Source organism: Stomatohabitans albus, from assembly GCF_036336025.1.
GTDB lineage: Bacteria > Actinomycetota > Nitriliruptoria > Euzebyales > Euzebyaceae > Stomatohabitans > Stomatohabitans albus.
In genome coordinates, this window is record NZ_JAYKKE010000001.1 from 958566 (window position 1) to 1016236 (window position 57671).

General features: G+C 51.4%; 49 protein-coding genes, 1 tRNA gene and 1 pseudogene (2 of these 51 cut by a window edge). 36 read left to right on the top strand and 15 right to left on the bottom strand.

The genetic code is table 11. From position 1 onward, the window contains the following. The 7 genes from VCU37_RS04385 to VCU37_RS04415 form a co-directional block, all read left to right on the top strand. Nucleotides 1–500: the 3' portion of a LytR C-terminal domain-containing protein gene (locus tag VCU37_RS04385; RefSeq protein ID WP_336249396.1), read on the top strand. 28 nt of this gene lie to the left of the window's left edge; the window shows 500 of its 528 coding nt (coding positions 29–528); its start codon lies off the left edge, out of view; the stop codon is at nucleotides 498–500. Nucleotides 501–825: 325 nt separating this feature from the next. Continuing rightward, entirely contained in the window at nucleotides 826–1656 is an 831-nt protein-coding gene (locus VCU37_RS04390; protein WP_336249397.1) for a PspA/IM30 family protein, read from the top strand. A gap of 444 nt (nucleotides 1657–2100) precedes the next feature. Further along, on the top strand, nucleotides 2101–4626 hold the full coding sequence (locus tag VCU37_RS04395) for a cell wall-binding repeat-containing protein (protein WP_336249398.1): 2526 nt from the start codon (nucleotides 2101–2103) through the stop codon (nucleotides 4624–4626). A gap of 256 nt (nucleotides 4627–4882) precedes the next feature. Then, the gene (locus tag VCU37_RS04400; RefSeq protein WP_336249399.1) at nucleotides 4883–5125 is read left to right on the top strand and encodes a hypothetical protein; all 243 of its coding nucleotides are present in this window, start codon (nucleotides 4883–4885) and stop codon (nucleotides 5123–5125) included. Between the two features lie 106 nt (nucleotides 5126–5231). Continuing rightward, a complete protein-coding gene (locus tag VCU37_RS04405) occupies nucleotides 5232–7235 on the top strand; it encodes a cell wall-binding repeat-containing protein (RefSeq protein WP_336249400.1) in 2004 nt (667 codons plus the stop codon). A 1-nt stretch (nucleotide 7236) separates the two neighbouring features. Beyond that, nucleotides 7237–8652: a S1 family peptidase gene (locus VCU37_RS04410; protein WP_336249401.1), complete on the top strand. Its 1416-nt coding sequence runs from the start codon at nucleotides 7237–7239 to the stop codon at nucleotides 8650–8652. Nucleotides 8653–8814: 162 nt separating this feature from the next. After that, on the top strand, nucleotides 8815–9795 hold the full coding sequence (locus tag VCU37_RS04415; protein ID WP_336249402.1) for a cell wall-binding repeat-containing protein: 981 nt from the start codon (nucleotides 8815–8817) through the stop codon (nucleotides 9793–9795). A 69-nt stretch (nucleotides 9796–9864) separates the two neighbouring features. On the opposite strand, the gene VCU37_RS04420 is transcribed toward VCU37_RS04415, so the two are convergent. From VCU37_RS04420 to VCU37_RS04430, 3 genes are all read right to left on the bottom strand, one after another. Next, nucleotides 9865–10818, bottom strand: coding sequence for a hypothetical protein (locus tag VCU37_RS04420; protein WP_336249403.1), 954 nt, complete (start codon nucleotides 10816–10818; stop codon nucleotides 9865–9867). A gap of 71 nt (nucleotides 10819–10889) precedes the next feature. Beyond that, nucleotides 10890–11660 carry a nitrilase-related carbon-nitrogen hydrolase gene (locus VCU37_RS04425; RefSeq protein ID WP_336249404.1) on the bottom strand — a complete coding sequence of 257 codons (771 nt, stop codon included), beginning with the start codon at nucleotides 11658–11660 and terminating at the stop codon, nucleotides 10890–10892. Between the two features lie 96 nt (nucleotides 11661–11756). Beyond that, nucleotides 11757–12674: an HpcH/HpaI aldolase/citrate lyase family protein gene (locus VCU37_RS04430; RefSeq protein WP_336249405.1), complete on the bottom strand. Its 918-nt coding sequence runs from the start codon at nucleotides 12672–12674 to the stop codon at nucleotides 11757–11759. A 162-nt stretch (nucleotides 12675–12836) separates the two neighbouring features. On the opposite strand from VCU37_RS04430, the gene VCU37_RS04435 reads away from it, so the two are divergent. After that, the gene (locus tag VCU37_RS04435) at nucleotides 12837–13421 is read left to right on the top strand and encodes a TetR/AcrR family transcriptional regulator (RefSeq protein ID WP_336249406.1); all 585 of its coding nucleotides are present in this window, start codon (nucleotides 12837–12839) and stop codon (nucleotides 13419–13421) included. A gap of 25 nt (nucleotides 13422–13446) precedes the next feature. Next, a complete protein-coding gene (tgt, locus tag VCU37_RS04440; protein WP_336249407.1) occupies nucleotides 13447–14709 on the top strand; it encodes a tRNA guanosine(34) transglycosylase Tgt in 1263 nt (420 codons plus the stop codon). Here the strand turns inward: tgt and VCU37_RS04445 are convergent. Continuing rightward, a complete protein-coding gene (locus VCU37_RS04445; protein ID WP_336249408.1) occupies nucleotides 14706–15431 on the bottom strand; it encodes a queuosine precursor transporter in 726 nt (241 codons plus the stop codon). The two genes, tgt and VCU37_RS04445, sit on opposite strands and share 4 nt — an antisense overlap. 280 nt (nucleotides 15432–15711) lie before the next feature. Between VCU37_RS04445 and VCU37_RS04450 the strand changes: the two genes are divergently transcribed. After that, nucleotides 15712–15784: transfer RNA gene (locus VCU37_RS04450), tRNA-Arg, on the top strand. A gap of 91 nt (nucleotides 15785–15875) precedes the next feature. Here the strand turns inward: VCU37_RS04450 and gluQRS are convergent. The 3 genes from gluQRS to glmM all read right to left on the bottom strand — a co-directional run bounded on the left by gluQRS (nucleotide 15876) and on the right by glmM (nucleotide 19583). Beyond that, the gene (gluQRS, locus tag VCU37_RS04455; protein ID WP_336249409.1) at nucleotides 15876–16814 is read right to left on the bottom strand and encodes a tRNA glutamyl-Q(34) synthetase GluQRS; all 939 of its coding nucleotides are present in this window, start codon (nucleotides 16812–16814) and stop codon (nucleotides 15876–15878) included. A gap of 96 nt (nucleotides 16815–16910) precedes the next feature. After that, nucleotides 16911–17957 carry a glycoside hydrolase 5 family protein gene (locus VCU37_RS04460; RefSeq protein ID WP_336249410.1) on the bottom strand — a complete coding sequence of 349 codons (1047 nt, stop codon included), beginning with the start codon at nucleotides 17955–17957 and terminating at the stop codon, nucleotides 16911–16913. A gap of 285 nt (nucleotides 17958–18242) precedes the next feature. After that, entirely contained in the window at nucleotides 18243–19583 is a 1341-nt protein-coding gene (glmM, locus tag VCU37_RS04465) for a phosphoglucosamine mutase (RefSeq protein ID WP_336249411.1), read from the bottom strand. 171 nt (nucleotides 19584–19754) lie between these two features. On the opposite strand from glmM, the gene VCU37_RS04470 reads away from it, so the two are divergent. The 7 genes from VCU37_RS04470 to VCU37_RS04500 all read left to right on the top strand — a co-directional run bounded on the left by VCU37_RS04470 (nucleotide 19755) and on the right by VCU37_RS04500 (nucleotide 26957). Further along, nucleotides 19755–21362 (top strand): polysaccharide deacetylase family protein, encoded by a 1608-nt coding sequence (locus VCU37_RS04470; RefSeq protein ID WP_336249412.1) that lies wholly within the window; start codon nucleotides 19755–19757, stop codon nucleotides 21360–21362. Nucleotides 21363–21443: 81 nt separating this feature from the next. Next, nucleotides 21444–23291 (top strand): glutamine--fructose-6-phosphate transaminase (isomerizing), encoded by a 1848-nt coding sequence (gene glmS, locus VCU37_RS04475; protein WP_336249413.1) that lies wholly within the window; start codon nucleotides 21444–21446, stop codon nucleotides 23289–23291. 28 nt (nucleotides 23292–23319) lie between these two features. Then, nucleotides 23320–23742, top strand: a complete 423-nt coding sequence (gene acpS, locus VCU37_RS04480) for a holo-ACP synthase (protein ID WP_336249414.1) — start codon at nucleotides 23320–23322, stop codon at nucleotides 23740–23742. Further along, a complete protein-coding gene (gene tsaE, locus VCU37_RS04485; RefSeq protein WP_336249415.1) occupies nucleotides 23732–24238 on the top strand; it encodes a tRNA (adenosine(37)-N6)-threonylcarbamoyltransferase complex ATPase subunit type 1 TsaE in 507 nt (168 codons plus the stop codon). Before acpS ends, tsaE begins: the two co-directional genes overlap by 11 nt. After that, nucleotides 24235–24975, top strand: coding sequence for a tRNA (adenosine(37)-N6)-threonylcarbamoyltransferase complex dimerization subunit type 1 TsaB (gene tsaB / locus VCU37_RS04490; RefSeq protein ID WP_336249416.1), 741 nt, complete (start codon nucleotides 24235–24237; stop codon nucleotides 24973–24975). Before tsaE ends, tsaB begins: the two co-directional genes overlap by 4 nt. Beyond that, nucleotides 24976–26004: a tRNA (adenosine(37)-N6)-threonylcarbamoyltransferase complex transferase subunit TsaD gene (gene tsaD / locus VCU37_RS04495; RefSeq protein ID WP_336249417.1), complete on the top strand. Its 1029-nt coding sequence runs from the start codon at nucleotides 24976–24978 to the stop codon at nucleotides 26002–26004. Between the two features lie 5 nt (nucleotides 26005–26009). Continuing rightward, on the top strand, nucleotides 26010–26957 hold the full coding sequence (locus tag VCU37_RS04500) for a GNAT family N-acetyltransferase (RefSeq protein WP_336249418.1): 948 nt from the start codon (nucleotides 26010–26012) through the stop codon (nucleotides 26955–26957). A 49-nt stretch (nucleotides 26958–27006) separates the two neighbouring features. Here VCU37_RS04500 and VCU37_RS04505 read toward each other — a convergent pair whose 3' ends face one another. Beyond that, nucleotides 27007–27489, bottom strand: coding sequence for a transcriptional regulator (locus VCU37_RS04505; protein ID WP_336249548.1), 483 nt, complete (start codon nucleotides 27487–27489; stop codon nucleotides 27007–27009). A 302-nt stretch (nucleotides 27490–27791) separates the two neighbouring features. Here VCU37_RS04505 and groES point away from each other — a divergent pair, with 302 nt between their 5' ends. The 3 genes from groES to VCU37_RS04520 all read left to right on the top strand — a co-directional run bounded on the left by groES (nucleotide 27792) and on the right by VCU37_RS04520 (nucleotide 30792). Further along, the gene (gene groES / locus VCU37_RS04510) at nucleotides 27792–28088 is read left to right on the top strand and encodes a co-chaperone GroES (protein ID WP_336249419.1); all 297 of its coding nucleotides are present in this window, start codon (nucleotides 27792–27794) and stop codon (nucleotides 28086–28088) included. Nucleotides 28089–28125: 37 nt separating this feature from the next. After that, on the top strand, nucleotides 28126–29766 hold the full coding sequence (gene groL, locus VCU37_RS04515) for a chaperonin GroEL (protein WP_336249420.1): 1641 nt from the start codon (nucleotides 28126–28128) through the stop codon (nucleotides 29764–29766). A 156-nt stretch (nucleotides 29767–29922) separates the two neighbouring features. Next, on the top strand, nucleotides 29923–30792 hold the full coding sequence (locus tag VCU37_RS04520; RefSeq protein WP_336249421.1) for a response regulator transcription factor: 870 nt from the start codon (nucleotides 29923–29925) through the stop codon (nucleotides 30790–30792). Between the two features lie 190 nt (nucleotides 30793–30982). Here VCU37_RS04520 and VCU37_RS04525 read toward each other — a convergent pair whose 3' ends face one another. Both VCU37_RS04525 and VCU37_RS04530 read right to left on the bottom strand, forming a co-directional pair. After that, nucleotides 30983–31255 carry a hypothetical protein gene (locus tag VCU37_RS04525; RefSeq protein ID WP_336249422.1) on the bottom strand — a complete coding sequence of 91 codons (273 nt, stop codon included), beginning with the start codon at nucleotides 31253–31255 and terminating at the stop codon, nucleotides 30983–30985. 129 nt (nucleotides 31256–31384) lie between these two features. Next, a complete protein-coding gene (locus tag VCU37_RS04530) occupies nucleotides 31385–32449 on the bottom strand; it encodes a sensor histidine kinase (protein ID WP_336249423.1) in 1065 nt (354 codons plus the stop codon). On the opposite strand from VCU37_RS04530, the gene VCU37_RS04535 reads away from it, so the two are divergent. After that, the gene (locus VCU37_RS04535) at nucleotides 32448–33101 is read left to right on the top strand and encodes a response regulator transcription factor (protein ID WP_336249424.1); all 654 of its coding nucleotides are present in this window, start codon (nucleotides 32448–32450) and stop codon (nucleotides 33099–33101) included. The two genes, VCU37_RS04530 and VCU37_RS04535, sit on opposite strands and share 2 nt — an antisense overlap. Before the next feature lie 77 nt (nucleotides 33102–33178). On the opposite strand, the gene VCU37_RS04540 is transcribed toward VCU37_RS04535, so the two are convergent. Next, nucleotides 33179–33718, bottom strand: coding sequence for a DUF4916 domain-containing protein (locus VCU37_RS04540; protein WP_336249425.1), 540 nt, complete (start codon nucleotides 33716–33718; stop codon nucleotides 33179–33181). Between the two features lie 209 nt (nucleotides 33719–33927). Here VCU37_RS04540 and VCU37_RS04545 point away from each other — a divergent pair, with 209 nt between their 5' ends. The 14 genes and pseudogenes from VCU37_RS04545 to VCU37_RS04610 all read left to right on the top strand — a co-directional run bounded on the left by VCU37_RS04545 (nucleotide 33928) and on the right by VCU37_RS04610 (nucleotide 51997). Continuing rightward, complete coding sequence (locus tag VCU37_RS04545; RefSeq protein WP_336249426.1) at nucleotides 33928–35394, top strand: UDP-glucose dehydrogenase family protein; 1467 nt, start codon at nucleotides 33928–33930, stop codon at nucleotides 35392–35394. Continuing rightward, nucleotides 35381–35923 (top strand): SCP2 sterol-binding domain-containing protein, encoded by a 543-nt coding sequence (locus VCU37_RS04550; RefSeq protein WP_336249427.1) that lies wholly within the window; start codon nucleotides 35381–35383, stop codon nucleotides 35921–35923. The genes VCU37_RS04545 and VCU37_RS04550 overlap by 14 nt, the downstream gene beginning before the upstream one ends. A 211-nt stretch (nucleotides 35924–36134) precedes the next feature. Beyond that, nucleotides 36135–37307 carry a GuaB3 family IMP dehydrogenase-related protein gene (locus VCU37_RS04555; protein WP_336249428.1) on the top strand — a complete coding sequence of 391 codons (1173 nt, stop codon included), beginning with the start codon at nucleotides 36135–36137 and terminating at the stop codon, nucleotides 37305–37307. After that, nucleotides 37307–38875, top strand: coding sequence for a glutamine-hydrolyzing GMP synthase (guaA, locus tag VCU37_RS04560; RefSeq protein WP_336249429.1), 1569 nt, complete (start codon nucleotides 37307–37309; stop codon nucleotides 38873–38875). Before VCU37_RS04555 ends, guaA begins: the two co-directional genes overlap by 1 nt. 320 nt (nucleotides 38876–39195) lie before the next feature. Further along, nucleotides 39196–40749 (top strand): ATP-dependent nuclease, encoded by a 1554-nt coding sequence (locus VCU37_RS04565; protein ID WP_336249430.1) that lies wholly within the window; start codon nucleotides 39196–39198, stop codon nucleotides 40747–40749. A gap of 161 nt (nucleotides 40750–40910) precedes the next feature. Next, nucleotides 40911–41501: pseudogene (locus tag VCU37_RS04570) on the top strand (nitroreductase family protein); the annotation flags it as partial. Nucleotides 41502–41583: 82 nt separating this feature from the next. Further along, the gene (locus VCU37_RS04575) at nucleotides 41584–42147 is read left to right on the top strand and encodes a TMEM175 family protein (protein ID WP_336249431.1); all 564 of its coding nucleotides are present in this window, start codon (nucleotides 41584–41586) and stop codon (nucleotides 42145–42147) included. A 116-nt stretch (nucleotides 42148–42263) separates the two neighbouring features. Further along, nucleotides 42264–44111: an RNA-directed DNA polymerase gene (locus VCU37_RS04580; protein ID WP_336249432.1), complete on the top strand. Its 1848-nt coding sequence runs from the start codon at nucleotides 42264–42266 to the stop codon at nucleotides 44109–44111. Nucleotides 44112–44645: 534 nt separating this feature from the next. After that, entirely contained in the window at nucleotides 44646–44819 is a 174-nt protein-coding gene (locus tag VCU37_RS04585; protein WP_336249433.1) for a hypothetical protein, read from the top strand. Nucleotides 44820–45179: 360 nt separating this feature from the next. Continuing rightward, nucleotides 45180–45884 carry a GTP pyrophosphokinase gene (locus tag VCU37_RS04590; protein ID WP_336249434.1) on the top strand — a complete coding sequence of 235 codons (705 nt, stop codon included), beginning with the start codon at nucleotides 45180–45182 and terminating at the stop codon, nucleotides 45882–45884. 71 nt (nucleotides 45885–45955) lie between these two features. Further along, a complete protein-coding gene (locus VCU37_RS04595) occupies nucleotides 45956–48223 on the top strand; it encodes an ATP-dependent helicase (protein WP_336249435.1) in 2268 nt (755 codons plus the stop codon). Between the two features lie 38 nt (nucleotides 48224–48261). After that, complete coding sequence (locus VCU37_RS04600) at nucleotides 48262–49437, top strand: hypothetical protein (RefSeq protein WP_336249436.1); 1176 nt, start codon at nucleotides 48262–48264, stop codon at nucleotides 49435–49437. A 246-nt stretch (nucleotides 49438–49683) separates the two neighbouring features. Next, complete coding sequence (locus VCU37_RS04605; protein WP_336249437.1) at nucleotides 49684–50670, top strand: malate dehydrogenase; 987 nt, start codon at nucleotides 49684–49686, stop codon at nucleotides 50668–50670. Between the two features lie 160 nt (nucleotides 50671–50830). Next, nucleotides 50831–51997, top strand: a complete 1167-nt coding sequence (locus tag VCU37_RS04610) for a peptidylprolyl isomerase (protein WP_336249438.1) — start codon at nucleotides 50831–50833, stop codon at nucleotides 51995–51997. A gap of 198 nt (nucleotides 51998–52195) precedes the next feature. Here VCU37_RS04610 and VCU37_RS04615 read toward each other — a convergent pair whose 3' ends face one another. The 4 genes from VCU37_RS04615 to ahcY form a co-directional block, all read right to left on the bottom strand. Then, nucleotides 52196–52564 (bottom strand): hypothetical protein, encoded by a 369-nt coding sequence (locus VCU37_RS04615; RefSeq protein ID WP_336249439.1) that lies wholly within the window; start codon nucleotides 52562–52564, stop codon nucleotides 52196–52198. Nucleotides 52565–52678: 114 nt separating this feature from the next. Continuing rightward, on the bottom strand, nucleotides 52679–53869 hold the full coding sequence (locus tag VCU37_RS04620; protein ID WP_336249440.1) for an AI-2E family transporter: 1191 nt from the start codon (nucleotides 53867–53869) through the stop codon (nucleotides 52679–52681). A gap of 131 nt (nucleotides 53870–54000) precedes the next feature. Beyond that, nucleotides 54001–55170 carry an AI-2E family transporter gene (locus VCU37_RS04625; RefSeq protein WP_336249441.1) on the bottom strand — a complete coding sequence of 390 codons (1170 nt, stop codon included), beginning with the start codon at nucleotides 55168–55170 and terminating at the stop codon, nucleotides 54001–54003. Between the two features lie 267 nt (nucleotides 55171–55437). Further along, nucleotides 55438–56895, bottom strand: coding sequence for an adenosylhomocysteinase (gene ahcY / locus VCU37_RS04630; protein ID WP_336249442.1), 1458 nt, complete (start codon nucleotides 56893–56895; stop codon nucleotides 55438–55440). A gap of 173 nt (nucleotides 56896–57068) precedes the next feature. Here ahcY and purN point away from each other — a divergent pair, with 173 nt between their 5' ends. Beyond that, nucleotides 57069–57671, top strand: partial view of a phosphoribosylglycinamide formyltransferase gene (gene purN, locus VCU37_RS04635; RefSeq protein ID WP_336249443.1) — the 5' portion only. Its footprint extends 9 nt past the window's final position; 603 of the gene's 612 nt are visible here — the first part of the coding sequence; its start codon is at nucleotides 57069–57071; its stop codon lies beyond the right edge, outside the window.

Genomic DNA, 57671 nt, shown 5'->3' on the forward strand with positions numbered 1-57671 from the left:
GCATCATTGTGCTTGTGGTGTTTGTAAGTGTGTTTGGGGTGCTCATGCAGTGGGCATTCCACCCAGAACGTCGTCCCGATGTGGAGGCCATTGCGCGCGCACGTAATGAAGCGGCACGCGCGGCGCAGGCTGCTGCCAACCCAACCGCCACCCCTTCAGCTACTCCCACGCCTGAGCCAACCCCCGAAGGTCCTAACCCGAACGATTTGATTGCACTTGGCCGTAGTCCACAAGACATCAAGGTACAGGCTCTGCGTGCAGGAGCGTCAAATGCGCAGTTCGATAAAGCGGTTAGCGCATTGGAGCGGATGGGATATACGGTTATCACGTCCAGTTCAAAGCGCACCGTTAAATCAACCACGATTTATACAACAAAGCCGGAAACCCAAGCGGATGCTGAGGCGTTGCGGGCGCGCGATCCACGGTTTGCCGAGATTGAAGAAAACGGTGGGTTGAAGGCCGAGGTTGATTTGCACGTGCTGATTGGTGACGACTTTTAAATCTTTTGGTGTCAGCCAAGATCTTCGTTTCTCGCCCTTAGTTGGCTGTGGCACGCCCCGAACATGTGGTCTAGGTGTGAACCCTCTCCTTTATATATAGGGGTTTGCGTATACGCGGGTTCATGCGGTGTGGCGTTGCGTTGCCCTTCCGTAAAGGTGGTGCCAACGTTTGTTGTACGAGATTTTATGTAGATTGGTAATCGCAGGTGGTTATTACCCTGATTTACAGTTAGGGGATTCAGTGATTTCCCTCTTGTGTCACACGCCTCATAAATAAAGTACGCTCGTCCAAGACCATTACTGCACCCATCTGTTAAGGATCGACATGTTTGAAACAATTAAAAAGTGGTTTAACTACCTGTTTGCCAGCGCCAATAGTGCGTTTGAGGCCAACGCTGATCCCAAGGTGCAGCTTGAGCAGGCAATGGCTGAAGCCCGCCACCAGCACCAGACGTTGCGTAACCAAGCCGCTACGGTGATTGCAAATCAAAAGCAGATCGAAGCAAAGCTCAACCGCAAGATTGATGAGGTTGAGAAGACCACCGCATCTGCCCGTCAAGCCGTGCTGATGGCTGATAAGGCGGCAGCTGAAGGTGATGAGGCTAAAGCAGCTGACTACACCGAAGCAGCCCAGGCCTTTGCGACCAAACTTGTGGCCCTTGAAGGCGAAGTGGATTCGTTGAAGCAGTTGAGTTTGGATTCTGCACGGGCGTCTGATCAGGCTAAGGCCGCGGTAACAGAACATGGCCAAAAGATGCAAGAGCGGCTTGCTCAGCAACAGAAATTGTTGAGCAAGATTGACCAGGCCAAGATGCAAGAAACCGTGAATGATGCGATGCAAACGCTGACCGTGACCGCTGGTATCGAAGGGCCGAGCTTTGATGAGCTTGAAGCCAAAATCGAAGCACGCTATGCCAGGGCACGTGGATACCAAGAGCTTGATGCGGCAAGTCCAGAAGGACGCATGCTTGAAGTAGAACGTGCCGCAATGGCGAGCCAGGCCACCAACAAGCTAGATGAAATTCGTGCACAGCTTGGTATGGGGGCGGCCGATGAAAAGCAACTTGAAGCGGACAAAGCCAAAGAGCTGGATCCCAGTGCCACAGCGAGTGAATCAGTAACCGAAGTTATTGATGTTGAAGAGTCAGAAGCCTAGACAAACGTTGGCCGCTGTTATATAGTCAAAACCCAGACCGCCCGAGCGCTAACCACCCCCCTCAGCGCTGGGCGGTCTTCTCTGTTCCGACGGGTATGTGTCGCGCCGGATTGGGGCAAAACTCCTGAATAAATCCTGTTTTTTCGTTTTTTAGGTGTTGCATAGTGTTGACAGTGCCCATAACCTCCTGAATGACAGGTTTTGTTACCGTCGCAAAAAAATGTTTCAGTTACCCGTAACTGCAACTTGTGCCGGTGCGTCCTATCCAACATGCCAAAGCGGCAAACGCCGCAACGGTTTAATGAAATCCATATCGCACGAAGGGCACCAAGTCCCACAGCCGAGTCGCTCTGACCAACGTCAGCCGACCCGGTCGAACGGGTCGGGTGTGTGACAGGTTCACCCCTAAAGTGCGACCCCGAACAGGCTCAGGAGGCCTTTTCTATGTCTAAAAAGCGTTCTCTCGCTCTGCTGGGTGCAAGCTCAATGCTGCTCAGCATCCTTCCCGCCGCTGCCTTCGCTCAGGCGCCGGCTGCCAAGACCCTCGAACACCTGAAGCTTTCTGCTGACAAGGTCAAGGATCCAGTCGAAATCAGCGCCCTTTGGGCTTCCAAGGTGGGTAAGGCCGAAAACGTCCTTGTCACCACCGATGCTGTATTTGCTGACAGCCTTGCTTCTGGCGCCCTTCAGGGCACCATGAAGGCTCCGCTGTTGTTCATTGATGCCAAGGCTGGCCTTGATGAGCAGACCGTCAAGACCATCACCTCCCTTGGTGCTACCAAGGTAACGGTGCTTGGTGGCGAAGAAGCCATCTCCAAGAGCATTGCTGAATCCCTCGCCAAGGTTGCTGGTGTCACCGAAGTAAGCCGCGTTGAAGGCGCAAGCCGCGTCGAAACCTCAATCGCATTGGCTGAAAAGACCAAGGCCAAGGACGACACCGTCATCATCGCTCGTTCCGATGACTACGCCGACTCCCTTGCCGCTGGCGCTCTTGCCGCTCGCACCGGTTTCCCGGTCGTGCTCGTTCCTCAGCCCTACAAGGTGATGAAGGACGGCAAGGAAGAAACCATCAACCTGCACCCAGCCGTTGAGGAATACCTCAAGAAGGCTGCGACCAAGAAGGTCATCGTTGCTGGTGGTCCCTCCGCCGTTGCCGACTCCACCTTCACCGCCATTAAGAACATCGTCGCTGACACCACCCGTGCCTCCGGCGAAAGCCGTCGTGAAACTGCCGTTGCGCTGGCCAAGCTGTGGAACAACACCGGTAAGGTCACCGTCGTCGAAGGCTACTCCGATGTGAACGGCTTCCACAATGGCTTCGCTGCTGCACTGAGCGCTGCCAACCTGGGTGCTCCAGTTGTGCTGACCAACAAGGCTCAGACCCTGTCTGAGGCTGAATTGGCCCTTGCTGGTCCTGCCGCCACCGGTGTCACCGGCTACTGCGGTACCTACGTCAACGACGCCCTGTGCAAGGTTGTTGCTGACAAGCAGGGTGCTGCCGTAAAGAACGTCATGCTTGCTGACAGCGCTGCGGTCCTTCCGTTGAAGACGACCCCAACTGACATGGCCAAGCTGGTTGGTGCTGCCACCAACGCCCCAAGCCGTGCCTACGAGGTTGCCGAAGCTGCCGCTGACGTGGAATACACGATCACCCTGGCCAAGGGTAAGAAGGACGAAAAGGGCAATATCGTACTCGACCTGGGTACCGATGAACGTCCTCAGAAGTCCGAAGAAGCCAGCATCAGCGTTGTGAACGGTGCCGTTGCCACCAACGCCAATGACGTGAAGGTCAAGGCAGTTGCCGGCAAGATCTCCTTCTCCGTCAAGGCTGACAAGGAAAACGGCAACGGTTACGTCATTCCAATCATTACCGCTGTTGACGGCGAAAACCCCAAGGTTGTTGGTATGGGTGGCCCCATCCACGTGAGCCCCATTGCCCTTGAAAACGGCAAGTACCTGGGTGAGGTTGAGATCGGTGACTGGGATATTGAGTCCGTCGACAAGGAAGCCAAGACCCTGGTGGTTAAGAAGGGTGACAAGAAGCGCACCTTGACCTTCAAGGAAATCGACTTGTTGTACAAGGACGCTGTTGCCAACAACAACCGTGTTGACTTCACGACCTTCATGAAGGAACTGTCCAAGGGTGACAAGCTGAAGGCTACGGCTGCTGATAACGGCACCTTGTACTACGGTCAGCAGACCATTCCTTCCACCATCGTGTGGGAAGATGCTGCTCCGGTTGCTCCTGGTGTTGAAGTTTCAACTAAGGATGCCCCAACCCAGGACACCATTACCTTGAAGCTCAGCAATGTTGAGGATGGTGCCACGGTTACCGTGAAGGCCTTCAAGCTCACCCCTGCTGGCGAAACCATGAACGGCCTTAATTACAAGACCAATGAAGCCAAGTTCACCATCAACCGCACCTTCCCGAATGTCAAGCAGCTTGCTGACAAGTCGGTTGAGGTGAAGGTCACTGGTCTTGATGCCGACAGCAAGTACGACTTTGCCGTCAGCCAGACCGTTGGTGAAGAGATCTCCGACTTCGGTGACTTTGGTGCTGCAGGTGCAAACGCTGTTCCAGCCAACGCCCTCCAGACAACAAAGATTCCAGAATCCCTGGCGATCGCCAAGGTTGAGCGCAAGACCGACATCGTGAATGATGGTGACGCAACCGATGACACCCTGGTTGTCACGTTGGACTCTGACAAGTTCGATGGTGGTGCGGTTGATATGAATAAGATCACCGTCGAAGCCAAGACTGGTGGAACCTTGAAGGCCGTTGCTGGCACCTCCGCCACCGTTGGTGAGAATGCACAGACCAAGACCTTCGAGATCAAGTTGCAGGCTCCGCTTAAGGATGCAGTCAACGACATCGAATACACCGTGAAGTTCCAGCAGGGTGCTGTTACTACCAAGGCTCCGACCTTGAAGCCTGGTACTCCCGCTGAGTTCAAGTTCATGTACCGCTAAATCAGCCCAAAGGTTTTTAAACCTTTAAACGCTGAATAGCATTAAGAACCCCCGCATTAGCGGGGGTTCTGCCTATATATAAAAGGACATTGTTCAAATCCAACTTTCTAAACATCAGATGAGTATGTAAAGAGAAGTTTTAGGTATGAGGGCAATAGTTAAGAAATGGTAAAACAGGCTATTTATAGGTACTAGAATTAATTCGCTAATGCAGTATGTTGGGAATCGGACAACCAATCTGAAAGGACAACCCAAAATGAAGAACCTTCGTATTCTTGCTCTTGCTCTTGCGTCTGCAGCCATGCTTGCCGCATGCTCTGGCACCAACAGCACCAATGCCGCTTCTGACGCTGCTTCTGCTGCTACTGATGCTTCTGAAGCTGCCGTGAGCGTTGAAGCCGTTGCAAGCGATGCAATGAGCGAAGCCTCTGAAGCTGCTGATGCTGCTTCTGACGCTGCCTCTGATGCCGCCTCCATGGCTGCTTCTGAGAGCAACTAGTTGTAACTGCACGATTTACGCCCCCGTTGACGGGGGCGTAAATTTATTTGTACCGTAATATTCTGATTACATATAGCGTCCTTAGAAGCTAGTAAGTGTCTTAGGAATGAGTGACGGTGTTACGGAGAATAACTTAGTGTCTCAGCCTGATACTACGCACAGAGAACCCACGGCAGGGTTCTCCTTCTTGCTGTTAAGCCTGGCCACCGCATTAATGACGGTTCTTTCTTCGGCTCCTCCAGTGAGTGCCCATGCGCCACTCCGAGATGATCAGGCAGTTGCCAATATGCAGGATGGGATGACTTATCCGACACCTGATGACCAGATGGGTGGGTCCAAAATTGTTGGTGGGCGCATCATTCCTGATCCTGGTCGCTACGGCCTCGTCCAGGTGCTTACATTCAACAATGACAAAAAGGCCTACCGGTGTGGCGGTACCGCCCTCAGCAATAACTGGGTTGCAACAAGTGCTCACTGTCTCAGCCGAGCCACGATAGGAATCCAGGTCTATGCAACTCCGCTAGACACATCACGCCGTAAAGCTGGTGTAAACGTTGATCGCATCGAGAGTATGTCCGACATTCAGTCGAGCGGAGAACACCCCTCTACTGACCTCGTACTGCTCCATGTCCCCAACCTGCCTCCAGATGTACAGCCCGTCCCTGTCGTGGTTGCGGGTCTCCCATCCGACAATCAGTTAGTTGGTGTGGCCTTTAGTCGCCACAACCTCAACGTTGCCGACCATACCTGGACACGTACCGCAGACAACGCTGCCCTCGCAATCGACCTGCCCGTTCAAGCGCGCACACTGTGTTCGGGAGGCAACCAAAATGAGGCGATAGTGTGTGCGGGCAAACCGTGGGAACCTAACCTCCTGTCACCAAACGAGGATTTTTGCACAGGAGACAGCGGAAGCCCCCTAGGTGTGCTGACAAACGGTCGATTCGGCGTGGTCGGGGTGGAATCACGCTCATCCATCATGCACGCCAACCCCTCTTGGGCTGACACCAGACCGAACGAACGCTGCGGATTTGCGCCAACCATTGCCACCAGTTTGCGCCATCACCTTGGATTTCTTACTCGCGTGATTGGGCCGGACCTCATGACCATTACCCTGCCCCTCATGAGCGATAACGGCGCCAACACCCTCGACATCTCCAACCCACGTGGCGGTGTCGATTTACGGACCCCTCCAAGCAAAGGTGATCCAGGGCAAGGTATTCGGGTTGCGCTTCAAATCGCTCGCGCACGGTTCGCCCGCAACCCCGCCGTCGGGCAGCACGTATTACTGGCGTCAAATACATCCTTTGCAGATGCCCTTTCGAGCGCAGCACTCCAACGCAATTCAGTGCTGCTCTTTACTGACCGCAACATCTTGCCCAATGCGGTGATTGCCCAGCTCCAAGCTATGGGCACACGCCGTATCACAGTTTTGGGCGGACCTGCCATCATTGCGGATACGGTGCTTCATCAGGCACGTACGCTAGGTATCCAAGTAGATCGCATAGCCGGACCAGACCGTCTCTCAACGGCTGGTGCTGTTGCCAGTCGGTTAGATACAAACCTTTCCAGCAGAAGCGGCGCCTACCTACTGCGTGCATTTGGTAATGGCAGTTCAGCCTTCGCTGATAGTTTGGCCGCTGGGGCGGCCGCTGCGAGGCGCAACTGGCCGGTACTTCTGACTAGCACTGAATCGCTCAGTGCGCCAGCCATGAATTTGTTAAAAAATCGTCCAGAAGTGGTCATTGTTGGTGGTCCTGCGGCCATTTCTTATCAGGTTCGCCTTCAAGTAGCCGGATTGGTTCCTAGAGTGGGGCAGGCTATGGGAGCCGATAGAACAAAAACTGCAGAATTACTCGCACAACCAGCCAGCCCCACACAAAGTGTCATAGTGCTTGACGGATTTGATCCTGGCGCCTGGCACGGTGGCTTTGCGGCCAGTGGTTTGGCTGCCGATATCGACGCTCCTATCTTGTTGACTAACCCTGCAACAAATGGTGCCGATATTGCAGCTCAACTCGATGGGATGAGCCCAACCGCTGATGCATCATTTGTGTGCATAGCGGATAAAGCATTATGTGATGCTTTTTATCATCTCTGGCTGAACTGACGTGCATTTACCCCGACCTCCCCGTCGCTTTATCCAAGAAGCGGCTCCTCAACCTCTCGTACCGCCGCCTATTGCCGCAGTACCGCCGTTTCCTGCCGCCACACCAACCCCACCTGCTTACGGTGGCCCAATACCGGAACGGCCAAGTGCCTGGGGCGAACAATTCTCCGGCCCGTCCTATCGGATTCATAGCGCCTACGGACACAAAGAACGATCCTGGTTCCCCGGTGCGATTTCGGTGCTTGCCGGTGTGGTGCTCTTGGGTGCTGGATTGCGACTAGCGAGTTGGGATCCGTTTTGGGGATACACTGAACCGACGGCTCCCCAAGGGGTGCCCACTGTTGCCGGTGATAGTGCCAATCTTCAACAACCACCGGCGGGCGGTAATAGTCAACAACACAACCCCGGTCGAGTAGGAAACGATGGAGCAATAGAGCTGCCGGCATTGCCTAACGTGCCGGATTTGCCCGCCGTGCGCATGGACGACAACGAGGCATTGCCCGTAGATCCTCCCGGTGATGGCAGTGTGACGAGTGCTCCATCAGGTGTTCGAGTCAACGACGAACGAACGAGCCACATCGTCATGATTCGTGGCATGTTTCGTCAGTCACGCACCGTCAATACGTGTACGGGCAGTGTAGTTAGCCCGCACTATGTCCTTACGGCAGCCCACTGTGTTCAAAGCACCGAAGATGACCCCCGTGGCCCCGACGTGCCCTATGACCGTATCAGCGTCTACCCGTATGGGGATTCTGGGCCATTTGAGGGGGTTATTGCAACCGGCTGGTTCACCAATGAGGCCTACACCGCCAAGAAAGAATGGAATCGATGGCCACCCTCAGTTGATTTTGCGTTGATTCGACTAGAGAAACCGATTGCGGGGGCAACTCCATTACCCGTCGTAGGGCAAGGCGCCCCACTCAACACCCAAGCGTTCTATCTCGGTTGGGGTGCCCACGAGCTTGTGCGCGAAGGCAGGGAGTGGGAATGGGCATTTGAGCCAGACCACACAGGCATGTTGCTGCCGGTGCCATTACAGCGAAGTGAAGCGTGCACCCTCGGCCATGCGACCGGCCATATCTGTGCTGGACCAGTATTTGATCCCACCTGGCGAACTCCCGCAAGAGATAGCCTCTGTATGGGCGATTCGGGTGGACCGCTTGTGGTAGATAATCGTGGGGAACTCGTCCAAGTCGGTATCGCAAGCGCCGGGTCTATCAGCATCGTAAGCAAACACGACATCGTGAAGGACTACCCTTGGGCGGCCTGTGGGTTTGCTCCCGATATGTATGCACCAGTGGCTTCCCTGGTGCCGTGGATGAGCGATGTTATGGCTAAAGATGGTGAAGCTCCCGTGATCAGGGACCTGCCTGGTATCTCAACGAATCTCGAAACGCTGATTAAACCCGAAGGGTAAGCGTTATCTGGACAACCTATTCCCTTGGTTTCAAGGCGATAACCAAGGGAAATGCAAAAGAACTGAATAGGAATCAGGTAAAAACACTGAGTTTGAGGAACTTTTCTAACTTTAAGAGCGTCCTTTCTTTAAGTTCCCCCCAAAACGCCGATAAAGGTATAAATGGCTACTCCGTATTCGCATACTCGGCGCCTTAATGCAGTTAAGGCGCTCGCTGCGCTTGCCATCATTATTACGCTCATCTTGATGCCTCAAGTGTTGAAGGCAGAGCTAATGCAGCAGTTACAGCGCTTTGAGGGTGATTCTCGTGTGGAAACCTCAGTAGCGATTAGCCGGAGTTTGATTCCGTACGCTCAACTTCGTGACCGTATTGTTGTTGCCACAGCCGATGACTTTGCTGATGCGCAAGCCGCAACGCCACTTGCTGTGCGTGCGGGTACTGCGATTCTGATTACACCAGGCGATTTTCTTCACCATATGGTGAAACACGAACTGCAACGTGTGCTGCGTCCGGGTTCAACTGTCTATCTCGCCGGTGGTCAGCGTGCCCTGAGTGAACGGGTACAAGAAAGCATCAGTGAACTGGGGTTCAACGTTGTACGGCTCGCCGGTGAAACCCGTGTCGAGACTGCAATCGCCCTCGCCGAACAAGCAACACACCTCGGAACAGTAACCGATGAGCAAGTTAGCCGTGTTTTTGTGGTATCAGGCCATACCTTCGCCCCTGGCTTGATTACGAGTAGCCGTGCCGCCCGTGACGGTGGTCTCATGGTCATTGGTGACGCAGGTATCGCCTGGGCCAAAACGAACTATCCGTCAACACCCATCACCGTGGTCGGAGACGAGTGGACACACCTCAACGGAATCAAGACAGTTCCAGTAGAGGACGTACGCACCCTAGTTGACCGGCTTCCGGGTGAACGTAGCCAAACCATGGCCCTAGCAAGTCTCAACAACTTCCCTGATGCCCTGAGTGGCGGTGTTCATGCCGCAACCACTAACCGAGACCTAATCTTGGTTGAGGAAACACCGACGGCAGAACTCGGTACCTGGTTACGGAGCCATTACATCCTGGACTGTATCGCAGTGTACGGCGGCCAGGCTGCCCTTCCAGACAGTGCGGTGTGGACGCTCACCCAGTGACGCACCAGACCAATATCTCACCTGCAGTAGGTGTGATGTTGGCCCTGTGAGCCAAGCGCTGCCAGGTGGTTATTGGCCCGCGATCCGTTTCAGTAATTCGGGGTGATCAACAATCCAGAGCTGAACGGCTGCTTCTTGAGTGACCGGGTCAGCAACCCCGCGTGTTGACACCACAGCGGCGAGGGAACGCATTTGCGCTTTATCAAGTGCAAACCGGTCAAGGCCATCAGCAACTTCTGGCATATCAGCACGTAAGTCTGCACGACCTTGCACATTGAGTCGGCCTTCACTCCACACCCCAAGTGTTGCGGTTTCAGACGCAAGAAACTCAGGAACTGCTTCAAATGTGATGTCCAGCTCGTTCGCATTCAGCCGTTCAGCAAGCTCAGCCCCGGAGACAACCTCAACATGCGTTGTGTATCCCGCTAATTGAAGCAAATACACCCACAGATAGGCGGCACTGGCGGCATATCCACCAAGTTCATTCACCCCGATACGCACCACACCGGCGCGGTTGCCAAGTGCAGATTGAGCCTGCTGGGCTACAGAGCCCAACGCACCGCTAATGGCTGTCTGCGCTGATTGTGCAACAAGCGCACGCTGTTTGGGGGTCATGGCCTCTAACTGACGCAAACTTGCTTCAATCGCATGGTTACTTTGAACATTGGCCTGGTAAACAAGTTCTGCAACTTCCTTGGGGCTCATCTGTTCAAATGCTTCTGGCGTCGTGCCCAGACGTTGGGCAGCCGAAGAAACCACCTGGTCAGCGATACGGGTCAACTCGCTGACTTGCTCAGGAGAGGGACGGTCGTGTGCAAGCAACTCATTCAGCCCATTACGAACGTTGGCTGCGTTGACGTCTGAGGCACGCGGCATACGAGAGGACATCTCACTGATGGATGGGAACGCGTAATCATCGCCATTGTACGGATCAGCGCCCGTACAACCAGCCAACCCCACGGTCAGAACGAGGAGGACACTCAGTGAACGAATTGAAAACGATGAAAAACGACGTGAACGCATTATATGAACCTTTGGACATGAAAATAGCGTGCTTGACAAGCACGCTATCTGATTTTGACCTCAATTACCCGTTACCGGTCATTCCGAATTGGAAATTGTTCACGCAAACGCTCAACACGGTTGGCGTCCACATCGGCAATGACAAGGCCTTCTTGTTCACCGAAGGCCACAACCTGATTGCCAATCGGATCAAAGACAGCACTCTGACCTGAGTGGCGAATGTGATTGCCATCGGCTCCAATCCGGTTTACACCAAGCACATAGGCCTGCGTCTCAATGGCACGTGCACGTAACAGTGCCGTCCACTGTTCTGCCCGGCTGCTTGGCCAGTTGGCCGGAATAATAAACAGGTCCGTTGTCAAGGCTGTATTCCAGAACAAACCGGGGAAGCGCAGGTCATAGCACACAAACGGAGTGACACGAACCCCATCAATATCAACGGTCAACGGTTGTGTACCAGCTTCAATAAGCGCCCCCTCACCGGCCAGGGAGAACGGACGTGCTTTGTCATACATGCCGAGGATGCCGTCAGGACCCATAAATACACAGGTGTTGGTGGGGCGTTCACGGTCGGCACGCTGCATAAATACTGTGGCCGCTACAACCAAATCATTGGCGGCAGCCTGGGTTTGCATCCAGGAGAGCACCTGGCCGTCCTCACGCTGAGCTTCAATATGTTCAGGAATAAAACCTGTGGAGAATAACTCACTCAACACCACAAGCCCGGCGTCATAGTCACCCGCACGATTAATCCATACTTCGTTTGCAGCAAGGTTGGCAGAAACGTCATTCCACACGGTTCCGATCTGAATACCTGCTACCCGTAATTGTCCACTACTCATGTTCTGGGCCATTCCTAAGATTGAAGAAGTTAATGTCCATTAGTACTTGTTATTACACGGGTAAACAAGGCAAATGCTTAACCGTTTAAAGAGTTTTCAACTATATCCGGCTGCTTCACCACGTTGAATAATGCCAAGAGCCATTTTTGCACTGGCCTCATCCACCATAATTTCTCCATGCATCATGGCCCCTCGTCCCTGACTATCAAGGCTCTCTCGATAGGCTGCAACAAGCTGTTTTGCCTGGTCATAGGACTCTTTCGTAGGGGTGAATGCTGTGTTCACAATGCCTACTTGGTCCGGGTGTAACACCCACTTGCCGTCATATCCCAGCGCAGCAGCCATGGTTGACACGGTACGCAACCCATCTGCGTCATGAATCCCTGCATAGGGTCCATCAATCACTGATAACCCCGCCGCGCGTGCAGCTACCAGCAAATGGTGCATCGCATAATGAAACGGGTCACCAGGATAATGAGGAACCCGAGCACCCTGGGTGACTGACGCCATACCCAAACTGGCAGCCATATCGCCAGGGCCAAATACCAACGTTTCGATACGCGGACTGGCATTCGCAATGGCATGCACATTGGTGAGGCCCTTGGCGGTTTCAACCTGTATCTCCAGGCCTAGCGGTGTGGGCCGGCCAACCTCACGCTCAAATGCGCTGAGTAAACGGTCCACAAATACCACATCCTCGGCGGTTTCAACCTTGGGGACCATCACCGCTACCGGAACGTCACCCCCTTGAGTAACCACCGCTTCAACATCACGAACATGCCAGGGACTATCCACCGCATTCACCCGAACAACCACGGTTCGATCCCCATAATCGACCTCGTGTAAGGCTGCAATTACGTTCTGTCGTGCTAGTTCCTTTGCGTGAGGTGCCACGCTATCTTCGAGGTCCATAAAACACTCGTCAACAGCCAAAGTGGCTCCCTTAGCCAGCATCTTAGGGTTTGACGCAGGCATAGACAAACACGTACGGCGTGGGCGTGAAATAGCGATCATGGTCTTGAGTATAGAGAGAACATGAACAACGCTTGAAGATTGCTATTGAGCTATCAGAAATCGCGCCGACAACCTGTATGTAAGCAAAAGTAAATCTCATTTTTACTTCCGCGGGTTACAACCAAGCCATGCTTGTTGGAGCAATACGCACGAAGGAGCTCGATGGACCGGCATTTTGGCCCTAAAGGCCAGATGACACAATCACGAATATTGAAAGCGGCCACGACGGTTTTTGTCCGTAATGAAGGTCGAATCGAGCTTGAGGAAATCGCACAAGAAGCTGGCGTTTCGATGGGCTTGTTGTACCGTTACTTCCCGTCGAAGGGCACGATTCAAGCTGCGGTTGTTGAGTCGTACTACGACCGACTGGATAAGGCCATCTGGCAGCCAATAGAGAACTTTGAAACCTACCGGCAGCAAGAATCCAAACGGATCATGCTCTATATCGCCTTTCAGACTGCGGACCCTGTGGGCCGAATCGTACTGACCTATGTGGGATGGCTCCCAGAAGCACAAGAGGTGGTGGAGCGACGTGGCCAGCGTTTTGTTGCACTCGTTGAAGCCTCACTCGCCCACGGCCAAGAAAGCGGCGTTATCGACGAGCTATTAGACATCGACCTTGCCGCCCCCATGCTTCTCAGCGCAATCAATACCGCAATTTCTATCGGCCTTAAAGACCCATCTATCGAAGCGGACCGCATCACATTTGCTGCCTTAAAACACTTTGACCGGATAGCATTTAGTTAATTTGCCTATCTGATTCTTAGGGTTCATGGCTACAGATCTATCTTTCTCAATCATTGAACGTTGTCCCCAAGTTGCCCCAGTCGAAGGGGTAAGCGCCCGCGCAGGGGTGATAGAAACACCGCACGGGAGTGTGCAAACCCCTGCCTTTATCCCTGTGGGTACAAAGGCCACCGTTAAAACCCTCACAATGGATCAGGTGCGTACCACGGGTGCCCAAGCAGTGTTAAGCAATGGGTATCACCTGTATTTGCAGCCCGGACCCGATGTTGTTGACGCTGCGGGCGGGCTTGCCGCATTTGAACGCTGGGATGGACCGACATTCACCGATTCTGGTGGCTTTCAAGTGATGAGCCTTGGGGCTGGGTTCGGGAAGCTTCTGGCAATGGATGCCAACGTGCCAGAAGCCGAAGTGATAGCCGCAGAAAGTAAACGCAACGCCCAAGTAGATGATGACGGCGTGACGTTTAAAAGTCATATCGACGGGTCCTATCATCGGTTCACCCCCGAAAAAGCCATTGCGATTCAACATGCGCTGGGGTCTGACGTGATGATGGCCTTTGATGAACTGACCGCGTTAGTGAATACCCGAAGCTATCAAGAGGAAGCGTTAGCACGCACGCACGCCTGGGCGAAGCGCTGCTTGGAAGAGCACAACCGCCAAACCCAAGCCCGTGCTAACAAACCACTCCAGAGCTTGTGGGGTGTGGTCCAAGGGGCGAACCACGAAGATTTGCGGCGCAAAGGTGCTAGCGACCTTGAAGCGTTAAGCCAATCATTTGAGGCCGACGGGTTACGTGGGTTTGGTGGATACGGCATCGGCGGTGCATTTGAAAAGCACCTTTTGGGCACGATTGTGGGGTGGGCCACTTCTAGCCTGCCTGAGGACAAACCTCGGCACATGCTCGGTATTAGTGAACCAGACGACGTATTTGCCGCCATTGACGCAGGGATAGACACCTTTGACTGTGTGAACCCATCGCGCATGGCACGACGGGGGTTTGTGTACACCCTCGATGGGAAAATCAACGTGAAAAAGGCGGTAGGTAAACACAACCACGGACCGTTGGATCCCACAGCCACACACCCGTATGGGAGTGCGTATTCACGGGCCTATCTCCATCACCTCTTTAAAGGCAATGAGATATTAGGCTATGTGATATTGACCGTACTTAATGTGGCATTCACGGTGCGGATGGTGGCTGACGCCCGCCAAGCAATCATCGACGGAAACTATCCCGAATATCGCACTGAATTCCTCGGCCGTTTTTATAGCGCAGACAAGCGCTAATTGCGTTCTGACACGCCGGTATAAGAGGGTTCTACCCGTTTTGCCCATGCGATTGCGCGCGTAGAAACCGGAAGAAGTACCACTTCAACCAAGGTTTTCCACAAGAAACCAACAAGCACATAGTTGAAGAATTGGCCCACCGTTGAAATGCCAATCACACTTGCCGCAATCACACAAAAGACGGTCGTGTCCGCCGCTTCACCCACAACGGTAGAACTAATCATGCGGACAATCAGGTTCTTTTCACCATGACGTGCTTTCAGTTTGGTCATGGTGAATGCGTTAAGGGTGGTACCAGTCACATAGGACGCCAATGACGCCACAAGAATCTGAGGCACCGACCCAATAACCGATTGCATCGCCTCCTGATTATCCCAAAACGAAGCAGCCGGTAATGCCAAGGTGATCGTAAAAATCAGTGTGGCAGCAACCGCAACCGTAAAACTCAACCACATCGCTCGGCGCATCGCCTTAAAGCCATAGACCTCTGTAATCACGTCACCCATCACATAGGCAAGGGGAAAAATAAAGAACGCCCCATCAGTGATGAGCCAGTCAAAGAGCACAACACCTTTCGTGGCCGCGATGTTACTAATCAACAACAGTGGCGTGAACAAGGCCACAAGAATGGTGTACAGGTGGCTTGTGTCATCGGCGGTTATTGCCACCGGCTGTGCAGGTACCGAGTCTTGTGAAGGCATCGAGTCTTGTGCAGCGTTCATGCGCTACATGCTGCCCTCCCCACCCCAATTCAGCACACACCGTTCGCATGCGTAGTCAACCCAGGAGGGCCAACGGTTCGGGAGGTGCACCTACTTCTTTAAAAACTGGGCAACAACCGCACCCAACGCAGCAAATGCCGTAATAGCCGCCGGGAAGGTTTCCCCTTTTAACCCAAAGAAAACCGCCGCTGCCGTGGGCGCGCCGCCCCTGTAGCTCGGGTCTAGAGTCGTCGGTTAGGTGTGGTTGGGGTTCAGGAACCGCCGCTACCATGGGCGCGCCGCCCCTGTAGCTCAGTGGATAGAGCGTCGGTTTCCTAAACCGTGCGTCGCAGGTTCGATTCCTGCCAGGGGCGCTTCTTTTCGCCATGAATCTCTTTAAGGTGTTGGGCTAGAAGCGTTTTTATGCGTCTAACCCAACACTTGAAATGAATTTAACAAATGCAGTCAAGCGAACACCCAAGGGGTTCGGGGGAGCAGGGTCGGGTTGAAGGCATCAAGAAAGGCTTGGGCGGTTCGGGTCGGAGAGTGATGCAGGCTTGTAGCCATCGCAGCAATCACATCACCCACTGTTTCACCGAGCGCCAGACGGTCCGCAAGGGTTACCGCACCGTCACGCTTCGCAAGGCGCTGCCCGGCTTGGTTGAGCACCAACGGCACGTGTGCATATTCCGGCACGGGAATACCAAGATGGCGGGCAAGCCAGATTTGGCGGCCAGTCACCGGGAGCAGGTCATCGCCACGCACCACTTGCCCCACCCCATCAAGGTGATCATCAACCACAACTGTGAGGTTATAAGCCGGAGTGCCATCAAAGCGTTGAATCACAACATCATCCAATACTTGCACCTGGGGTGGATGCAGCCGGTCGGTTACCTCAACTTGGGCACGGTTGGTGCGCACTCGAATCGCCGGCGGACGGTCACGGGTGGCCTGGCGCTCAGCACGTTCATCTTCGGTGAGGTTCGCACACGTTCCCGGATACGTACCCGGTGGGTCATGGGGTGCGCGAGGTGCCTCCAAAATGTCTTTACGTGAGCAATAACACGGATAGGTAAGCCCCGCGCTGGTGAGCTGTTCAATAGCTTGTTGGTAGTGCGCATGGCGATATGAACTCCACACCACCTCACCATCCCAATCCAGACCAAGAGCAGCTAAATCCTCAAGCTGTTGAAGCCCAAAATCACGGGTTTTGTAATCGTCAATATCCTCAACGCGCACCACAAACGGCCTGCCCTCAGCACGAGCAAACGCCCACGCTAACAATGCTGTACGAAGATTCCCAATATGTAGCGCCCCAGACGGTGACGGCGCATACCGCCCTGCACGGTGATTGCTAGACCCAATACGTGCAGGCTCACCAGAGGTTGAAATGGGTTCGGCCATATCAAGAGCATAGGTGCTTGTGCACAGCTGATGGAATGACCATGACGAACCTCACAGCTCAACAAACTCTTCCATTACGGCACCGTTGTAGGCCACCTATGCCAGTTCGTTTAACACCGGCCAGAGGGACTCGGGTTTGTCCTTGGGTACGGCGTCCTCAACGAAGTACCACCAGAACCAACCCCCAACAAAACGATCCCCCAGCGCCGCTCGCAGCTCGGGTGCCATACCCATATACCGTTGCGCAATACGCTCTTTTTCGGCAAAGGTTGGGTTGGTTGGCAGATCATCGTCCACCCCTTGGGCCCCAATCTCTCCAATCCCCAGCTTGGCGTTACCAAACACCTGGCCCAACATGGTCAGTTCACCGGCTAGTTGGGTGGCAGAGGGTTGTTGGGGTGGGTCACAGGCAGTTTCGTAAACGCTCAGCATCACTAAATCAACGGCACCAGCCATATCAGCAGGTACATGGGTGACAAACGTAGCTCCCACCTCCCAAGGTTCTGCGTAACAATCTGGTCCCGACCAATAATTAAAGGTGATCGCACTCGGCTCTCCAGCAGCTTTAACTACCCGATTCGCCGCTGCCACTTTGGCCACAATCTCATCTGGCCCAGCACCGACCCACTCACCATTGACCTCATTGCCCACCTCCCAAATAGCTATCTGGTGAGCAAACGCATCCACAAAAGCTTGGGTTCTCGCGGTCACCTCAGGAACAGATAGCTGAGCCATAGCAGTTGAATCCAACACCAGCCCCATCAAATCAGCGTATGGTTCCAGCGCCGTGACTGCCGCCGCATAATCAGCCGGTGAACGGTCAGCCTCAAATACCATCCGCAAGGTGGGGCGGTGACTCAACGCCGACACACTGGCAACCAACGCATCAAGGTCATCAACTGAATCCACCGTCAAGCCGTGCAAGGGTGCAACCACTGGCCCAACGGTCACCGGCTCAGGTGTTGGTACTGATGGTGGTGCAGACGGTGTAGCGGGCCGTGTTGTGCTCGTTGATGTACTCGGCGAAGGTTCTGGTGTGACATGGCTCTGGCGAGATGACTCACTTGTTTCGGGGGCCGGTCCTGCTTTGGGTTGGCTCAACCAAACCATCAACACACCAATGAGTACTAGCGCACAAGCCACCCAGAACCCTTGCCAATTGACGCGTGCAGGTCGCTTCGTCGCCCTATTCATCTCAACACGTCGTTTTCTCAGTTAGTTCGTTGGACAGACAGACTGACCATTTACGACCGCCACCTCTCGAAGATGTGTTCCCCATTTGTGTACCAAGATTGCTATCGAGTTTGCTTGGGCAATGTGATTGGGTTCGTCAACACCAGCACCAGGAACCTCCCAGACGAAAACCTAACGCAAAGCCCAAAGGCAAAGCACCAAAGAACAAGACCCGAACATCAAATGTGAAGGTGATTACACCGCAGGTAAGGAATCGCGCACAACCTTGACAAGAGCTTCGGCTTCGGCTTGAGCACGTTCGGACGTGTCAGCTTCAACCATGACCCGAACCAACGGCTCCGTACCACTCTTGCGTAACAGCACCCGACCATCGCGGCCCAGGCGTTCTTCAGCCATGGTTACCGCATCCCAAACCGGTGTGCACTCATCAAGTTTGTCCTTGTCAACGCCCTTCACATTGATTAACACCTGAGGTAGCGAGGTCATCACAGCAGCTAAATCGGCCAATGATTTCCCTTGCCTCACCATCGCACTGAGCAAGAGCACCGCACTTAGAATCCCGTCACCGGTGGTGGCATGGTCACGAGAGATAATGTGTCCGCTCTGTTCACCGCCGAGGACCCAACCGGTGTTCAGCATTTCTTCGAGCACGTATCGGTCACCAACAGCGGTGGTATGTACTGGAATATCAAGGCGTTCCATCGCCTGAATGAACCCAAGGTTGCTCATCACGGTTGCCACCACGCCGTCGATACCCACAGTGGCTTTACGCTGTGCAGCCAAGATGGCCAAAATATGGTCACCATCAACCAGCTTGCCTTCGGACGTACATGCGATAAGCCGGTCTGCGTCTCCATCGTGGGCGATGCCCACGTCAGCACCATTTTGGGCAACCCGCTCAACCAAGTGTTCTGGGTGTGTTGAACCCACGCGGTGATTGATATTCGTCCCATCGGGTACCGCCCCAACCGCAGTGACTGTTGCACCCAACCGCCGCAGAACCGCAGGCGCAATCTGGCTTGCCGACCCATTGGCGCAGTCAACAACGACATGCAGCCCAGAGAGGTCTGTTCCATCAGCGGCACGGATGACATGGGTTTGATAAACCTCAACGGCACCTGCGATATTGCGTTCACGGCCAATGTCTACCCCAACTGGGCGGTCCTCATCAAAGATTTGAAGGAGTTCTTCAAGACGGTCTTCTTCCTCATCTTTGAGCTTGAAGCCGTTCGGGCCAAAGATCTTGATGCCGTTGTCTTGGACTGGATTATGGCTTGCACTAATCATCACCCCAGCGTCGGCATCAAGCGCATCACACAGATAGGCAACCCCAGGGGTGGGCAAAATGCCAAGTTGCAAGGCATCGCCACCAGCACTACAGATCCCCGCGGTCAGTGCCGCACCAAGCATTTCACCAGAGGCGCGTGGGTCTCGACCGATAAGGACTCTGGCTCGTGAGGTACCTTCCTCACGCAAGGTACGAACCAGCGCACGACCGATACCCACGGCAAGTTCTGGTGTTAATTCAGCATTGGCGATACCGCGAACGCCATCCGTTCCAAAATATTGTCCCATAGCTTCATCTTGCCAAAGATTGAGATGAATGCGCTGAATTACAACCGATTACCGGAAGTTATCTACCCAAAAAAGGCAATAAAATTCACCAAATGGACACGTGGATAGGCTTCTTTTCGACGCTGAAGCTGGCAGACTGGCACGACCTATTCTGTTTATATAGAGGTCGATATGTCGAGCATACGAACCACGTTGCGAGCTGAACGCTCCTCGTTATTTTCTTCCCCCCTTTGGCTCATTAGTATTGCAGTTGCCTTGATCTTTGCGTTTCTCAGCACATTGCCCTCCATGGCTGCTGAGGTTGACCGCATTTATGGCCCCACCACCATTGACACCGCAGTAACGATTTCCAAACGGTTGTATCCCGATGGCGCCAAAACGGTGTTTTTAGTTAATGCTGATGAAGGTGTTGATGATGCCGTTAGTTCAACAAGCCTGGCTGACTTACTTAATGCACCTATTTTGTTGACGAGCCCCGAAGCGTTGCCAGCCCAAACCAAAGAAGAAATCACTCGACTGGCACCGAGAGAAGTTGTTGTACTCGGTGGCACCCGCGCCATTGGTGATTCGGTTGTGAGTGAGCTTGAAGAACTTGGAGCACACACCTCTCGATTAGGTGGAAAAAACCGATTCGAAACCTCAGAAAAGCTGTACCGAGAAGTGGTTAGCCGCATTGACGTAAATGAAGTGGTACTCACCACCGACGGGACGAGTGCACTTGCATCTGCAGGTGCACGTGGCCGCAAGGCGCCCGTGATTCTTGTTGATGCGAATGGACCTTCACAAAACGTGATCGACCTAGAGGTTCCAAAGGTCGTGTACCAGGGGCCAGACCAATTTAGTGACGACCTACTCAATAAAGTCAAGGCCACCCGCAAGGTACTTGGCGGCCCCGGTTCAGACATGAGCGTGCAGTTAGCGAGCCTTGGGCACCGTGACGCTGTTGTCCTAGTGAATCCCGAAAAGCCCGTTGAAACACTCCTGGCCAGCCGATTGGCTACGAAGATGAAGGCTGATGTTGTGCTTGCAGGCAAGCAGGGTATCAGTGCACAAGCAAAACAATATGCCCAAGCACGTTCCATCTCCTCAGTGATTGCGGTGGGTGGGCCTCAAGAAATATCTGATGAAGTAGCCTCGGCGGCGTTCCCAGCGGCTGCGGTCTCTAAGGCAGACCCGAGTAAACCCATGATCGCGTTGACCTTTGACGACGGGCCTAGCGCAGAAACAACCCATATCGTGCTGGATGCGTTGAAGAAAGCGAACGCGAAGGCCACGTTCTTTATGTTGGGTAAAGCTGCCAATGCTCACCCTGAAGTCGTGAAACAAGTTGCTGATGCAGGAATGGAAATCGGGAACCACTCCTGGGACCACCCGGTGTTGACAAAACTCAGCGCTGACGGGGTGGAAAGCCAGCTTGGACGTGCCGATGAGGCTATTACCAAGGCAGCCGGGCGTGCCCCAACCGTGTTCCGCCCGCCCTATGGTGCGGTAGACCAGAAGGTGCGTGGTATTACCAAGCACCCCACGATCATGTGGAGTGTTGACACACTGGACTGGAAGACGCGCTCAACGCCGGCCACCATTGAAGCGGTCATGGGTGCTAAAGATGGCGATATTGTGCTGATGCACGACATTCACGCCCCCACGGCTCAAGCCGCCGTGCAGTTCATTCCTGAGCTTGTAAAGAAGGGCTATCAGCTGGTTACCGTGAGCGAATTGATGGCAGCCAAAGGCATCAAGATGGAGAGTGACGGCAAATACAGCCAGGCTCGAAAGTAGCGAACCTCCTGGTCAGTCCGGTACAACAAAAGGCGGCCAAAACCTAAACAAGGAACAGGTTGCCCGAGGAAAGGACTGTGTATGTGTGGAATCGTTGGCTATGTCGGTAACGAGAATGCAAGTGGGCCAGTGCTAAACGGCCTGGCAACACTTGAATATCGCGGGTATGACTCGGCAGGATTAGCCACGATTGAACCAGGGTTGGACCACCTTGGGATCTATAAAGCGGCAGGCAAACTCGTGAACCTCCGTCAGGTGGTTGACGATGCACAACCCCAAGGCACAACAGCAATCGGCCATACCCGATGGGCAACCCATGGTGATCCCACCACGGTGAATGCCCATCCGCATACCACGGCTGACCAGCGGCTCGCCGTGGTTCACAACGGGATTATTGAGAACCATCTTGAGGTTGCCGCCATGTTGCGTGAAGAACATGGCATCACGCCAGTGAGTGACACGGATACTGAGATCATTGCCCACCTGATCGGCACGCTCTACACCGGCGACCTCAAAGAAGCGGTGCGCCAAGCAACCCAGGTGCTCACTGGACAGTACGCCATCGGGGTGATTCACCATGATCACCCCGACACAATTGTTGCTGCAGTCAACGGCGCTCCGATGGTGATTGGCACAACTGACGATGTAGCCGTGCTGTGTTCCGATGTGGCAGGACTGTTGCCCTACACCCGTCACATTACGGCAGTTCCTGACGGCCATATGGCGATGCTCACTCCTGGGCACATGGAGATTTTTGACCAGGACGGTGCTCCTGCCACCGGCCATACCTACGAGGTGGATTGGACTGCCGAAGAAGCTGAAAAGGGCGGCTACCCGTCCTTCATGGCTAAAGAAATTGCTGAACAGCCGCGTGCCGTTCGAGACACAATGACTGGACGCTGGGACGGAACCCAAGTCCACATCGATGAGGTCAGTTTTGACCTCAGCCGACTCAAGACCTTCGACAAAATCATCATTGTGGCATGTGGCACGAGCCATCACGCTGGCCTGGTTGCCCGCAGAGCATTTGAACACTGGACTCGCCTGTCAACAGAAGTCGAAATTGCGAGCGAGTTCCGCTACCGCGATCCCATTGTGAACAAAGCAACCCTTGTTGTTGCCATCTCCCAGAGTGGCGAAACGGCAGACACGATCGCGGCCATGCAATATGCCCAAGACCAAGGCGCCACCACACTTGGGGTCACGAATATGGTGGGGTCAACGTTGGCGCGTGGGGCCGATTCGGTGATTATCACCCGTGCTGGCCGAGAGGTTGCCGTGGCGAGCACCAAAGCCTTTACCACCCAGATCGTGGCCCTCATGGTTGCCGCCCTTTGGATTGGTCAAGCACGGGGCAACTTGTATGTTGAAGAAATCCAAGCGGTCTTTGATGATCTTCAGAGTTTGCCCGATGCGATGGAAACAGTACTTGCCCAAGACGCCTATATCGGTAGCTTGGCAACCGCACTGGTGAACCGGCTCACTAGCCAACACGGCTACGTGATGTTCTTTGGTCGGTTGAATGGGCTGCCCATCGCGCTCGAAGGTGCCCTCAAACTCAAAGAAATCAGCTATCTCCACGCTGAGGGCTTTGCCAGCGGGGAGATGAAACATGGACCCATCGCCTTAATCGAACCCGGTGTGACCGTTATTGCGATTGCAACCGAAGGGGCCGTTAAAACGAAGGTGATGAGCAATATCGAACAGGTTAAGGGGCGTGGTGCTCATGTAATCGCAATCGTCACGGAAGGCGATGACGACGTTCGTGCCCTCGCAGATGACGTTATCGTGGTACCCGCAGCCATGGAATTAGCCAGTCCGATACTGGCCGTCATCCCCGTACAAATGCTTGCCCTCCATGTGGCGAACGCCCTTGACCGTGACGTTGACCAACCACGTAACTTAGCAAAAACCGTGACGGTTGAATAAGACCGCACCCTCGCAGATAGATGTACCTATGCCTATATACGGAATTGGGATAGACACCAGCACGATTTCTCGAATGCAGACCGTGCTCGAACGAACCCCCTCGGTGCGTGATCGTCTCTTTTGCGCCCAAGAGCAGGCTGATGCACTACAGCGCGGGCCCATTGGGTCACCTCCCTGGGTGAGGTATTTGACCGGGGCTTTCGCGTTAAAAGAAGCCGTTGCCAAAGCAATGGGCACCGGGTTCCGTGAAATGGCTTGGCAGGATATTCGGACCCATCGAAATGCTTCAGGTAAACCAGAAGTCTTGCTTGCCGGGGTTGCCACGGTGGTTGCGACCCGTCTCGATATTGAGGTTATCCACGTAAGCCTGACCCGTGAAGGTGACCAGGTGACCGCAATAGCCATTGCTGAATGTGCCCGGGCGCCCCAAAGTGGTATGCATGCCGGTTGATCAAGACCACACGATCACAATTACAACGACATCACCCGAAGAAACCAAAGCGTTCGGTCAGGTTCTTGCTGGGCTGATCGAACAAGGTGACGTCCTCAGCTTGGCCGGTGATCTCGGTGCGGGAAAAACGTGTCTCGTCCAAGGGATTGCGCAAGGTCTGAATATCACTGAGCCATTGACGAGCCCATCATTTCTCTTGCGCAAGGACTATTCAGGAACAGATGCGAACGGTAATCGGATTGATTTCGCCCATCTGGATATTTACCGGCTAGACACCCTCCATGACCTTGATGTGCTTGGCTTAGATGACACGCCAGATACTGTGGCGGTTATCGAATGGGGCGATGCAGCTCACGAGGCACTTCCCAACGACCGATTAGATATTCACATCGCCCTGCCCCCACTTGAAGAGGGTGACGATGAACAGCGCACCATTACTCTTATTCCACAGGGCAACCATTGGGCTGCCAAGCTCAACCAAGATTGGATGACATGAATGAACCCATCGTGTTGGCGATCGAAACCGCAACCCCTGGCGCAAGCGTGTGCCTGGCCACACCAACTGGTGTGGTCTCCAGCTGTGGAGTGGGTACCGGACTTCCTGGGCAAGGACGAGTACACGGATCCTTCCTCATGCCAGCCATCCGATGGTGCCTGGAGAACGCGGGATCCCAAGGACGGCCAGTAGAACCAAGCACGATCAGCGCTATTGCCGTTGACTTGGGCCCGGGACTATTCACCGGCCTCCGAGTTGGGATAACGGGTGCGCAGGTCTATGCCCAAACCTTGGATATTCCCATGGTCGGCGCCCAGAGTTTGACCGTGCTCGCCGCACGGTTAGGACATGTTGATGAGCCAGTACTCGTGGCGATAGATGGGCGCCGTAACCAAGTGTTTTGGGGTATTTCCTACGGGTTTGGACAGCCTGTTGACATACGCCTAAGCCACCCTGATGAACTCATTGCTGTGGCGACCGAGCATCCAGGGATTCGCTGTGTCGGTGGGGGGAGCCTGCTTGTCGGTGAACAGTTGCGTGCCGCAGGTGCACGCCTTGAGCCCGCAAGTTGGGCACACCCGGAGGCAACACAGTTAGCTGATGTCGTTATGGCTGATGTGCTTGCGGGCAATACGGTCCCCGCCGGAGGGTTAGAACCGATATACGGGCGTGCCCCTGACGCGCAAATCACCTGGTCTGATCGGGGTAAGTTGCAAGGTGGAAAGGCAGACAAGTAGATGTTGGTCTTGGGTATTGAAACGAGTTGTGACGATACCAGTGCGTCGGTCGTTGAAGATGGGCTGCACGTTCGGTCCAATATCATCGGCACGCAGCTTGAAGTTCATGCCCCATATGGTGGTGTGGTTCCCGAGATTGCAGCTCGCGCTCACTTGGAGGCGATCACGCCTGTCCTTGATGCCGCATTGGACGAAGCCGGGGTTCGGTGGGGGGATCTCGATGCCATCGCGGCAACCCAAGGTCCTGGTCTCGTTGGCCCGCTCCTCATCGGGTTGGGGGCTGGCAAAGCCATTGCTGGGGCCCGTGACCTCCCATTTATCGGCGTGCACCACATCGAAGGGCATGTGTGTGCCACACAGTTAGAGTTCGGTCACTTAAATCCACCACTGCTGGCCCTTGTTGTGAGTGGGGGGCACACGAGTTTGATTCATGTGCACCCTGACGGAACGATGGAAAGCGTTGGAGCCACGATTGATGATGCTGCGGGGGAAGCCTTTGACAAAATTGCGCGGTTCCTTGGACTTGGATTCCCTGGTGGCCCACTCATTGACAAACTAGGCGCCTCTGGTAACCCACAGGCCATTGCATTTCCCCGTCCCAAGCTCCATGACCACGATCTGAACTTTTCGATGAGTGGACTCAAAACGGCGGTTATCCGTGAGTTACGTCGTCGTGAAGCGGCAGGTGAACAGATCGACCTGCCCGATGTTGCTGCCTCATTTAATCAAGCCATCGTTGATGTGCTCGTACATAAAACCATGAAAGCGGCCGACCAATTTGATGTCGGCACCATCGCCTTAGTGGGGGGTGTAGCGGCTAATCGCCCGCTGCGTGCAGATTTAGCTGCGGCGTGTGCGGCCAGTGACCGGAAACTATTGGCGCCTAGTCCCGCGTTGTGCACCGATAATGGTGCGATGATTGCGGCTGCGGGAACGAACCGTTTACTGCATGGTGAACAATCCGGCCTCGATCTTGATGCTGACCCGAACCTTCCGTTGGTAAATCTCGTTGTGGGTGGGAGCCAATAGCGCTGATGATCAATGTGGTTGGGGTAGACGACATCAATCGTCAAGCCGTATTGCAGGCGATTCGAGCCGACTTTGGCCAGTTAACCGGTCCGGCTGGCTTTGATCTTCCCTGGGAGCCAAACGGTGATGCGAGCGCGGCGCGTGATGATGACGGTCTCCGACATATCGGGCTTGCTGCCCCGCCACGCTTGCATGTGCTCGCTGAGCTTATTGCTAATGCCGCCACCCATCGCACAACAACGCAATTTAGTGCAGCCATCGGTGATGGTGGGCAAGTTGAAGGTGTGATGGCCTATATCCCCCATTCCCTTGTGCTGATGGCTGGCCATGAATCCTGTGCTGAACGGTTTGCAAAGCTCATGCATCGTGCGTCTTGGCGTGTTGTGATGGGGGATGAGTCATTGACCTATGAAGCGCTGGACCGATGGCGTCGGCGGTCGTGGTGGGTACCTGCGTTTCGTACTCGCCGCCAGTGTTTTATGGTCTCAACGGGTCCGCCATTAGTGGTGCCAGGGAGTGATGCAAACTATCGCGTTGCCATGGCTCAAGATGTTGAGGACATTGTGCATCTATCTGCCGTCTTACATGTTGATGATCAGATGGGTCCGCCTTTGTCAGCCGGTGCAATGGATACGTTGCGTATTCGTGTAGCTGAAACGATTGCTCAGGGGCGAACCTGGGTGATGGATGAAGGCGGGCGTGCCGTAGCCAAATTTGATATTCATAACCTTTCCCTCACCTACGGGGCGCAGCTTTCGGGTGTGGTCGTACATGAGGACTACCGTGGACGGGGGCTAGGAACACGGCTTGTTGCCAACGCCATCGCAGATTTACTTCGGGTGGGAGTGCCGCAAATAACCCTGCATCTTCGTGAAGGCAATGCGGTTGCGGTTCGCGCGTATGAAAAAGCAGGTATGCATAAGGCTGGCCACCAGCTCATGGCCATCATGTAACCTCAAGAAACGAGTACGACGGATCGTACCCTAGACGGATCACACCTGATTAGAGGTTAGCGATTACACCCTCATCACTGAGGCGGATCATTAATTCCGACGGGTCAGTGCCATAAATGACACTTAATGCACGTAAATCCTCACCACGAATGGTGAGTACGGAACCATTAAAGTCGCCACGTTGTAGCTGAATGGTGTGTGCAAAGCGACTGACTGGGCGCAGCTCAGGGTTCAAGTCTGGGCGACTCAGTTGACGCAGGTCAAGCATAATTTTGCTTGGGCCTTCACCGCTCGCAGTCGCGCCGGCGGTGAACTCTTTGGGAAGGAGTTCACTAACCGGCACATTATAAAAATCACTAAGTTCAGCCAGCTTGGCGACGCTTACCGCACGATCACCACGTTCGTATGAACCAACGACAACAGCCTTCCACCTGCCTCCACTAACCTCTTCAACCTGCTGCAAGGTAAGGCCTTGCTGTTGGCGAATGGCACGAAGGCGAGAGCCGAGTTTGGTCTGGTATTCAGTCACTATGAGAACCTCTGGTCACTGTGCGTAAACAGCACTTAGGGTAACACTACATTACGGTATGGCTTGGGATAATTTTAGGCTGGTTCACTAAATCTGACGGCCTTTCTTAGAATACTGGTTATTTTTTTCTGAAAAGACCTGGACAGCGCCTGATTGCTAAAGTCGCAATAATTAAATATGAGTCCTATACGCTAAGATTCTTTTTGGTTGTCTTGCACACCCATGTAGTGAGTGCTAACGTTGCCCCATTGTTTAGCACTCACCCTATGGCGGTGCTAATCCCGAACTGAGACAAAGGAGTACTCATGTCATTTCCCTTGCAGCCCTTAGAAGACCGCGTTGTGGTGCAGGCCGCTGAAGCAGAAACCACCCTTCCAAGCGGGTTGGTCATCCCAGACAGCGCAAAAGAGAAGCCCACTGAAGGTGTCGTAAAGGCGGTCGGCCCGGGTCGTATGGGTGAGAACGGTGAACGCATCGCCTTGGACGTTGCGGTTGGCGATGTCGTCATTTACTCCAAGTACGGCGGAACCGAGGTCAAATACGGCGGCGAAGAATACGTGATCCTCAGCGCTCGTGACTTGTTGAGCAAGGTTGTCAAGTAGTTATTACGACTACATCTAGGTTTTAGGAGAAGCACACATGGCAAAAATTTTGAAGTTCCACGAAGAAGCTCGTCGCGCCCTTGAGAGCGGTGTCAACCAGCTTGCCGATGCGGTAAAGGTCACCTTGGGCCCTAAGGGTCGCAACGTTGTGATTGATAAAAAGTGGGGGAGCCCCACAATCACGAAGGACGGTGTCACCGTTGCTCGTGAGATTGAGCTTGAAGACACCTATGAAAACATGGGTGCACAGCTCGTCAAGGAAGTTGCTACCAAGACCAACGACGTTGCTGGTGACGGTACAACCACGGCAACGGTGCTTGCACAGGCCATGGTCAAAGAAGGTCTGCGTAACGTTGCCGCAGGCGCGAACCCCACGATGGTTCAGCGTGGTATGCAAAAGGCCGTTGAACAGGTTGTAGCTGCCATTGGTGAAGCTGCCCGCGAGATTGAAACCCACGAAGAAATCGCATCAGTTGCTTCCATCTCTGCCAACAATGACCCAAGCGTTGGTTCAGTCATCGCTGAAGCGATGGAGAAGGTTGGTAAGGACGGTGTGATCACTGTTGAAGAGAGCCAGACCTTTGGCTTGGAACTCGACCTTGTTGAAGGTATGCAGTTTGACAAGGGTTACATCAGCCCATACATGGTGACTGACACCGACCGTATGGAAGCCGTTCTGGAAAACCCATACATTCTGATCGTCAACTCCAAGATCGGTAGCGTCCAAGACCTCCTTCCCGTCCTGGAAAAGGTCATGCAGGCCAGCCGTCCACTGTTGATTGTTGCTGAAGACGTTGAAGGCGAAGCACTTGCCACCCTCGTCGTGAACAAGATTCGCGGCACCTTCTCCAGCGTTGCCGTCAAGGCTCCTGGCTTTGGTGATCGTCGTAAGGCCATGTTGCAAGACATCGCCATCTTGACTGGTGGCCAGGTCATCAGCGAAGAGGTCGGCTTGAAGCTCGACAACGCCACGTTGGACCTGCTTGGTACCGCCCGCAAGGTCACCGTCTCCAAGGACAACACCGTCATCGTTGAAGGTGGCGGACAGCAGAGCGATATCGATGCCCGCGTCAAGCAGATTAAGGCTGAGATCGAGAACACGGATTCCGACTGGGATCGTGAAAAGCTGCAAGAACGTCTTGCTAAGCTGAGCGGCGGCGTTGCCGTGGTCAAGGTTGGTGCGGCTACCGAAGTTGAAATGAAGGAAACGAAGCACCGCATCGAAGATGCCTTGAGCGCTACCCGCGCTGCGGTTGAAGAAGGCATCGTTGGTGGTGGCGGTACCGCCCTGTTGCAGGCCTCCAAGTCTCTTGATGGCCTTGACTTGGGTGGTGACTACCAGACTGGTGTGAACATTGTCCGCGCTGCCTTGAGTGCTCCGCTGTACTGGATTGCACAGAATGCCGGCCTTGAAGGCGCCGTCGTCGTTGAAAAGGTACGTGAATTGCCGGTTGGCCATGGTTTGAACGCGCTGACCGAAGAGTACGGCGACATGATTAAGTTCGGTGTCGTTGACCCTGCAAAGGTAACCCGTTCAGCGTTACAGAACGCATCTTCTGTCGCCAGCTTGTTGCTGACCACTGAAACGTTGATTGCCGATAAGCCTGAACCGCCTGCGGCAGGTGGTGCTGGCGGCCATGATCACGATATGGGTATGGGTGGTGGCATGGGCTTCTAAGCTCCACACCGCACGATATTGCACAATGGCGGCCCCTTTGGGGGCCGCCATTTGTATGTTGCGTAGGAATCCTAAGTTATGTAACTCAACGAAGATTGTCTGTTTTCAGGTGAACGGGGCGCATGCCGATAAGGTATCTCGGTAGGAGTATTCGATATGTTTCTACAACCAAATGCACGTACCCCGATATCTGTGATCATGCTTGTCAAGGACCACAGTGAAACGTCGTCTTTAGGTGCGACGCTGTCCGAGCAAGATATCCACATCGTGGCTCAGGTGAGAAGTGCCAAAGAGGCCAATCAGGGAATTCGCACACACCACCCCGATATCGTGTTTGTAGAAATGAATCTGGCGATAACGACGGGGCCAGCTGCGGTGTCATTGATTAAAACAGCTCACCCCGATACGTGTGTGGTGGCCTGGAGTAGTGAAGTATCACACCAATCCTTAGGCCAGATGATTCAGGCGGGTGCAAGCGGGTATATCGTCACAACGACAAGCCCTGAAGAAATACGCGCGCTGTTAGAGCGTGCTATCAAAGGTGAACATGTCTACAGTCAAGATGTCGTGACCCTGTTAGAGCGAGCCTTGCCGCCCATTCAGTACCACGACCAGAACTGTTATCGCAAGCTCAAACCGAATGAACGAGAAGCGGTTGATTTAATCATCTTGGGTTTATCGAATGATGAGATCGCCGCATATGTTGGTAACACTGCCTCATGGGTGAAACAGCGGGTTCGAAATGCCTGCAAACAATATGGCGTGGATACCCGTGTAGAGCTTGCGGTAGCGGCACTTCGTGAAGGAGTTGACCCATTCAATAATGAGCAGTACGGGCCATTAACTCACCGGTATCGCTGCCTTGAAGACGAAGATAATACGGCCTGCCCTGCAACCGATGACCAGGTGCCAACCGTTGAAGCTATTGATACGCCTGATGTATCTGAGATGCCTGACGAAGACCCAGAAGCCGTGTTAGAACGCAAACGCCATTCCATTGAGCTGCTCCTCGATGAAGAATGGTAACACCATCAGCCCTCGGCGGTATGGAATCGTGTCAAACACCGTGAGTAACGGTGGAGGACGGCTGCATGTAGATGGCGACAAGAGATAGACCAAACAGACAACGGCGACCAGATGGTCGCCGTTGCTGCAATTGAGAGGATTTGAAGGTTGGAGAAGGAGAAGAAAGGACTAATGATGTTCTAATCAACACTCAAACAATGCACCTTCGACATGTGTTGTTCATCTTGATTAGTACGTTGGCTAGATAGCCGTTGGATGAAAGATCGTCCGGTTTGGTATTCATCGCTACGACAGACCCCATTGACCCAATAGGTGATGATGGTTGGTGCATTGTGGCGATGGCCGCACCGGCGATTTTGGACAACAGGTAGGTAAGTCCACCCACCCAGATAGGGTCAGCAGGCAGAAGACGTTCAGTGGTGCTGAACGCTACCGATTGGCGGGAGATTACGGTCTCACGCACCAGGGTTCCTTCCGTCGTGATTGATCCTGACTAAATGGTAGGACCTTTTAAATAGAAAGTCGAAATATCATGGCACACAAGTTCAACAAGGTAACGAACGTTACCTTTAATACGTGAATGAACAGGTCGTTAGGCTGACTGGCGCGAGAAAATATTGAGGTGAACCGGTGGCTTTGGCTGAGGAGACGGCCCCTCGGTAAGGCGTTTGGGGAGGGTGACGGTTGCGGTGAAGTGATCTCCGTCATCAAATGTCGTGAACTGAGCGCCCAACCGAATGAACGCACGGCTCGTTGACTCTAAACCAATATGGCTCCCTATCTGCGTATCCGTTGAGGGGGGTTTGTCATTCTCAATGCGGATGCCATAGCTTTTGTCTTGGTCTGTCAGCGTAAGTGTGATAGTTGAACCAATATTGGCGTATTTCACCGCATTATTAATGAGCTCACTGATGCACTCAGGCAGCGGTGGGAAGGCGTCGATGTCAGGTACGCACTCAATGCGCAAGTTGCGATCATGAACGAGGGTTTCATACTCGCTCAACAGAGTCGGCAATGTGCAGGTGGTAATAGTGGGCATCTCCGCTTCGGTTTCGTCACGGGTGTCATAGAGGCCTTCAGTCGCGGTCATCGTTTCTCGGAGCTCACTAAGTGCCTGGTCAAGGAAGTTAATGACCTCCGGGTCCGGAGATGGGTTTGTGCGGACGTGAATCAGCGCTTGGGTGATCTTCTTTGCGGCGCCGTCATGGAGGCCCTTAATCATGGCAATACGTTTATTACGCTCGCGCATCTCTAAGTCGTGCTGTTTGTGTTCGTAATGAGAACTTAAGTTACTGAAGAGCAAGGAAATGAAAATGCCCGCAATAAGCACCTTAGTTTGGGGCATATACGTAATGACGTGAATAAGTCCCACATCTGGGAACAAGTCACGCAAATCCCATGTTGCCATAAGCAACAGCACGACTACTACAACAAACGTCCGACGGACCCCAAAGAGCAGCGCAAAAATGAGCGCCGCATAGGTCTCACCGATTACAAACGGGATCGGAAAAATCGGGTTAAGGAAGAACGTGTGGAGGAATGAAAGGGTGACTTGAGACGAGAGAAGGACTGAATAGGTAAGAAAACCAACCGTTAGAATCCGTAACAACAAGAGCCCACGTTTGAACGTGTCTTTCCCAAGGAAATCAAGATTCATGAGTCGTTCCATCTCCGTTGTCATGCTCGACGATGATGATTTCATCATGCAGAGCATGGCAAAACTGCTGTCCCTATATGACATCAATGTCGTGGCGCAAACCACTTCAGTTGAAGACACTATTAATCAGATTAGCCGACAATCGCCCGACATTGTGTTCGTCGATGTCATGATGCCCATTATTGACGGTCCCATTGCCGTGGCCTTAATCAAGCAGCGCTTCCCCGATACTCGGATCATCGCGATGACCACGCTGAACTCTCAAGAAGCCCTGAAATCAATGATTGATGCGGGTGTCATGGGATACATCATGAAAGGCGCCGATCCTGAAGAAATCAGCAACCTGTTAGACCGGGCGATGTCTGGTGATCGGGTGTACTCCCAAGGTGCGGTGGCCTTAATGGAGCAGTCCTTGCCGGATATCCGTGACAAGGATGCCCGTATTTACAACACGCTGAGCGCCACCCAACAACGGGTAGTCCGTATGGTGATTAAGGGGTACAGCAACGAGCAGATTGCGTCTGAACTCCATCTTGGACTCTCGGCGGTGAAGCAGCATGTGCGTAAGTCCTGTGAGAAATACGGTGTGACCACCCGTGTTCAGTTAGCGGTAACGGCTATCCGAGAAGGGGTCGACCCGTTCACCGGATAAATCTGGATCACGGGGTTGGACAAGGGCGTTGTGGCACTTAATCGTGCTGGAGACGGCGCCAGTGTGTGGCGGCTGGTTTAGGGCAGGACACCAGCGTGGGCCATAGCCATACGAATGATGCGGTCTTGACCACCGCTCATCTCACTTGCAATGGTGATCGAGCAGGCTTCCTCTACGGTCAGCCAGGAAAAGGCCAGTGATGACTCACTCGGCGCAACTTCACCACTAATAGGGACAAGGAACACGAGACTGACCGCGTGTTGACGTGGATCAGTGAACCCAGAACGGTCATCGGGAAAATACTCGACAACGGTAAACGGTGATGGGTCGGCCGGAATCTGGGGGTCTGAATCGGGGCCAAGGTCTTTACTGAGGTGGCGCCAGAGGGCATCACGGACCCGTTCACCATAGAGCACCCGACCGCTCACAATGGCGCGGGCAAGGCGACCGTCGGCTTGGGGGGTGAGGAGGAGGCCCACCCGTTCTACACGACCAAGATGGTCGATACGAACAGGAACAGCCTCAACATAGATCAGCGGCATTTTTGAACGGATACCAGCTAATTCGGCTTCATCTAGCCACGCAGGCTGGCTCGAAAGAATGTCGTTCCCTTGCATACCTCACTCCTCTGCGTTATCCCAGCCTTAGGGATACTACGCAATGCAACATCTTAAAACCAGCACGCACGTACAGAAGATGGTGGTGCCAATCTCCGGGAGGAGACGGCATGGGGGTAGCTTGGTAGACGGCTGTTCCTGTGCCGTTGGGGTAGGAAAAACACAGAATTCATTCAGCAGCAATTGACCGGTTATGTCATGCTGGCCCGATGACACGATCTCTCTCGGTAGTGGTGTTAGGCATTGGCCACGTTGGGCTCGTCACGGTGGCTACGCTGGCATCATTAGGACATCAGGTTGTTGGGTTCGATGTGAATCCTGATGTGATTGCACAAGTTGGTGCTGGTGACATTCATTTTTATGAACCTGGCCTGGCCGATTTACTTCAAGAGGGCGTGCAAGCAGGTCATCTACGGTTTTCCAGTGATCCCGCTGATGCGATTGCCGGTGCTGACATTGCGATGATTTGTGTGGGTACACCGTCTGAGCCAGCCATGAATGGTGAAGACGGCCTCGACCTCAGCATGGTCAAAGCGGCGGCTCAAACAGTGATTACCCATGCCACACAGCCGGTGGTGATTGTTGAAAAGTCAACGGTGCCTCCGGGAACGGGTGATCGTATTGAGGATCTTGTAGCCCTCCATGGGAAGGGCGACCTGATTACGGTTGCGTCCAATCCCGAATTCTTGCGTGAGGGGCAGGCGGTGGCGGATACCTTACGTCCTGACCGCATTGTGGTTGGGGCCAACGATGAGCACACTCACCAGGTCCTTGCAGACCTCTATGCCCCACAACTTGCCGTACATCCCAGTGCCTATGTGGCCACCGACCGCGTGACTGCCGAGATTACGAAACAGGCATCTAACGCGTTCTTGGCGTTAAAAATCTCATTTATCAACGAGGTGGCGGCCCTCTGTGAGCACGTTGGGGCAGACATCACCACGGTGGCTGATGGCATGGGCCATGACCCGCGCATTGGGCGTGCCTTTCTTAATGCCGGTATCGGCTATGGCGGGTCGTGTTTTCCCAAGGATGTGAGTGGGTTGTCTGCGGTCTACGAATCGCACCATCTCCCTGAAACCACCATAAGTGGCGCCCATTGGGTGAATGAAGAAGCAAAGCGCTGGCCGGTTAAAACCCTTGCCAAGGCGCTGTGGTCAATTAAGGGCACGACGATAGCGGTGTTAGGGGCGTCCTTTAAACCCCATACCGATGACATTCGTGAGTCGGTCGCCATGTATGTGGTTGAGCAACTCTTGGCACAAGGAGCCCATGTTCGCTTGACTGATCCAGTGGCCTTGCCACGGGTGCAGGCCGATACGTTGCTGTGTGATTATGGGGTGATTGACGATCAAGCCCTTGCGGGTGCGGTTGTCTTTGATGAATCCGATCAGGATGCTGAAAACCCCGGCCTGGGATTTCTTGAGCCGTATGTTCATCAAGATAATGAGCAGGGCAAGCTGGAATTAGTTGATACCCCACAAGCCGCAATTGAAGGTGCTGACGCGGTGCTGTTGGCAACCGAATGGCCAGAATATGCGGCGCTCAATCCGGATGATATTGCCCAATGGTTACGCACCCCGGTGGTTGTGGATGGGCGTATTCAATGGGACGGGGCCGCATTTGAAGACGCTGGACTTCGTTTCTATCAGGTAGGTCGTCGTGGCCGAAACTAACCAAACCGAATCTGGTCAACCTGCCCAACACGTTGGGGGGTCGTCTCGTTTTCATGACCCGTTAGGGGCCAATCAGTCTCGGTGGACGTCTGGCCAGGAAACGGGACGGATTACACCTTATTGTTTTGCGTCTGATGAGTGGATTGATGCGTGGGTGCGTGCCTTTAATGCCAACCCGAAGGCGGTGGCGTTGTGCCAGCGATTGTTGGGGCGGTGGCGGTTTGAGGTGGAACGTGACCGTACCGGCCCTGGAGGGGTATGGGATGTGGTCGTTGATGTTGACGGGGCACGGCTGGTGGCTGTCGATGCACACCAAGACTCCGCCGCAGACCTGCGTGGGCATGTGCGGGCAAGCCACGACCGTTGGCATCGCCTGTTAAATGGCAGTGCAGATTTACGCATGAGTATTTTGACGAGGCGGGTGCACGTGACGGGGGATCTAAAAGAACTCCGCACGATTGCCAAACAACTACTGGACGCTGGGTTCAGCGTGAAAACAGTTCCCACGATGTTTCTGTGCGGAAACTAAACCAATTCTTTGACCAGTCTGTTGTGACCCTGTGGGGTTATCGCAGGGTGTAACGGTTGGAACAGTGCCTTCTAACCGTGAAAGGTGACATCGACCCAAGCCTGTGGTAGCGGCGAAAGCTATTCTTGGCAAATGCGGTCATGGAGGCCGTATGCACATGCACACGGCCCGGTGTCTGGTTGCTCGGGCCTCCCAAAATCCAGGAGATTTCATGACCACTGCTCAGGTCCAAATTGGCATCGGTAAATCTGGCCGCCGCGCGTACGGCTTTGACGATATTGCGATTGTTCCCACTCGTCGTACCCGTGACCCCGAAGATATTGACATTAGCTGGCAAATTGATGCCTACCGCTTTGACCTGCCATGTTTGGGCAGCGCGATGGATGGGGCAATGAGCCCGGCTAGTGCGATTGCGATGGGCAAACTCGGCGGGTTGGGTGTGTTGAACCTTGAAGGGCTGTGGACAAAGTATGAAGATCCTCAGCCTCTTTTTGATGAGATTGCGCAACTGGACAACGCATCGGCTACCAAGCGCATGCAAGAGATTTATGCCGCACCCGTGCAGCCTGAGCTTATTGGGGTTCGGGTGAAGGAAATGAAGGACGCCGGTATTACAACCGCGGCTTCATTAACGCCTCAGAATGTTGAGAAGTGGCACCACCACGCCCTTGAGGCTGGCTTGGACATTTTGGTTATCCAGGGCACGGTAGTCAGTGCCGAGCACGTGTCAAAAACATCTGACCCGCTTGACCTTGTTGACTTTATTAGCCGGTACGACATTCCGGTGATTGTGGGTGGCACGGCTAGCTATTCTGCGGCCCTGCACTTGATGCGTACCGGCGCTGCCGGCATTTTGGTCGGGGTTGGTCCGGGTAATGCCTGCACAACCCGTGGGGTGTTGGGTATCGGGGTACCCCAGGCGACGGCCATTGCTGACGCGGCAGGGGCGCGGAGCCGCCACCTCGAAGAAACTGGCCGCTATGTGCATGTGATCGCTGACGGCGGGATGCGCACCGGTGGTGACGTGTCAAAGGCCATTGCTTGTGGTGCTGACGCGGTGATGTTGGGGAGTCCGCTGAGTCGTGCGGCTGAGGCGCCTGGCCAGGGCAAGCACTGGGGGATGGCTACCTTCCACCCGGATTTGCCGCGTGGGGCGCGTGTTGAGGTTGGCACCATTGGCACGATGGAACAGATTTTGACTGGTCCGGCGACGGAAAATGATGGTACGCGCAACCTGTTTGGGGCGTTGCGGACTTCAATGGCGACGTGCGGGTATGAAACGATTAAAGAGTTCCAGCGTGCTGAGGTGATGGTGGCGCCTGCCTTGCAGAGTGAAGGCAAGACCTACCAGAAGGCCCAAGGTATCGGGATGGGTAACCGCTAATGGTAAGCCACGACCTCCTAGCCGGGAGCGGTGAGGGTACCGACACGATTCTGGTGTTGGATTTTGGTGCCCAATATGCCCAGGTGATTGCGCGCCGCGTGCGTGATGCGCGTGTGCGGTCTGAGCTTGTGCCCCACACGATTCGTGCAGATGAAGTTGCCGAACGCAAACCGATAGGGATTATCTTGAGTGGTGGTCCCAAGAGTGTGCACGTGGAAGGGGCGCCTGATCTCGACCCAGCGATTTTTGACCTGGGTATCCCTGTGTTGGGGATTTGCTATGGGCAACAGATCATGGCTCAAACCCTAGGAGGTCGTGTTCAGGCTACGGATGGGCCTGAATATGGGCGTACTGATTTTCGGGTGACTGGCACCAGTGAACTGTTGGAGGGCTTGCCCTCTGAACAGGTGGTGTGGATGAGTCACAACGATGCGGTGGTTGATCTCCCAGAAGGGTTTAGCGCCACTGGAAGTACGCCGGTGTGTCCGGTTGCGGCGATGGAAAACCCGGAGCGCAAGCTTTATGCGGTGCAGTGGCATCCTGAGGTGACTCATTCCCAATACGGGCAGGACGTGATTAGCCGCTTTGTGGAGTTGACGGGTGCTGAACGCACGTGGACTCCGGACAATGTGATTGATGCGGCTGTTGATGCGATTCGCCGTCAGGTGGGTGACGCCAAGGTGCTGTGTGGGCTGAGCGGTGGGGTGGACTCTGCCGTTGCGGCGGCTTTGGTGCACAAAGCTATTGGTGACCAGTTGACGTGTGTGTTTGTGAACCACGGGTTGTTGCGTAAAGGTGAAGCCGAAGCGGTTGAAGAGGCGTTTGGGGCGCACTTTGATGTGAACCTTGTGACCATTGATGCGGTTGACACGTTTATGAATGCGCTGGCTGGGGTGAGTGAGCCAGAGCAGAAACGCAAAATTATTGGTGAACAGTTCATTCGTACCTTTGAAGCGGCAGCGCGTGAACATGCCGGAGATGCAACGTTCTTGGTTCAGGGCACGTTGTATTCCGATGTTGTTGAGAGTGGAGCGAGTGGGTCTGCGGTTATCAAGAGCCACCACAATGTGGGTGGGTTGCCCGATGACATGGCCTTTGAACTGTGCGAGCCGCTGCGCTGGCTATTTAAAGATGAAGTGCGCCAGGTTGGGTTGGCCCTTGGACTGCCCGAAGAAATGGTGTGGCGACAGCCGTTCCCCGGACCTGGCCTTGGCGTGCGCATCATCGGTGAAGTAACCCGTGAGCGCTGTGACCTCTTGCGCGAAGCCGATGCCGTCGTGCTGCGAGTGCTGCGTGAGGCTGGGTTGGAACGTGATATTTGGCAGTCTTTTGCCGTGCTACCCGCCGACGTGCGCACCGTTGGCGTCCAAGGCGACGCCCGAACCTACGGCAACTGTGTCATCGTGCGCGCCGTAACCAGCGAAGATGCCATGACCGCTGACTTTGCCCGTATCCCGTTTGATGTGCTAGAAAAAATCAGTACATCAGTGATTAACGAGGTGGCTGGGATTAACCGTGTTGCCTATGACATCACCTCTAAGCCGCCGGGAACGATTGAGTGGGAGTAGTTAAAAATAGGCGATAAAGCCTTATAAATAGCTATTTTGTGAGTGTTGTGCTTGCAAAATGCTTGCAAATTATATTTTTGTATATAAAAACGCTAGTCAGTCTTAATAGATTATGAATGAATATCTCGGAAAGACTAAAACGGACAAAAAGGAATCGGTAATCGGTACGATTAAGGAGCATCAGGTGGCTAAGGCTAGCGACTTTGTTTTATTGAAAAATATGTGGAACTATATGGAATGATTTTTAGACGCCAGTATAATCTTTATTAAAGATTTCCTCACTCTGGAGAATGATAAGGGTCTATAGATTAGGAGTGAATATGTATATATCAAAAATATGGCTTCATAACTTTAAGAGCTTTTCTGGTTCTCATGAGTTAGAATTATGTGACGGTATTAATTTTTTTGTAGGTAACAATAATTGTGGGAAAACAACAATATTTAAAGCCATTGAGTTCATCCAGTCGGGTAAAAATAAGTTAGATTATATCACGAAAGGAAAGGAAGATGAAAATGTGTGTGTTGAGATTGAATTCTCTGGTAAAGATATTAAAGATTTAGTAGACTCTGATCATTTAAATCTTTCAAAATATAGACAGTATATAACAGAGATAATAGGTTCTAATGATGAAGAGCCTATCTATAGTATCAGGGTGATGAGAAGTTCAGAAGAAACAAAATTAAAAAGCAAAAAAGGTGTATTGGATATAAAGAATGTTAGAGTCTATAATCCATCATCGAGAGAAAAGGAAAAAATTAAGCGGTATGAGAATCCAACTGGAATAGATAAAACTATTACTGCTCTATTTGATCCACAATACGTATATTCAGATTTAAAAAATGAAGACTATCAAGACTTTGGAAAAACAAAGATTGTTGGAAAGATGATTAATGATATTACGAGAGAATTTCAAAATGAACCTATTTGGCGAGGTTTTACGGAATCATATAGAGAGGCATTCGGAGAGAAAGGTTTATCGGGTATATTAAGTGGGTTAGAAAAAGAAGTGTCTGATATCCTAGCCGAGCAGTATGGTGAAGGTGAGGTGGAGTTTGATTTTGCCCCTCCTGAAATAGATATCTTACTAAAGACAGGAAATATCTTACTATCAGACAATGGTATTAAAACACCTGTATCTGATAAAGGTACGGGGATGCAGCGGGCTTTGGCATTAAGTTTAATACAGGTATATGCAAAAAAGACTAATAAGTTGACGAATGGGATTGGTAAGCCAATTATATTCTGTATCGATGAACCAGAAACATTTCTACATCCAAAAGCCCAAGATAGGCTGATGGAAGCTTTTATGCAATTATCTCATCGCTATCAAATATTTATAACTACTCATTCCCCCTATTTACTTAAGTATTACGATAAAAAATCTCATCAGATTACTATATTCTCTAAAGGTAATAATACAAGTCAAGTCAAGTCGCAAGATATGCTTGATCTGTTTAGTAGTTATTCTCCATCGTGGGGGGAAATTAATTATTTTGCATTTGATGTTCTGAGTGTTGAATTTCATAATGAATTATACGGTTATATGCATTATCATATCGCGGAAATTGATTCTAACTATAGTTCAATAACTAAGTTCGATAATTGGTTACGAGACCAGTCTGTTAAACTTTTAGATGCAAAAGAGGGGTATATGGATATTTGTAAGGATGATTGTATAGATTTAGACTATATTCGTGAGTCTAACGGAAAAATGAAGATTCAAAAGGTAACTCTACCTACTATTATTCGTAATATAATTCATCATCCTGAAAATAGAAATAATAATTTTTCTACCCAACAGTTAGATATATCGACTCGATTGCTAGTTGGTATTATAAAACAATTTATGAACACTGAAAAACAGTGTGATTGATTAATAGTCCATTTAATTCTAAAACACCTGCTATATTTATTATCGATACAAGAGCTGTGAGTAGTCTACATCAATATTTATTAACTATATTAGATATTGAAATCTTCATTTACGATACATGCATGAGTTTTAGTGCGTTAGGCAAGTAACGATTTCAAGACATCGCATTTAACAGCACATCGGTCAAGGTATTCGATGAAAACGTAAAGATCGAGCACGACGAGATGCTAGAAATGATTAATGAAGCGGTTAAAGCCCCATCGTCGGTGAATATGCAACCCTGGCGGTTCCTAGTGGTAGATAGTCCTAAAGGCAAGGACATTCTCCGACCGCTCATTCGCTTTAACACGCGCCAAAACGATACGTCGGCCGCAATGGTCGTGGTGTTTGGTGATATGCGTTGCTATGAGAATGCTGAGGACATTTTCTCTCGGGCCGTTGCGCAGGGCATGAAGCTAGAAGAGATTAAACAGCAGACGCTAGCGATGTTCTTGCCAGGGTATGAGCAAGCTCCCCGTGAAGTAATGAACGACATCGTGAAGATTGATTCCAGTCTTGCGGCAATGCAGTTCATGCTGGTGGCCCGTGCGCATGGCTATGACACGAACCCTATCGGTGGGTTTGAAACAGACCAGATTGCAGAAGCGCTGGGGTTGGATGCCGAACGCTATGTGCCGGTATTGATCGTGGCGATTGGTAAAGCCAACTATGACTCACACCCCACCGTACGTCTTGACGCAAAGGAAATCACACTTTGTATAACGCGTCCAGCCGCTATCTCGCCTCGGGTAGCGGCTTTATTTATAGTTCAATATAAAAACATGATGGAGCGTTATGAACAAAGCAAGGCTAGAAACATTAACTGACGGCATTATCGCAATTGTTGCCACCATCATGGTCTTAGAACTTAAGGTTCCAGACACCACTAGCCTGGATGGCCTTATCTCAGAAGTACCCATATTTGTCGCCTACATCAGTAGCTACATTCTGGTGTTTTTGATGTGGTTCATGCACCACAACCTCTTTATGAGCGCCAAGCACCTCACGATAAAGACCTACCTCTACAACGCGCTATGGCTGTTCTTTGTAACCCTCATCCCGTTTACAAATGCTTGGGTTGGCGAAGGGTTGGGCTCCTCAATTCATCCCATTGTCTATGACGTGAACGTTCTACTTGGCACGTTCGCTTACCAACTACTCAACCAGCAAATTGCGAAAGACAATCCCGACTCTGGACGAACAGCTAGCTATGGCCAGAAAGATCGCATATTCCTCTATATCGGTTGCGTGGCGAGCATTGCTGTCGCCGTATTCGTACCAATTGTTGCCATCTTCATGATGACCGTCATCCTCGTCCTCATGGCCTACCGAGTTCTCACCGTTGACATGCTGGGATGAAGAGTATTTGACAAATAGCAAAACATAATAGAGAATATTAGAGTCAATACTTTAAACTCATCTGTGCTAGATAGTAAAACTTATGGCTTGATTTGTTATATTATTAGGATAGATTTATGTATTATTTTGATGAATCTAAAGAAAATGACGACTTGGAGCGCGAAGAGGAGAAGCTTCGTAACTATAATATACAGCTTCTATTTGATGGCTATTGGTATTCTGAGCTGCCTCCTATAATAGATATAGTGGAAATGAAGGATAGGCTTACTTTTCTGATAGATAAAATAAATAAGAATAATGATTGGGGAATATACGACCTAGATAATGAAGATTTTATTAAAGGATTTAAGGCAATTAATTCTCCATCCTATATCTATAATGATGGCGTTGAGCCTATAATATTCTTTGAGTTTAAAAAGAATGGTTCATTTCGAGAAATGCAAATACCTAATCTACTTTATTATATTGCATTTGTGTATAATACAATGAATGTCTATTCTAGTTTGTTTCGTGAGCTATATGAAAATGATAAGTACAAAGGAATAGTAAGGCACTCAAATTCATATATATTATTCGCCGATGAGTTTTATGTGGATAGATCTTATTTTGCAGAGGATCTAATACATACTAGTTTCTTCGCCATTAAGAATAACAAGGGGACAAATCAACTTGCCCATGATGCTAATAATAACAGATATTTAGATATGCAAGGATCGAAATTATATAAGGTAAAATTAGATATAGAGTCATTCTATCCTAATATATATACACATCATCTAAGTGCATTGAAAGATGTATATCCATATAAAGAATTTAATGGTTGTGATCAATATTTCAAATTTCTAGATTATTATAATATGAAGATAAATAATAACCAAACAAAGGGAATAGCGTCGGGCGTGTTTTCATCTACGCTTTCTGCCGAATTGCTAATGGTAGTTATAGATTATTATATTGATAAATTAATTAGCGAATTGGATATTGAAGATATTCAAGAGCCATCTTATCTCTCTGAGGAAATAACCTATATTCGTTATGTAGACGATTTGACCTTTTTTTCAGATTCAATTGAGAAAATTCAATCTCTAATACCTGCAGTAGAAAGAATTTTGAATAAATATCGCTTACGAATAAATGCTAATAAGACGGAAAAAGTAGAAAGTGTGCGTGATTTTAATCGAGTTGATTTTATAGATTTAAAAAATAGATTTACATTCCTGGAAAAAGGAAGTAGTGAGGGGTGTCTTTTGGATAAGGATATGTTATTTAGCATTAAGAGACAAATTGGAGCTTATCTAGACAGTGATGAAATACCTACAGTAAAAAGTATAATAAGTTCAATCGAATCTGCTATTAATGATGGTAGGCTAGTGTTTTTTGATTCCGGAACAGTTGGGGAAGCATTTGATCCTGTTATAAATCATTTTATTCTGTATTTACTTCAATTGCTATGTAGTGAACCTGTTTTGGGTACTAGGTGCTATAGGCTAATTCTATCTACTTCAAAATATATACTAAATGCATTCGATAGTGGGAATGATATTGCGCTAGAATTGAATAGATATATCGCTCAAGTCTTAAAGTCTAAAGTAAGCTATATTAATAAATATTTTCATGATACATTAATTCAGCTATGGCATTATTATGTTCTAAGAGAAGTAGATCCTCGGTTTAATTTTAGTGAATTGGGAAAATATTTTGTTGATCTCGAAATTAATCCAATTTTAGCAGCTATTATGGTAGAATCAGGTAGAGAAAAGAACAGAAAAATATTTAATTATATAAAAGATAGGTATGTTGATTCAATAGAGGATTGTACCGAGGGCCAATGGAAGAATAGTATTATGTTTTCTAAGTGGTGGTTTCCGATTTTTATTATATATTTGAATGATGGATACAATTACTATGGGTATAATATGAGTATAAATTCTGTATATAAATATCTGAATAATGAGGGCTCGTAAAATAACTTTAGCTATACATAGAAGGAATCTCCACTGGCAAGATCTTTATTATCTCTGGTTAGGTTATGTAGATCTCACTGCCATACCAGGGGTTTTGCCGCATGTCAGGACATGTGGACAGCAGGAATTGGACATAGGTCCTGCTAGGGTTAGGGAAGGCCTAGGTACTAGGCGTAAAGCTAGCGATAGGAGTTAATCATGGAAGACAAAGGTTTCTTAGACCAGGCCATGGGCAAGGCCAAGGAAGTAGCCAGCGACGTATCTGACGCCGTCAGCGAGGTAGCCCAGAAGGCAAAGGATGCCCTCGACGGCAAGTAAGTTTCCTCAACACTGAGGTAGCTGAGAGCGATCACAATGTGGTCGCTCTTCTTGTATCCAAATATTTATAAGCCATGGCTGACTTCTCTAAAGATGGTATTTCAGGGCTGAAATAGCGGCCAGCATCCACCCGCCTGGAGTCCCCTTCCGCAAGCGTCAGTTTTACCAAGTACCGTATTGCTAACCAGCAAACAGTGGGCCAAGGGAGCGAATTATATGGATTCTCGAAAAATGGTTATTGGCGGTACCTGGATTGTCTTAGCCATTCTGTTTGCTGTTTATTACCAAGAACCACTCGCGACGCTCTTATTCTTGGCAGTTGGGGTTGCGTTCATCTATTCGAGTACAAAATCAACACCCAAAGAGACGGGTGCTGCAACTAAACACTGAGTAAACCCCTGACCTCTCCATTCCAGAAACCGAACGTACTCAAAGCCCAGCCAGCGCCAATCACATGACTTGCTCCAGATGTATGCGTTCTCGTGAGACGGTATGAGATCAACCCATCAAGAAAACTTGAACTAGTAAAGGATGCTCAACCTGCCCATTGACATCGCAAACGTCCTCGGAGTCAGCGTGTACGACCTGTTCATATTCGACTAGGCCGACATTTCCCACACGAGCCCGCACACCCCAGCCATCAACACTGGGAACAATTCACTGAGATGAAATCGCTCTCCTGCCCTCACCCAGTGGGGTACAGTTGATAGCGCCTGGCGGCCAGTTGGAGCAGCCCGTTAAGGAAAGACAATGAAAGACGAGACCGCGATTAACGAGCGTGTTGAACAACTATTCAAAGAGTTCATGTTCGATGAACAGGCCACTGAGTGGGTTCGTGATCGCACCAAAACGGTTGAGCGTATGTTGTCGCGCTACCAATGCGCTATCTATGAAATCGAGACGAAGTTCAACGTGCTCAACACAGAGTTTTCTCTCGATCACGACCGCAATCCGATCAACAGCATTCATTCTCGACTTAAAACCTTTGACAGTATCGTTGAGAAAATCCAGCGGCGTGGACTGCCCCAAACTTTTGAATCGATTGAAGAGAACCTGCACGACATCGCTGGGGTTCGGGTGGTCTGCACCTTTCCAGAGGATATTTACCACCTGCGGAACGCCCTCTTAAAACAGGACGATATCTACCTGATCGAAGAGAAGGATTACGTCAAAAACCCCAAGCCCAACGGATACCGCAGTTTGCACCTCATCGTGAAAGTGCCCGTCTTTTTGGCTGCCGAAAAGCACCTGATGAAGGTTGAGATTCAGATGCGCACCATTGCGATGAACTTTTGGGCCAGCCTTGAACACCAGATTCGGTACAAGAAAGACATCGAATTCACCGAAGAAATGGCAAATGAGCTCAAAGAATGTGCGGAACTCTCCGCCACCCTTGACAAGCGCATGGACACGTTGCGTAAAGCGACCATTGAGCGAACCGCCCCCTCCATCTAATGCGGTAGAACAAACCTGGCCACTGCTTTCAGATACTCGAACGCAGGTTCGATTTGCGCTAGGCTCTGAGCATGCCCGACCACACCGAACCCGACACATCGCTCCCTGATCTGAACGACCAAATAGACACGCTGAATGAGGCTCAGCGTCAGGCCGTCCTATTCGGATTAGGGCCACTCATGGTGGTGGCCGGTGCCGGATCAGGCAAAACACGGGTGCTCACCCACCGCATCGCCCGCCTCATTGCTGACGGGGCCCACCCGCAATCCATCTTGGCCATCACGTTTACCAACAAAGCCGCCCAAGAAATGAAAGACCGGGTGGGCCGCCTGGTTGGTGACAATCTGGTTGGTATCACCCGTGACACCGCAGGTGTGATCCAAACCCAACGCTGGGGCGGGATGTGGGTCCAAACCTTCCACGCTGCCTGTGCCCGTATCTTGCGAAAAGAAGCACACCGGCTGGGATACAACAAACAGTTCACGATTCATGACACGGGCGACACCCGTCAGATGATTAAACGGTGCGCCGAAGCCAACCAAGTAGACACCAAACGTCAAACCCCGCGCATGTTGGCGCAGATGATTAGCGCAGCCAAAAACGAGCTCATTGACTACGAAACCTATGGTGAACAAGCCCAGAGCCTGCAAGAAAAAATAGCTGCAGACGTCTACCGCACCTATGAAGAACGCATGGTGTTAGCCAACGCCATGGACTTTGACGATTTGCTCTATAAAACCGTCAACATTTTTGAACTTTTCGACGATGTTCGTGACTACTACCGCGAACAGTTCCAGCACATCTTGGTAGACGAATGGCAAGACACCAACCTTGCCCAATACGAACTGATTAAACTCCTCGGCGCCCCAGACGGCAACGTATGCGTGGTGGGCGATACGGACCAGTCCATCTATGGGTTCCGTGGGGCTGACATCCGAAACATGTTGAACTTCGAAAAGGATTTTCCGTCAGTCACCACCATTGTGTTAGACCGGAATTACCGCTCAACCCAACGCATCCTTGACGCTGCCAACGCAGTTATTTCCAATAACAAAGACCGGCTTGAAAAGAACTTATGGACCGACGTCGGTGACGGCGCAAAGATCGTCGTTCATCACGCCGAAGATGATGGGGGAGAAGCACGCTACATCGTTGACCAGGTCAACCAACTCACCAGCACCGGCAATTACAAACGCGCTGACTGCGTGGTGCTCTACCGGACCAACGCCCAAAGCCGATCCCTTGAAGAAGCCTTGCTCGGTGACGGCCAGGCCTATCAAATCCTTGGCGCCACACGCTTTTATGACCGTGCCGAAGTGAAAGACACGGTGGCCTACCTCACGCTGATCGTGAACCCCGCCAACGACGTGGCAGTTGAACGAGTAATCAACACCCCGCGGCGTGGCATTGGTGACAAAACGGTTGAACTCCTTGCCAATTACGCCGCCCAACACCAGATGCCCCTTTTAGAGGCCTGCCGGCACGTTGACCAGGTGAATGGGCTGGGCGCACGGGCCGTGGCTGCCGTCAAGGCCTTTCTTTCTACCATTGACGACCTTCAAACCCTGCTTGGCCAGCCAGACCTGGAATTAGCGTCCCTCGTTAATGAGGTCATCACCATCAGTGGTATCCGAGAGTTCTATGTGGAACAAGACACCCCCGAAGCACTCGCCAAACTCGAAAACCTGAACGAACTCGTCCAAGGGGCAGAAGATTTTGCCACCCACGACATCGATATCGACGACGACACAAACGGCCTTGCCGCCTACCTCGAACGGGTCAGCCTTTTAGGCGAACAAGACCACCTCGGTGACGCCAGTGAACGCATCACGCTGATGACCATTCACAACGCCAAGGGCTTGGAATATCCGGTGGTTTTTGTTGCCGGTCTCGAAGAAGGCATCTTCCCCCACGAAATGAGTTTGGGTACCCCCGAAGGCCTCCAAGAAGAACGCCGCCTCGCCTATGTGGCGATCACGCGAGCAGAGCAGCGCCTGTTCCTTACCCGCGCAAAACAGCGCACGCTATATGGGCGCGCCACCCTCAACACCCCCAGCCGATTCCTACGAGAAGTGCCCGACAACCTGGTTGATGGATCCACAACCGTGGGACGACCGAAACAAATCAAGAACCGTCTTGCTGCCGCACGCAAACGGGTAGCTGAAACCCCCACCTTTGTAGTTGGTGAGATCGTCACCCACGCCCACTTTGGCCGTGGTGTAGTCCTTGACTTGCCCGACGGTAAACAGGACGAAATTATCGTCAAGTTCGACAAGGCAGGCAAAAAACGCCTCTCCTTAGCGCTTGCGAACCTCACCGCCGCTGAATATGGTAATTAAAGTCCTCATCGTCACAGTTAATTTGTGGAGGAATTCTTATGCGTAAGATAGTAGTTGTATTATTGCTATTATGGATTGTGCTAGTATCTGGTGTTATTCTGAATGGATGTGGGATTGCAAATAAAGGGGTGAATATTTCTGGGAAATTTAAGACTCTCGATCTTGATGGATTTAGGGGAAAGACGGATCTACTAGTAGATACTATTCGTATGAGAAAAGAAAGTTATTTCCATATACTATCTCCTGTAGCTATTTTTGTTGATCAAGATGATGCTATATTCAAGAATTATTCAGAACTAGAGTCTGATTGGGAAGGTTCGAAGCTGGATATTAAATATTCACCAAAGTCGGGTGGTAGTGACGGCTGGCTGGAACTTGATCATATTTCATTTTTAGGATGTCTGAGTTCTAGGGATGGTACCTTAACGACATATGGCCAGGATTTGGATAATATAAATGATGGTTTCCAAATTAAAACAAAAAATACTGATTTTAATGGGAAAATTAGTATAAAAGGAGATCAGAATAATTCTGAGACTGGTTATCATTCCATATTCTATAGCATGGAAGCAGAGGGTTTCGCTTCTTTTGATGTGTATATGAGTTGTCCGAATGTTGACGATACTGCGATTATTGAAATCGAACCTGATAATAATTTTGAGTTCAGGATTGATGGCAGGGCCATAGATATATATGCTAAACCTAGTCTTAGATATAAAATTGCAATAAAGTACGCTAATAATGCGAGGGATGTAGGTGGTGGGGCTGATATACACAGACTACAGACAGGAGGATTTTCTGGCTCAATAAATTCTAGAAATGGAGGAGAGATTGTGGGCAGTGCTGATAGGATTGAAGGCAAATCAGCTTCCGATTCTTTATTCTCTCTTAGGTCTATTATGGGTGATATTGAAGAGAGTTTTATACATTCAGATATAGATATTAAGAGTATAGATAAAAATCTAGTATCAATCCATACCAAGGTTTCAGGAAATGATATTGAGGCGCCTGTTGAGGCATCTATTGAAGGTAGGATAGAGAGTTTTGAGGTCGACTCTTTTGATGTCTCTAATCCAATTATTAGAAAATGGAGGTCGTTTCTTGCTGGGGGATGGGTTGAATTTTTTTCACAGGTTATTGGGACAATTATCATTTCAGTGATAACTAGCATAATAACTAGTAAAAGAACTGCTAGCAAAATAAATAATGTTTAGTTTAAATTAAGATTGTTGTTATGGAATATATTAAAGGGGTTTTATGGCAAAGTAGTATATAATACAATCAGAGGAGTTTGCGTTAGTAGATGTTAAAAGGTCGATATTCACCCAATCAGTGGGCCATTGAAAGGTGGGACTTCTTGACCGCCCTATGACTTGGTCCTAGCCAGCCAGCGGGCTTAGGCTACAACACATCAGGCGAATGCCTTACAACACAATGAACTACCTCACAAGGGAGTGAGCATGAAAGAACCTATCCGCGTTGCAATTACCGGCGCTGCCGGCCAGATCGGCTATGCCCTGTGCTTCCGCGTCGCGTCGGGCCAAGCCTTTGGCGACGACCAGCCCGTCATTTTGCATCTGCTTGAAATCCCACAGGTTTTGGAGAAGGTCAAGGGCGTCATCATGGAGCTCGAAGACTGTGCCTTCCCATTGCTTGCTGGTGTCGAGGCTTTTGATGATCCCAATGCGGCATTCAAGGACATTGACGCTGCCTTCCTGGTTGGCTCTCGCCCACGTGGCCCCGGCATGGAGCGTGCCGACTTGTTGGAAGCAAATGCCCAAATCTTTAGTGTTCAGGGCAAGGCCCTCAACGACAATGCGAAGCCAACAGTCAAGGTGCTCGTTGTTGGCAACCCGGCTAACACGAATGCCCTTATCGCATGCAACCACGCCCCAGCTATTCCCGATGAACAGTTCCATGCGATGACCCGTCTTGACCACAACCGTGCGATGGCTCAGGTTGCTCAAAAGCTTGGCAAGACCGTTAACGACGTTAAGAACATGACTATTTGGGGTAACCACTCCTCAACTCAGTTCCCTGACTTGTTCCACTGTGAAGTGGATGGCAAGAACGCTTTTGAAGCTATTGGCGACCAGGACTGGTACGAAAATACCTTCATTCCCACCGTTCAAAAGCGCGGTGCCGCCATCATCGATGCTCGTGGGGCATCCTCTGCCGCATCCGCCGCAAACGGTGCGATTGACCACATGTACACCTGGTGGCTTGGTACCCCAGAAGATTCTTGGACCTCCATGTCGGTCATTTCAGATGGCTCCTACGGTATCCCCGAAGGACTCTTCTATTCCTTCCCAATCCGTGTGAAGAATGGCAAAGCTGAAATCGTACAGGGCCTTGAAATCAATGATTTCTGCCGTTCAAAGATGGACGCAACCGCACAAGAACTTGCCGAAGAACGTGATACCGTTCGTGAATTAGGCATGATCTAATCCGTCAGACCTGACACCAATAACCTGACGCCAATAAACCGCCGAGCATGCTGTTCGGCGGTTTATCGTTGGTTATCAACAACGTCTCGTCATGGCGTTTATAGGGTAAAGAGGACAGATAGCACAAGGTAAATATGGCGCTGACAGGTACATTGCCGTCATGACCGATTCTTCATCAGCGGACACCAAACGCCCTTCGGGCACAATGCAACGCATGAGTAACGCGAAGGTACTTGTGGTTGGCCTCCTTATTGTGTCGATGGCAACTGCCGGACTTGCTTTTGTACCGGGGTTATTTTCTAGTTCCCCAGAGCAGCTCAACGAACAAGCCCAAGCTGACAGTTTTGTTCCAACGCCCGTTGGTGAGGACGAAACGGTTTGGACCGCAAACGGTGCGTCTCATACACGAAAAGCTGTTCAAGACATGTTGAAACCTTTTGCGACGCAACGCTTACTTGACGCGCTCGCCGACCCCGGCACAGCTGACCCTTCTCTGGCCACAAATCTGTCTGCAACACTTAGTTCAGTTATCAGTGCTGACTTGATTGCCCAAGCCGTAGCCGAGGCCCAAGTTGGGGTAACCGATGAGGAATTACGAACAAAACTTGATGAGTTTATCAGTGAGAACTTTAAGGATGATGCCACCTATCAAGCGGCGTTAGCACAGTTTGATTTAACTGAGGCGGGCATGTTACAGCAGCTGCGATTCCCGATGGAAGCTGAACGGCTCACTGATGCGCGGTATCCCATTGATGATGCGGTTGTTCAAGAACAACTCAAACCGCTCTATGACGAGAAATACAAGTCTGGGAAAATTATTCGTCATATGCAGTTCCCCACAGTCGAAGAAGCCGATGCCGCAATGAAACGCCTGGTAGACGGTGAGGATTTTGCCACGGTGGCCCAAGAACTCTCGAAAGACCCATTTACCGCCAAGAAAGGTGGGCTGATCGGGCCTTACCAACAGGGAATGATTGATAAAGCCTTTGATGACGCGGTAACTGGTACTGATGTAGGCAAACTCGGCGGCCCGTTTCAAGGCTCCGATGGGTGGCACATCATCAAGGTTGAGGCAGTGCCCACATTTGAACAGGCTCACGATGAGCTCGTTGACCAGGCCCGAAAAGCCATCCAAGCCCAAAACTGGATCACGTTATCCGAAGAAATTGAACACGACGCCGGTATCGACCTCGATACACGGTTTGGACGGTGGAAAGGCATGGCATTTGGTGGTATCACACCGGCATTTGAAGTTCGGCTTCAACAAAACCAAGGTCAAGCACGCCAACAGGCCGCACCGTCAGAACGTGCAGCCGGTTCGTCGTAGGTGTTGAATCTCACAGGCACAGCCTACGATTGGGCACATAATGATTCCCAACCATAGGCTGTTGGATAACCAGCAGGCATGTTTCCAATGAATGAACAGGTTATGCGGCATTTGCAGTCATGTATCTACGTGACCATAGGTAGCGCCGTGATCATGGGAACGTGTCTTGCTGGCACCTGTATTGAAGTGATAACCAAATCAATCTGATGAATGCACCTCATGTGCTGCCGGTAGTTCGCGTCTAGTTGATTGATCCGGCCACCCTTCACCAGAAAGACGACTGACGTACGCCTTGCCAGTGGTTGAATCAAACTCGATTGCTGTACCGGGAGTATTGAGTGAACCCACATGGTCGTCGCTGATGGTCCAAGTACTATTTTCGAGAATTACTTCTGAGTCAATAACTTGGAGAACATCATCGGGAATGGTGGATTTGCCTACGACAACGGGGGGTGTTGTGTCGCTCGGGGTTGTCGAAGGATGAGGATTCTGGTTGCCGAATAATGACAGCGGAATCAAGCCCGCAACAACCGTAATGACAAATGCAGGAATTAGATGAATGTGCATCTTTTCACCTCCTTATGCACCTCGATGAGTCGGATAAGGACACCATAGGTACATAAGAAGTGAACATTCAGGTAATAGTTTTAGAACGTAACTATCGTTTAAACCTATTACCTGCTATTTAATATCCGATTGCGGTTCAGGTAAGTCGTTGTCGTTGTTACTTGACGTTACGCCCTCAAGAGTGATGTCTTCACCGAGTTCAGGGAAGGGGTCTTGGCCGATGTAATAGCGCATCACCGTGTTAATGAGTGCGACGACCGGAACTGCAAAAACCATGCCGATGAGCCCAAAGACACTGGACCCAACCGTGATCGCTATCAACACGGCGAGTGGGTGAATATTAACGGCATTCCCCAACAACAATGGCTGTAAAACATTGGCATCGATCTGCTGTGTCGCAAACACAATGATGGCCAAAAGAACCGCAGTGCTGACGCCTTTCCCTGCAAGGGCAACCAAAATCACTACAAGGCCGGTGATAACAGGGCCAACAAGGGGAATGAAGACCCCTAAGAAAATCAAGATGACAATTGGAATGAGTAGTGGAACCCCGAGGAAGAACGAGGCTAGCCCGATGATCGTGGCGTCAAAACAAGCTACGAGGAGCATCGTACGTACATATGATCCCAACGACTTTGCTCCACGGCGGAACGCCTGGTAGGTCGGTTCCTCTGCAAATTTAGGTAGCAATTTGACGACCCAGCGCCAAATCTTTTTTCCATCTGCCAAGAAATAAATGAGGCCAAGGATAAGCAGCAACGTGCTTGTACCCATTGCGGCAACGTTAGACCCAAGCGCAACGGCATTGTTCGTTATGGATTGCCAATTCGACTGAATCCACTCTGTTGCTTTCATTTGAATTTCGCCAAGGAAATCACTATTGATATTGAGTGGGGTATTTTTCAACCATTCAGATAGGACTTGAATGGATTGGTCAACAAACCCACTCAGGTTTTGCGCTGACCCAATTAGCTCGGTGATTGCGATGGAGACAGCAGTCAAGGCGATACCAAAAAAGGCAATAACAACAACAATCGCTGAGATGCCCCGAGGCAGTTTAGGGATCCACCGTTGAATGAGATCAACGACAGGATTCAGCAGCATCGAGAGCAACACCGCCAGCGCCAACGGGATGATGACTAACGTAATTTTGCTCGCTACTGCACCAAGGAGTTGTAACGCGTTTAAGGCCAGAATGATGACAAAACACCACAAGGCAGTAAAAAGCGCGGGTCCTGGCACAATTCTGAGAATTGTTCGTAGCAGGCGTTCTGAATGCTGAGTACTCGCTGAAGGTGCCGCCATGACTGACCTTTCTTTGGGTTGATTATGTGCCACTCAAATGCATGGCCTAAGGAGGTAAGAATAAACCAGGCCGAGAAGAGTGGCCTGGTTTATGAGGTGTATCGCTTGAGCAGGATAAAAAGACCGTGCGGTTATGCGTTTGTTATTGGTGCGTTTAACGTTTTGGTGCGGTCTTCAGCCAATTCTGGGAAGGGGTCGTCACCCAAGTAATACCGCATGACAGAGTTCACTAGTGCAGCAATTGGAACTGCAAATAGTGCCCCTGCGATACCGAATTGAGCCGTTGCAAAGGTGATAACCAGTAGCACGGCTAGTGGGTGGATGCTTACCGCACTGCCCAATAGCAACGGCTGCAGAATGTTACCTTCGAGTTGTTGGGTGGCCAGCACGACTGCCACCATGATCAATGCCCCTGTGACACCCTTCACTGCGAGCGCGATAAGGACTGCGATCATACCGGTTAAGGTTGCGCCGAGGATGGGGATGAAGGCACCGATAAAAACCAAAATGGTGATGGGGACGACCAGCGGAAGGCCGAGGAAGAACGCGCCAAGGCCGATGAAAAAGGCGTCGAAGGCTGCCACTAAGAGCAGCGATTGCACATAGGAACTCAGCGTTTTTGCGCCACGACGGAACGCTTGGTAGGTCGGTTCCTCAGCTTGTTTCGGTAGGAGGCGAACTACCCAGCGCCAGATACGTTTGCCATCGGCAAGGAAAAACAGCAGGCCAATAATGACAAGGAGTGTTCCGGCAACCATCGTGGCGACGTTTGACCCGATAGCCACAACGTTATTGGACAGACCGCGCCAATTTGATTGAAGCCAAGAGCTTGCTTCTTTTTGGAATTGGGGGAGAAGGTCGCTATTGATCTCGATGGGCAACTGGTCTGTCCATTCATAAATAATCTGGGTCGACTGATCTAAGAATGATCGGAAATGCTGACCTGATTCGATCAACTCACCACCAGCAAAATAAAACACCCAGACGGTGGCACCAATAAATCCAATCACCACAATAAGGGCATGCACCATACGCGGAATCTTTGGTAGGTGAGTATCCAGCCAGTCCACCAAGGGGTACAGCAGCATCGCCAACAAAATGGCAATACCCATGGGGATCAGGATAAGTTGTGTTTCGCCGAGCATCTCACCAATAAGGCGGGCTGCATAGACAATGATGATGGTGGCAAGGCCCCAGGCTGTTGTGGCAATAACCGGTGCAGGTACAGAACTCACTAGCGTTGCGTAAATCGTTTCGCTGGGTTTCACCGGAGAACCATTCTGGCCAGATGTCGCTTCCATTCGGCCATGTTGACACAGACGCCGAATGACGACATATACCCGGTAGGGGAAGCTCCCGTATTTGAGCGATAAAAATGCCTATACAACAGGCATTTACGATGAGGAAATAATCAGTGCCCCATAGCAAGTCACTACAAGGGGTGATGAAAAAACTTCAGGTTGTATAGGTGTTTGGTCGGCACCTAAACGGTTGAATATGCAATACAACGATTGGTCATCAAGCTAATGGCTGCCCTGACCCAGCCAGGGCAGCCACGGAATACCTGATTAGTAGCGGTAACTATCTGGCTTATACGGGCCATCTACCGTGACCCCGATGTAGTCAGCCTGTTCTTGGGTCAAGGTTGTTAACTTGGCACCCAAGGCATCGAGGTGTAACCGTGCAACCTTTTCATCCAAAATCTTTGGAAGGACGTACACACCAACGGGGTACTGGTCTGGTTTGGTGAATAATTCAATCTGAGCCAACGTTTGATTGGCGAAGGAATTACTCATCACAAAGCTTGGGTGTCCGGTGGCATTCCCTAAGTTCATGAGGCGACCACGGCTTAACAAGATAATTGAGTGGCCATCAGGGAACTTCACTTCATCAACTTGTGGCTTTACTTCAACAAACTCAATGTCAGGATCATGCTCTAATGCCGCAACCTGAATCTCGTTATCAAAGTGGCCAATATTGGACACAATCGCCAGGTGCTTCATCGCTTTCATGTGTTCAAGACGAATGATGTCTTTATTGCCGGTGGTGGTCACAAATAGATCAACCTCACCTACCACATCTTCAATCTGGCGAACGGGGAAGCCATCCATAGCGGCTTGGAGTGCACAAATCGGATCAACTTCGGTGACCATCACATGCGCACCCTGACCGCGCAGACTTTCGGCACACCCCTTGCCTACATCGCCATAGCCGCAGACCAGCGCGGTTTTGCCACCGATGAGCACATCAGTTGCACGGTTGAAGCCATCGATGAGTGAGTGGCGGCAACCGTATTTATTGTCGAACTTGGACTTCGTTACCGCGTCATTCACATTCATCGCAGGAAAGAGCAGTTCACCACGTTCGGCAAGGTGAATGAGTCGGTGCACACCGGTGGTCGTTTCCTCGGTGACACCCTTGATGCCCTTGGCGAGACGAGTGAAATACATATTGTCTTTGGCGAATTGATCGCGTAGCGCCTGGAGGACAACCTTGTATTCATCGCTGTCATCAGGGCGGTCATCGCGCACGCCGCCAGCGTGTTCAAAGGATGCGCCGTCATGCACAAGCATGGTGGCATCGCCGCCGTCATCGAGAATCATGTTGATGGGGTGTTCTTCACCGAAATCCAGCATGCGTTGAGTAGCCCACCAGTACTCTTCGAGTGTTTCACCTTTCCAGGCAAAAACGGGTACACCGCGAGGTTCTTCAGGGGTCCCGTTGGGGCCAACGGCTATCGCAGCAGCGGCGTGATCTTGGGTGGAATAGATATTGCATGAACACCAGCGCACATCGGCACCGAGATCGACAAGGGTTTCAATGAGCACTGCCGTTTGGATAGTCATGTGCAGACTGCCCCCGATACGTGCGCCCTTTAACGGCTGTGACGCACGAAACTCGTCACGAATCGCCATCAGGCCAGGCATTTCATTTTCAGCCAGCGTAATTTCATGGCGGCCCCACGCAGCCAAACTCAAGTCGGCAACCTTGAAATCATCAGGCCCTAACACACGGTCAGTAGACATTTCTGCTCCTTTGCATCAACAGGGACTGTCAAGCCTACTCCTGTGACTGGCCAGCTTTTAAAAGTTCCATCTCCGACCAGGCATGACTGTATCTGACTGCCCGAGGCATCAACGTTGGCAGCATCATGTTCTACTGCGTGCATCGTATCGGTGAAAGGATTTACCCTTTGGACATGGATAGACAAGTGCGTATCGTGTGTTTGGCGAGCGGGTCAGGAACAAATTTCCAAGCGCTACTTGACGCTGACCTTACTCCTGGACAAATCATTGGTCTGGTTAGCGACAACCCCAACGCCAAGGCGCTTAAAAGAGCGCAGGACGCGAATGTCCCCACACGCGTAGTACCCATGGGTGAGTTTGCGACGCGAGACGCATGGAATGAGGGATTAATTGAAACGGTCGAAGAGCTTAATCCGGACCTTGTTGTGCTTGCCGGCTTTATGCGTATCTTGGCTCCCGCCTTTGTTTCCCGATTCATCACGATAAATATCCATCCGGCATTACTGCCGTCGTTCCCCGGGGCGCATGGAGCTCGTGACGCCCTGGCGTATGGGGTCAAAATGACCGGCTGTACCGTGCATCTTGTTGATGCTGGGGTCGATACGGGGCCAATTATTGAACAAGCTGCAGTACCCGTGCTTTCCGACGATACCCCGTCAACGTTGCAGGCAAGGATTCAGCAAGAAGAACACCGTCTTTACCCAACAGTGATTAAAGATTGGTGTAATGGGGCATATGCCATCACAACGGATAGCGGTCGAAGCCGAGTAATTCGC

Excerpts from the sequence above, each read along its gene's own strand:
- guaA (WP_336249429.1), top strand. The coding sequence starts at position 37,307 with ATGGTAAGCCACGACCTCCTAGCCGGGAGCGGTGAGGGTACCGACACG.
- VCU37_RS04615 (WP_336249439.1), bottom strand. The coding sequence starts at position 52,564 with ATGCACATTCATCTAATTCCTGCATTTGTCATTACGGTTGTTGCGGGC.
- VCU37_RS04445 (WP_336249408.1), bottom strand. The coding sequence starts at position 15,431 with ATGAACGCTGCACAAGACTCGATGCCTTCACAAGACTCGGTACCTGCA.
- VCU37_RS04520 (WP_336249421.1), top strand. The coding sequence starts at position 29,923 with ATGTTTCTACAACCAAATGCACGTACCCCGATATCTGTGATCATGCTT.
- glmM (WP_336249411.1), bottom strand. The coding sequence starts at position 19,583 with ATGGGACAATATTTTGGAACGGATGGCGTTCGCGGTATCGCCAATGCT.
- VCU37_RS04415 (WP_336249402.1), top strand. The coding sequence starts at position 8,815 with ATGGCTACTCCGTATTCGCATACTCGGCGCCTTAATGCAGTTAAGGCG.
- VCU37_RS04625 (WP_336249441.1), bottom strand. The coding sequence starts at position 55,170 with ATGGAAGCGACATCTGGCCAGAATGGTTCTCCGGTGAAACCCAGCGAA.
- VCU37_RS04575 (WP_336249431.1), top strand. The coding sequence starts at position 41,584 with ATGAACAAAGCAAGGCTAGAAACATTAACTGACGGCATTATCGCAATT.
- VCU37_RS04435 (WP_336249406.1), top strand. The coding sequence starts at position 12,837 with ATGGACCGGCATTTTGGCCCTAAAGGCCAGATGACACAATCACGAATA.
- VCU37_RS04535 (WP_336249424.1), top strand. The coding sequence starts at position 32,448 with ATGAGTCGTTCCATCTCCGTTGTCATGCTCGACGATGATGATTTCATC.
- acpS (WP_336249414.1), top strand. The coding sequence starts at position 23,320 with ATGCCTATATACGGAATTGGGATAGACACCAGCACGATTTCTCGAATG.
- VCU37_RS04425 (WP_336249404.1), bottom strand. The coding sequence starts at position 11,660 with ATGAGTAGTGGACAATTACGGGTAGCAGGTATTCAGATCGGAACCGTG.
- VCU37_RS04555 (WP_336249428.1), top strand. The coding sequence starts at position 36,135 with ATGACCACTGCTCAGGTCCAAATTGGCATCGGTAAATCTGGCCGCCGC.
- tgt (WP_336249407.1), top strand. The coding sequence starts at position 13,447 with ATGGCTACAGATCTATCTTTCTCAATCATTGAACGTTGTCCCCAAGTT.
- VCU37_RS04430 (WP_336249405.1), bottom strand. The coding sequence starts at position 12,674 with ATGATCGCTATTTCACGCCCACGCCGTACGTGTTTGTCTATGCCTGCG.
- tsaE (WP_336249415.1), top strand. The coding sequence starts at position 23,732 with ATGCCGGTTGATCAAGACCACACGATCACAATTACAACGACATCACCC.
- VCU37_RS04600 (WP_336249436.1), top strand. The coding sequence starts at position 48,262 with ATGCGTAAGATAGTAGTTGTATTATTGCTATTATGGATTGTGCTAGTA.
- VCU37_RS04470 (WP_336249412.1), top strand. The coding sequence starts at position 19,755 with ATGTCGAGCATACGAACCACGTTGCGAGCTGAACGCTCCTCGTTATTT.
- tsaD (WP_336249417.1), top strand. The coding sequence starts at position 24,976 with ATGTTGGTCTTGGGTATTGAAACGAGTTGTGACGATACCAGTGCGTCG.
- VCU37_RS04620 (WP_336249440.1), bottom strand. The coding sequence starts at position 53,869 with ATGGCGGCACCTTCAGCGAGTACTCAGCATTCAGAACGCCTGCTACGA.
- VCU37_RS04595 (WP_336249435.1), top strand. The coding sequence starts at position 45,956 with ATGCCCGACCACACCGAACCCGACACATCGCTCCCTGATCTGAACGAC.
- VCU37_RS04405 (WP_336249400.1), top strand. The coding sequence starts at position 5,232 with ATGAGTGACGGTGTTACGGAGAATAACTTAGTGTCTCAGCCTGATACT.
- VCU37_RS04420 (WP_336249403.1), bottom strand. The coding sequence starts at position 10,818 with ATGCGTTCACGTCGTTTTTCATCGTTTTCAATTCGTTCACTGAGTGTC.
- VCU37_RS04580 (WP_336249432.1), top strand. The coding sequence starts at position 42,264 with ATGTATTATTTTGATGAATCTAAAGAAAATGACGACTTGGAGCGCGAA.
- tsaB (WP_336249416.1), top strand. The coding sequence starts at position 24,235 with ATGAATGAACCCATCGTGTTGGCGATCGAAACCGCAACCCCTGGCGCA.
- VCU37_RS04605 (WP_336249437.1), top strand. The coding sequence starts at position 49,684 with ATGAAAGAACCTATCCGCGTTGCAATTACCGGCGCTGCCGGCCAGATC.
- VCU37_RS04585 (WP_336249433.1), top strand. The coding sequence starts at position 44,646 with ATGGATTCTCGAAAAATGGTTATTGGCGGTACCTGGATTGTCTTAGCC.
- VCU37_RS04540 (WP_336249425.1), bottom strand. The coding sequence starts at position 33,718 with ATGCAAGGGAACGACATTCTTTCGAGCCAGCCTGCGTGGCTAGATGAA.
- VCU37_RS04400 (WP_336249399.1), top strand. The coding sequence starts at position 4,883 with ATGAAGAACCTTCGTATTCTTGCTCTTGCTCTTGCGTCTGCAGCCATG.
- VCU37_RS04500 (WP_336249418.1), top strand. The coding sequence starts at position 26,010 with ATGATCAATGTGGTTGGGGTAGACGACATCAATCGTCAAGCCGTATTG.
- VCU37_RS04565 (WP_336249430.1), top strand. The coding sequence starts at position 39,196 with ATGTATATATCAAAAATATGGCTTCATAACTTTAAGAGCTTTTCTGGT.
- VCU37_RS04530 (WP_336249423.1), bottom strand. The coding sequence starts at position 32,449 with ATGAATCTTGATTTCCTTGGGAAAGACACGTTCAAACGTGGGCTCTTG.
- groL (WP_336249420.1), top strand. The coding sequence starts at position 28,126 with ATGGCAAAAATTTTGAAGTTCCACGAAGAAGCTCGTCGCGCCCTTGAG.
- ahcY (WP_336249442.1), bottom strand. The coding sequence starts at position 56,895 with ATGTCTACTGACCGTGTGTTAGGGCCTGATGATTTCAAGGTTGCCGAC.
- glmS (WP_336249413.1), top strand. The coding sequence starts at position 21,444 with ATGTGTGGAATCGTTGGCTATGTCGGTAACGAGAATGCAAGTGGGCCA.
- VCU37_RS04395 (WP_336249398.1), top strand. The coding sequence starts at position 2,101 with ATGTCTAAAAAGCGTTCTCTCGCTCTGCTGGGTGCAAGCTCAATGCTG.
- VCU37_RS04590 (WP_336249434.1), top strand. The coding sequence starts at position 45,180 with ATGAAAGACGAGACCGCGATTAACGAGCGTGTTGAACAACTATTCAAA.
- groES (WP_336249419.1), top strand. The coding sequence starts at position 27,792 with ATGTCATTTCCCTTGCAGCCCTTAGAAGACCGCGTTGTGGTGCAGGCC.
- VCU37_RS04610 (WP_336249438.1), top strand. The coding sequence starts at position 50,831 with ATGACCGATTCTTCATCAGCGGACACCAAACGCCCTTCGGGCACAATG.
- VCU37_RS04545 (WP_336249426.1), top strand. The coding sequence starts at position 33,928 with ATGACACGATCTCTCTCGGTAGTGGTGTTAGGCATTGGCCACGTTGGG.
- gluQRS (WP_336249409.1), bottom strand. The coding sequence starts at position 16,814 with ATGGCCGAACCCATTTCAACCTCTGGTGAGCCTGCACGTATTGGGTCT.
- VCU37_RS04390 (WP_336249397.1), top strand. The coding sequence starts at position 826 with ATGTTTGAAACAATTAAAAAGTGGTTTAACTACCTGTTTGCCAGCGCC.